Below are 57,671 nucleotides of genomic sequence, written 5' to 3'. Positions count from 1 at the left end.
AAATAGTCTCCAATTTCTTGTTTTTCCATATCAACAATTCCGAAACCACGAATTCCTGGTGTATCTATAATTCTGGCATCAAAAGATAAATCAAACATTTCTGCAAAGGTAGTAGTATGCAAACCTTGTTGATGTTGGTCGGAAATTTGTTTGGTTTTTAAATTTAAAGTTGGTTCTAAAGCATTTACTAAAGTTGATTTCCCTACTCCAGAATGTCCAGAAAACATAGAAACTTTTCCAATCATCATTTCTTTTAACTGGTCTAATCCTTTATTTTCTGTTGCTGAAACTCTTAGACATTTGTAACCAATTTGTTCATAGGTATATTGCAAAAACAATTGTTCATCTAAAGTGTTTTCTTTATAAGTGTCAATTTTATTGAAAACTACAACCGCTTCAATTCCGTAAGCTTCTGCAGTTACTAAAAATCTATCGATGAAACTAGTTGTAGTAACAGGATTATTAATTGTAACTAATAAGAAAACAACATCAATATTGGCTGCAATTATATGAGTTTGTTTAGAAAGATTTACTGATTTTCTAACAATATAATTTTTTCTTTCATGAATGTTGTGAATTGTACCAATATTTGCTTCATCAACATTATCCACATCAAAATCTACGACATCTCCAACTGCAATTGGATTGGTGCTTTTAATTCCTTGCATTCGGAATTTACCTTTGATACGACATTCAAAAAACTTATTTTCATTTGTTTTTACGGTGTACCAACTTCCTGTAGATTTATAAACGGTTCCTGTCATTCTTAAGTTAGAAGTTAGAAGTTAGAAGTTAGAAGTGACTAACCAACAACTTATGAATTACAAAGATAGTATTTCTTGTTCTATTTAATAAAAAAAGACCATCAAATGACAGTCTTTTTCATTTTTTGGTAATTAATATTTTAGTATTTATACCCAATTCCTTTTTTAATATTTTGAGAACCACCTAAACCGTTAGAAGATGCTCCAACAGTAGATTTATCAGCAGTCATTAAAATAAAAGGACAACCTTCTTTAGCTGCTGCCATTTTTAATTTCTTTTCTGCTTTTTTATCTCCTGTATTTCCTGTGTGATAATTAATTAAACCTGTTTTCCCTCTAACTTCTTCTCCTTTTTTCAATCCAGCAATGTAAGCTTTCTCCTCAAGTATTACTACTTTTTCCCAATCATCTTCACCATTGACTATAATTTTCTCAGTAACTTCTTCTACTCTTCCGCTTTTTCCGTAAACAATTTTTTCAATTGCATATTTACCGATAGTGTTTTCTGCTTCTTCTCCATCATAAACAAAAACGATAGTATATTCTTCTACTCTTAAAACTTTACCCTCAACAGTTTCTCCACTGTGTTTGTAAATTTTATCAACTTGAGCACTCATAACTGCAGACATTAACAGAACTGCTAAAAATAAAATTTTCTTCATAATATTATTGTTAAATTAAAGGTGCGATATTACAAAATTTTCTTAATATTTTTAACAAATAATTAATTATTTACAATCTTTTCTTGGTGATTGATACTTTCTTGGTGAATGGCTTTGAATAATTGCATTACAAATTCATTACTTAACCCTTTTTCTTCTCCTTCTAGAATCATTTTTCCTAATATTTCGTTCCAACGTTTGTTTTGAAGAATGGCAACGTTTTTCTCTTTTTTTAGTAAACCAATTTTATCAGCAACTTTCATTCTATTTCCAAGAATTTCTAATAATTTTCCGTCAAATTCATCAATTTGAGAACGCAAACCGTTCATTTTACTATTGTATTCACCTGTTTCATCCGATTCTTTTCTAACCCTTAAATCTTTGAAAATTTGTTTTAAAGTCGTTGGTGTTACTTGTTGTGCAGCATCACTCCATGCATTATCTGGGTCAATGTGTGTTTCAATGATTAATCCGTCAAAATTCATATCTAAAGCTTGTTGGGAAACTTCTTGAATCATGTCTCTTTTCCCTGTGATGTGCGATGGATCACAAATTAAAGGCAAATCTGGGAAACGACTTTGTAAATCAATTGGAATTTGCCATTCAGGAATATTTCTGTATTTCGTTTTTTCATACGTTGAAAATCCTCTGTGAATTACTCCAAGTTTTTTGATATTTGCTTTATACAATCTTTCCACACCACCAATCCATAATGCTAAATCTGGGTTTACTGGATTTTTCACTAAAACGATTTTATCGGTTCCTTCTAAAGCATCAGCAATTTCTTGAACGGCAAATGGATTAACTGTTGTTCTTGCTCCTATCCACAAAACATCTATATCATGTTCTAAAGCTAATTTCACATGAGCTGCATTGGCTACTTCTGTTGCCATTAACAAACCAGTTTCTGCTTTTGCTTTTTGCAACCATTTTAAACCAATTTCACCAACACCTTCAAATCCACCAGGACGAGTTCTTGGTTTCCAAATTCCAGCTCTATAAATGCTTACATCTGAATCTTTTAATTCATGTGCGATTTTTAAAACTTGTTCTTCTGTTTCTGCACTACATGGTCCAGCAATTACTAATGGATGATCTAATTTGAAATCATCTAACCATGCTCTCAATTCTTTTTTGTTTTCCATTTTTTTTAAGATTTTGGGTTATTGGCTATTGGTGATAGGCAAAGTAACGACTACCTATTACCAATAACCCATTACCTATTTTAATATTTCTTTAATTCTATTTGTACTCTCCATTTCATTGAAAACCTCGTCATAATTGTCATTTTGAAGTAAATCTTTGAAGTGGGTTAAATTTAAAATATATTCTTCTAAAGTTTCTATTATATTGATTTTATTCTGCTTGAAAATTGGAGTCCACATTGCTGGTGAACTTTTGGCTAAACGCACTGTGCTTTCAAATCCGCTTCCTGCCATATCGAATATATCTCTTTCGTTTTTTTCTTTTTCAATTACTGTTTTTCCTAACATAAATGAACTTATGTGGGATAAATGAGAAACATAAGCAATGTGTTTGTCGTGTGATTTTGGATCCATATATCGAATTCGCATTCCTAATTTTTGAAACAAATTTAAAGCCATTTCTTGTTGCTTATAAGCTGTTTTTTCTATTTCACAAATGATATTTGTTTTTTCTCGAAACAACTCATTCATTGCTGCTTTTGGTCCAGAAAATTCTGTTCCTGCTATGGGGTGAGTTGCTAAAAAATTTCTTCTTCTTTCGTGATTAGCTACAACTTCACAAATTGGAAACTTTGTTGAACCCACATCAATTACAAGAGCATCATCATTAATCGCATTCAAAACTTCTGGCAAAATTACTAAAGCAACATCAACTGGCACAGCAACTATTACTAAATCTGCGTTAATTAATTCCTCATATGTAGCTTTTTGGTCAATAATTCCCAATTTTATGGCTTCCTCTAAATTATTTTCGTTGGTATCAATTCCAAAAAAAATAGCTTCTCTGAAATGCGATTTCAAATCCAAAGCTATTGAACCACCAATTAAACCTATTCCTATTATATATACTTTCATTTTTTTAAAGGTTGTAGGTTGTAGGTTATGGGTTGTAGGTTAGAAAAACTTACAACTAACAACCTACAACTATTAACAAATTCTTTTAATTGCTTCTTTTATTTTTTCTTCTTTGACACATAATGAAAAACGAATATAACCTTTTCCGTTTCTTCCAAAAATGGTTCCTGGTGTGATGAAAATGTATTTCTCAATTAATACTTTATCTATGAATTCCTCAGAAGATTCTATATCACTTGGTAATTTTGCCCAAACGAACAATCCAACTGAATTTTTAGCAACTTCACATCCTAATTTTTTGGCTAATTGAATTACCAAATCTTTCCGTTTTTTATAAATTTCATTTTGAACTTCAAACCACGTTTTATCTAATTTTAAAGCTTCAATAGCTCCTTTTTGAATGCCGTAAAAGATTCCTGAGTCCATGTTGCTTTTAACTTTTAAAATGGCTTCAATGAAAGTTGGATTTCCTAAAACCATTCCAACTCTCCAACCTGACATATTATAAGTTTTACTTAACGAATTTAGTTCAATAGCAATATCTTTTGCTCCATCAACTTGAAGAATTGAGATTGGATTTTCGTTCAAAACAAAACTATATGGATTATCATTTATGATTAGAATCTTATGTTTTTTCCCAAATTCTACAAGTTTTTCAAATAATTTTAATGAACCATTAACTCCTGTTGGCATGTGTGGATAACTCACCCACATAATCTTTACTTTTGATAAATCTTGTTGTTCTAGTTTTTCGAAATCAGGTTGCCAATTCGTTTCATCGGTTAAATCATAATAAACAGCTTTGGCTTGAACTAATTCGGTAACAGCTGCATAGGTTGGATAGCCTGGATTTGGAATTAAAACTTCATCACCTTCATTTAAAAAAGCCATTGAAATGTGCATAATTCCTTCTTTGGAACCCATTAAGGGCAAAATTTCTGAATTAAAATCCAAATCAACTTTAAAATACGATTGATAAAAGTTGGCCATTTCTTTTCTCAGTTCTGGTAAACCTTGATAGCTTTGGTATTCATGTGCTTTTTCATCATGCATAGCTTTTTGAATGGCTTCAATCACTTTTGGTGAAGGCAACAAATCTGGACTTCCAATTCCCATATTGATGATTGGTTTTCCATCAACAATTAGTTGACGAACTTCTTTCAGTTTTTTGGAAAAGTAGTACTCTTGTACTGTATTTAGTCTGTTGGCAGTTGTTATCATTGGGTTAATGTTTTTTGGAACACAGATTTGAGAAATTAAAGAAATTTATATAATTGCTCTTTTGTTGTTGCAATTGACTTTTGTTATTGATTTTTGTTTTCGTATTCCCCTAAAACTTTAAAATGAGTCGTCATTATTTCTAAAATTTGTTTTCCTTTTTCATAATCTTTATAATCATCAAATGTGATATCCACAAAAAAAGCATATTGAAAAGGAGTTTCTATTTTGGGTAACGATTGGATTTTAGTCAAATTCAATTTGCAATCACTCATTACATTTAAAACTGTGGCTAAACTTCCTCTTTTGTGTTCTAACTCAAATTTTAATGAGGCTTTATTGACTTCATTTGTGCTCTTATTTTGATTTTTACTAATGATTACAAATCGTGTTTGGTTGTTATTTATAGTTTGTATTTCAGCGGCTAAAATCTCTAAATCATATAATTCTGCTGCTGTTTTGCTTGCTATTGCTCCAATTCCTTTCAATTGATTATCGTGAATTCTTTTGGCTGTTTCTGCTGTATCTTTATCTTCGACTAACTTTATGTGTGGATAATTTTTAAAGAATTCTTTGCATTGTAAAATTGCCATTGGATGAGAATGAACTTCCAAAATATCTTCAATTTTTTGACCTTTTATACTCATGAAATTATGATGCACAGAATGATAATATTCACCAATTATTTTCAAGTTATTCTTATCGATTAAAGCATAATTTGGAATTATTGAACCTACAATGGAATTCTCAATAGCCATAACAGCATGACTTGACTTGTTAGTCAAAATACTTTCCACCAAACTATCGAATGACATACATTCATCAATAGATTGAAATTCATCAAAATAGTCTAATGCTACTTGATAGTGAAACGATCCTTTTATGCCTTGAATGGCTATTTTCTTTTCCATATATACAAAAAAAAATCCCGATTTTCATCGGGATTTTCATATTGTGAGTTTAATTTATTAAAAAATTAGCATACGATATAACAATCCCTTTCTGTTCTCCAGAAGAAATAAGAAAAATTGTTATAATAAAATGTATTGCTCATCATTTGCTTTTTATTCAAAGGCTAAATTAAATAATTATTTTTATAAATAACCTTTTTTTACTAAAAATCTACTTTAACGTTTTCCTAATAAGTTGAAAAATTAATTTCTAATAAATTTGAATGTATTTGTATTACCATCAACTGAATTCAATCTAATTAAATAAACTCCACTTTGGATTGAGCTTAAATCTAATGTTAAAAAATTTCCTTCTGTATTAATTTTTTTGACAATTTTTCCATCTACAGAAATTAATTCAACTTTGTTAATATTTATTTGCTCACTTACATTAATTGAAAGTGTTTTTGTTGTTGTATCATAAAAATGATTAATATTCATTTCAATTAATGAAACATTAGAAGTACTCAAGAAATCTGTTGATTTTAGAATAGTGCCTTGACTTCCACACAATAAAGCTTCACCATTTTCAAAAACATCTACAGCATAAAGTGTTGGTGTAGTTGTAGCTGCAGTATTAACTGGTGTAAAACTTGCTCCATCATTTGAAGAATAATAAATGTTTTGGTCTGTTCCACTAGCGTACATTTTATTTCCTCTATAAATTAAACTGTATAGATTTTCATATCCAGTTGATAATATCTGTGTCCAAGTAGCTCCACCATCTGATGTTTTTAAAACTTCACCATCTTCACCACTAACTATTCCGTTATTTGCATCTTTAAAATCAATATTAAAATAGTAATATGTTGGAATTCCTGATTTTACAACTGTCCAAGTATTTCCTCCATCTGTTGATTTACTAATTTTTTGATTTGCTCCTGTTGAAAACATTGTAGTTGCTGTAGCGTAAGTAAGAGCTTGAGTCTGTAAATTAGTTGTAGTTGTTGCTGGCACCCAAGTATCACCTGAATCAGCTGTTCTAAAAGCAATAAGCTGTCCTCCATTAGTTAATGCAGTAACAAAACCATTATCTGCATCAAAAAAATCTAAACAAGAATAATAATAAATTCCTGTTTGAACGGTTATATTTGTCCACGTTACACCTCCATCGGTTGTTTTTAAGAAAGTATCTCCTTGACCAACTGCAAATCCTCTTGTAGTAGAAACAAATTTAATTTTCTTAAAACCAGGTGTTGAGCCAGTAGTTGGATAAATTGTTTGCCAAGTTTCACCAGCGTCAGTACTTTTAATAATTATACCGGCATTTCCAGTAGTATATTGAGAACCTGCTGCATAAGCTACCGTATTTTGACCAGGTGGAATTGTAACATCATACAAAATATAACTTGTTCCAGATGGTTTGGGTGTAAATGTTTGAGAAAAAACTGAACTTGTAGTTAAGCCAATAGTTAATAATAATACTTTAAAAAAGTAATTTTTAGTTTTCATAAAAAGGTTGTTTTTGGTTTGGTTAATTATTTACTATTGAGTATTTTATAAATTAATAAAAATCAATTGCTGTTAAAACTAATGTTTTTTTTAATCTAATTATTACATTTGCTATAAATATCACAATATGTCAATAGAAGTTAAAAATATAACCAAAAGTTATGGCTCTCAAAAAGCATTAGATAACGTTTCTTTTTCGGTTAAAAATGGAGAAATAGTAGGTTTTTTAGGGCCAAATGGTGCTGGAAAATCGACATTAATGAAGATTTTAACGACTTACATTACTTCTGATGAAGGAAGTGCTTCTGTAAACGGAAATGATGTTGAAACACATCAGAAACAAGTTCAAAAATCTGTTGGCTATTTACCAGAACATAATCCGTTGTATTTGGATTTGTATGTTCGTGAATATTTGGGTTTTAATGCTGATGTTTATAAAGTTGATAAATCTAGAATTGAAGAAGTGATTCAATTGACTGGTTTAACTCCAGAAGCTAATAAAAAAATTGGACAATTATCTAAAGGTTATAGACAGCGTGTTGGTTTAGCGACTGCTTTACTACACAATCCTGAAGTTTTGATTTTAGATGAGCCAACAACTGGTTTAGATCCGAATCAATTGGTAGAAATTCGAGATTTGATTAAAAATATTGGAAAGGACAAAACGGTTTTTCTTTCAACACACATTATGCAAGAAGTTGAAGCCATTTGTGATAGAGTAATCATCATCAACAATGGAAAAATTGTTACTGATAAAAAACTAAATACTTTAGTAAAAGAACAACAAGAACAAACTATTGAAGTGGAATTTGACAAAGTGGTTGATGCAACTATATTAAATACAATTCCGAATATAAAAACTACTAAAAACTCGCATGACTTTATTTGGGAATTGACTTTTGAAACCGAAAGTGATATGAGGCCAATCGTTTTTGATTTCGCTCATGATAATGGTTTGAAAATTTTACAATTGAACTTGAAGAATAAAAATTTAGAACAGATTTTTAGAGAGCAGACGAAGAAGTAATTGATAATTATTGGTTTTCAATTTAGTTTTTTGTTTCAGTTTATCTAATCAAAAATCAATTGTCCTTGATATAAGACTTGAACATCAACAATTGGCGGATTATTTTTTAGAATTACATTTCCTGTACTGTAGATTGTTCCTGAAATTTTTTGTTGTGGATTTACTATAATATCATTGGAACTTCTTTGAAAAATGTAAACATTTTGTGCAATCAGATTTGCTCCTTCAAAACGTTCGTCTCCATTGTAAAAATTCACAGACAAATCAGTAACGTTTCCTGAAATGTTGTAAAAACTAGCTCTATTATCTTCTACAATTAAATTATTACAATTCACTTTTAAATGAAATTCTCCTGAAGCAGTCTCTTCAAATAAACCTGATTGCAAATGAAAATTCGTGAAATTCAACACATTTTCAGAATACACATTATGTTGAGAAGAGGAATAAACAGTATCTAAATCATCAACTGAAATATAAATTTTTACTGGTTCATAACTTTGAAATGTTTTTGAAGCATTAAGTGCATCAATAAATAGTTGATTATCAATTACTGAAAAAGTCACTTTATCTATGATGTTTTCTCCAGCTGTAATTTCAACTTTAGTCTCTATTTCATCTGTTATGTGTAATTCAATGCCTTCAGAAATATTAATTTTATCAAAAAATCCAACTGAAATTTCTTTTGAAATTATTGCACCTGATGATTCCAGCAACTGATTTTCATCGCAACTAAATAACAAGAAAAGGCTAAATAAAACGATTACTTTCTTCATAACTTTACTCCTATTCCAAATTCTATTGCTTCTGCTTTTGCTCCATGAGTTTTTAGAGAAACGCTATTAAAAATTGTTTTATTCCATTGATATTTTGCTCCTAATCGTTGATACATAGGCCCTAAAAAATCAAAAGGTTCATAAACATAATAACCTACTTGTGCTTCCAACGACATTTTATTAATGGCTAATTCGTAACCAGCAAAAAGTCCAACTCGCTTGAAATCTGTATCTTCTTTTATATTTTCATTGGGATAAGCTACTGACTTATATTTGATGTATTCTTTCAAATAATACATGGCAAATAAATCAACCCCTAATTGCATTTTACTCTTTTTAGTGAATTGTTTATCAGCATAAAAACTCAACTCATAAAAAGGTTTTTGACCACTTCCAATGATGTCGCTTTCGTTGATTCCTGTTCGAAAAGCAATGTTATATCTTAATGGATAAGTCGTTTTTAAAGTGTCTTTTGAGAATTTATATTCACTTATTTTATCTTCAAAAACGTAATTCAATCCCAATTGAAAAGACAAAGTATTCGTACTGGTATTGGGTGATTTTATGTTAGCATTTGAATGATGGAAAAAAGACAAACCTGTTTGAAAACCAAAATTATCAACAATTTTTTCTTTTCGAAAATTCAATAAAAAATAAGTAGAAGGCATAATTTTAGTACTGTAAGCCAAATTTCTAAAATTCTCATTTTTATCGAATGGATTTGTATTGTAAGCTATTCCTTGTCCAATACGAAAAACTAAATTTCGATTTAAAAAATAGAAGTTATAATGACCATAAACTCCATACAAATCTCCTAAAACCTCATTTTTATTTGCTTGATGGTGCAATGAAAATCCGTAATCTGGAAAATTGAAATTGGATTCCCATTCATGTTCTCCAAACGTTTTTTTATTAAAACTCAACAAAACTCCTTCTGGATGTTTGGTAATTAAATGCTTAATAGTTTGGTTATGAGGCAAAATTTTTCCGTACAAATAATCAGCATCCACAGAAAATTGAGCATTTGCTGTTGTAAAAATGAGTAAGAAAAATAAAATTTGCTTCATATTGAGAGCAAATATAACAGAAAGTTTATCAAAAAACTTCTTTAGCAATCGCTTTTATATTTTCTGCTTTTCCCATTGAATAATAATGCAAACATGGAATTCCTGCTGCTATTAATTCTTTACTTTGTTGTAAACACCATTCTATTCCTACTTTTTTTACGGCTTCATTATCTTTAGCTTTTACAACTGCCATAATTAAATCATCTGGTAAATCTACCTTAAATCTATGTGGAATTAAATTCAATTGTTTTTTTGTGGCAATGGGTTTCAATCCTGGAATAATTGGAACTGTAATTCCAGATTTTCTACATTTTTCTACAAATTCGAAGAATTTTTGATTGTCAAAAAACATTTGGGTTACGATATAATCAGCTCCATTTTTAATTTTTTGTTTTAAAAAATGAATATCGCTATCCATACTTGGTGCTTCCATATGCTTTTCCGGATAACCTGCAACACCAATGCAAAAATCAGTACAAGAAGAATTCTGTAAATCTTCATCTAAGTAAATTCCGTTATTTAAATTTGAAATTTGTTTTACTAAATCTGATGCAAATTCATTGCCTTCTTTTTCAGGTTTGAAATAGGTTTCATTTTTCAAAGCATCACCACGAAGTGCTACAACATTATTGATTCCCAAAAAATCTAAATCAATCAATAAATTTTCGGTGTCCTCTTTTGTAAATCCTCCACACAAAATATGAGGAATCGCATCTACATCATATTTATTTTGAATTCCAGCACAAATTCCAACCGTTCCTGGTCGTTTTTTTACAATCTTCTTTTGCAACAAACCACTTGGCAATTCTTTGAATTCGTATTCTTCACGATGATACGTTACATCAATGAAAGGTGGATTGAACTCCATCAAAGGATCAATACTATCAAAAATAGATTGGATATTTTGCCCTTTTAAAGGTGGTAATATTTCGAAGGAAAATAAGGGTTTTCCTTTTGCGTTTTCTATATGTTGGGTTACTTTCATTATTTTGGTTGTTGGTTGTTAGTTGTTGGTTGTTGGTTGTCAGTGAAATTTTCCATTAACTAACAACTATAAACCATCAACTATTTTTAATCTGCTATATTTGGTGCGAGCCATTTTGTGGCAACTTCTGTTGAAATTCCTCTACGTTTGGCATAATCTATTACTTGATCTTCTTTAATTTTTCCTAATCCAAAATATTTACTTGCTGGATTGGCAAAATAATATCCTGAAACTGATGAAGCTGGCCACATGGCCATACTTTCCGTTAAGGTTACTCCGATTTCTTCTGCTACATTTAATAATTTCCAAATGGTTGGTTTTTCCAAATGGTCTGGACAAGCTGGATAACCTGGTGCTGGTCGAATTCCTTTGTATTCTTCTTTAATTAATTGAAAATTATTTAAGTTTTCATCGGAAGCATAACCCCAAATTTCTTTTCGAACTTTTAGATGTAAATATTCCGCAAAAGCTTCGGCTAATCTATCGGCTAATGCTTTTACCATAATGGAATTGTAATCGTCTAATTGCTCTTCATATTCTTTAGCTTTTTCGTCTACTCCAAAACCAGTTGTGACACAAAAACAACCTATATAATCTTGAATCCCTGAATCTTTTGGTGTAATAAAGTCTGCTAAAGCAATATTTGGTGCTCCAGCTGTTTTTTGAGATTGTTGACGTAGAGTTAAAAAAGTTGTTGGTTGTTGGTTGTTAGTTATTAGTTCAATATCGTCATCGTTGATTTGATTAGCTGGAAAAATTCCGAGAATTCCTTTGGCTGTAAACCACTTTTCTGCAACAATTTTATCTAACATGAATAAAGCATCATTGTACAAATTAGTTGCATCTGTTCCAACTACCTCATCGGTTAGAATTTTAGGAAACTTTCCAAACAATTGCCACGATTGAAAAAACGGTGTCCAATCGATATATGAAATTAATTCAGAAAGTTCAACATCAATAGTTTTTGTTCCAATGAAATTAGGTTTTGCAGGTTTAAAATTAGTCCAATCTAATTGCAATTTATTTTTTCGAGCTTGTTCAATGGAAAGATAATTTTTATCACGACTTCTATTTAAATAACCTTCTCGAAGATTGTCATATTCTTCACGAATGGCTTTTACGTAATTTTCTTTGGTTTCTTTTTGCAATAAGTTACTGGCAACTGTCACAGCTCTAGAAGCATCATTCACGTGAACTACTGTTTCTTTGTATTCAGGTGCAATTTTTACTGCTGTGTGAGCACGAGAAGTTGTTGCACCACCAATCATAATTGGAATCTTGATGTTTAATTTGTCCATTTCTTTGGCTAAATAAACCATTTCGTCTAATGATGGTGTGATTAATCCACTTAGTCCAATTATATCAACATTTTCACGAACTGCAGCTTCAATGATTTTTTCAGGTGGAACCATAACTCCTAAATCGATAATTTCGAAATTATTACAACCTAAAACTACAGCAACTATATTTTTTCCAATATCGTGTACGTCACCTTTTACGGTTGCCATTAAGACTTTTCCAGCACTTGATGAATTTCCAGTTTTTTCAGCTTCAATATAAGGTAAAAGATAAGCCACAGCCTTTTTCATAACACGAGCCGACTTTACTACTTGTGGCAAAAACATTTTTCCACTTCCAAATAAATCTCCAACGACATTCATTCCTGCCATTAAATTAACTTCTATAACTTCTATGGCTTTAGCTGAATTTGAACGTGCTTCTTCAACATCAATTTCTATGAATTCATCGATTCCTTTAACCAATGAATGTGTTAATCTTTCTTGGACAGAACCACTTCTCCATTCTGCAATAACTTTTTCATTTGATTTTGTTTCTCCAACATAACTTTCGGCTAAATCTAAAAGTCGTTCCGTTGCATCTTCTCTTCTATTTAATAAAACATCTTCAACGTGTTCTAATAAATTCTTATCAATTTCATCATAAATCTCTAACATTTCAGGATTTACGATTCCCATGGTCATACCGTTTTGAATGGCATGATAAAGAAAAGCCGAATGCATAGCTTCACGAACTTTGTCGTTTCCTCTGAAAGAAAATGAAACATTACTTACACCACCAGAAACATTAGCATAAGGTAAATTTTCGCGAATCCATTTTGTGGCTCTGAAAAAATCTAGTGCGTTTAATTTATGTTCGTGCATTCCAGTGGCAACTGGAAAAATATTGGGGTCGAAAATGATGTCTTGAGCAGGGAATCCCACTTTATCAACTAAAACATCATAACTTCTTTTACAAATTTCAATTCTTCTTTCGTAAGTATCCGCTTGACCAACTTCATCAAAAGCCATTACAATTACCGCTGCACCATATTTTTTTATCAACTTGGCATGATGAATAAAAACTTTTTCTCCTTCTTTTAGTGAAATTGAATTCACAACACCCTTTCCTTGAACTACTTTCAATCCAGCTTCTATGATTTCCCATTTGGAACTGTCAATCATCACTGGAACACGAGCAATGTCTGGTTCTGCTGCTATTAAATTTAGGAATTTTGTCATGGCATAAACTCCATCAAGCATTCCTTCATCCATATTGATATCGATGATTTGAGCTCCACCTTCTACTTGAGCACGAGCAATTTCCAAAGCTTCATCGTATTTTTCTTCTTTAATTAATCGAAGAAACTTACGTGAGCCTGTCACATTGGTTCGTTCACCTACATTAACAAAATTGGTTTCTGGAGTTATGATTAAAGGTTCTAATCCTGATAATAGAAGAAATTTATTGGCTTTATAACTCATCGCTTATTCTCTTGTAATGCTTATTGACTTCTTTGTAAAACAATTTAAAATCTGTTCTAAAATTTTGCCATTTATTTTGTAATCTTTTTTTGGTGTTTATTATTTTATTTTTCATTGTAATCAGACTTCTACGGTTATTCCTCTAGGTTTAAATTCATTGGCAACTTCTGCAATTAGTTTGATGTGTTCTGGAGTTGTGCCACAACAGCCACCAATAATATTTACTAAATTATCTTGTAAATATTCCCGAATTAAAGCCTGCATTTCTTCAGGAGTTTGATCGTATTGTCCGAAAGCATTCGGTAAACCAGCGTTTGGATGAGCTGAAATATTCAATTGTGTATTATGAGCTAAGCGTTTTAAATAAGGTTTTAATTGATCTGCACCTAAAGCACAATTAAATCCGATACTTAATAATGGAATGTGTGAAATTGAAATTAAGAAAGCTTCAACGGTTTGACCTGAAAGTGTTCTTCCAGAAGCATCAGTAATTGTTCCTGAAACCATAATTGGAATATCGATATTTCTTTCTTCTTTAACTTCTTCGATTGCAAAAAGAGCTGCTTTTGCATTTAAAGTATCGAAAATTGTTTCTACTAAAAGTACATCACAACCACCATCAATTAAAGCTTCAATTTGTTGTTTGTAGGCAATTCTTAAATCATCAAAAGTTACAGCTCTAAAACCTGGATCATTTACATCTGGAGACATGGATGCTGTTCTGTTTGTTGGACCGATTGAACCGGCAACAAATCTTGGTTTATCTGTAAATTCATCAGCAACCTCACGAGCAATTTTAGCTGATTCATAGTTTAATTCGTAAACTAAATCTTCTAAATGATAATCAGCCATTCCGATTGTTGTTCCAGAAAACGTATTGGTTTCAACAATATCGGCACCAGCTTGAAAATACAAACGGTGTACTTGTTTTACAGCTTCGGGTTGAGTTATAGAAAGTAAATCGTTATTTCCTTTTAAAGGATGTGGAAAATCTTTGAAACGTGAACCGCGAAAATCTTCTTCTGAAAAATTATTGCGTTGCAACATTGTTCCCATTGCTCCATCTAGGACAAGGATTCTTTTTTTTATAGCTTCTTTTATTTTTGACATATTTTTGATTTAACCACTAAGTTTGTATGACTTTTACAAATTTGGTAATTGTTTTTTATAACATGTTATCAAGAAACTGAAAAGAATTTCGTTGAGTTATCTTTTTCTAAATCCTGAAAAAATTCAGGATAAAGAATAGAATGTAGCACCTTCTACAAGAATAGGGTTGCTAAGCTTTCATCGAGTCTAATCTCTCCAGCTTTCGTGATAACAATCATTATATTTATTAACAGGGCAAAGATATAAAGAAAAAAACAAAATAGAAATATTTTCCGAAAAAATTATAAATAAATGTTTTAAATAAATTATTTTTCTACATATATTCATATTTAATGATTTATTTTTTACAAAATAGACTGTTTGCAAAATAAAAAAGGTCAGAAAATTAATTCTGACCTTTCTAAAAAAATATATAAGTTTTTAATTCTTCACAAATTTAGATGTTGCTACACCTTCATCTGTTTTAACATTTAACATGTAAACTCCAGAAGTTAAATCTGAAACATTGATTTCCATTTCAGAATCTAAAGTATTATTAATTGTTTTAACTGTTCTTCCATTAATATCTACCATAGTAATTTCATCAACTATTAAACCATTTTTAACAGATAAATTTAAAACATTGTTTGCAGGGTTTGGATAAATTGAGAAATTATTTGCAAAAAATGATTGAGTGCTTGCAACTGGTCTGTCTACTGAAAAAGTATCTATACCTATAATATCTGAATTAGAACCATTTGGACCTCCATCAATAACATAATATCTGAAGCCAATTTTACAAGGTACTACACCTGTTAATCCAGCAACTGTATATGAATATTGCGTCCAAGTAAAAGGAAATCCCGTTGTTGTTAAATTAGGGTTAACAGAAACTCCTAAAGTTGTAAAAGCTCCTACACTTGTTGCTCCAGAAGGAGTTCCTGCAGAAGTCATGTCACTTGAATTTAAACGCATTTCTAATCTATCAGGAAAGATTGTTCCTGTACCTGTACCTCCTTTTCTTGCATAAAAAGTAATAACATCTCCGTTTTGAAGATTTAATTCAGGAGTTATTAACCAATTACTAATTGTTCCTGCTCCTGTTGCACTGTTAAAATTACACAAAGTAAAAGAAGTGGCACCACCTGCTTGACCACCACCTGAAAATGCAGTTCCACCACCTTGTGCCCAAGTCGAAGCTCCTAAAGGAGAACTTTGATTAGTTGAAAGCCAACCAGCAGTTGATAAATTAGCAAAGGTATCAAACCCTTCTGCAATAATGTTTTGTCCATTAGAAAGCCCTGCAAAAAAGAGAGCTACATAAAGTAAAGTTTTTTTCATAATAAGTTTTTTATTTGGTTAATAATGACCTAAAATTAATAAATTAATAAACAAAAAAACTATTATTTTATTTTTTAACAATTAATTTGCAGTCTTAAACAAAACATTTATATCTTTGCAGTCTTAAACAAAAGAGGAAAAATTTGACTGATTGCAACCTCGTTAAAAAATGCTAAAGCAGAATTACTCCTTTAGTATTTTTACGCGAACTTTTCATTCTTAATTTTCCATAATAATATAAAATAATTTATAGTATGGCATATTTATTTACGTCTGAATCTGTTAGTGAAGGACATCCAGACAAAATTGCGGATCAAATTAGTGATGCATTAATAGACAACTTTTTAGCTTTTGATGCGGATTCAAAAGTAGCTTGTGAAACCTTAGTTACAACAGGTCAAGTAATATTAGCTGGTGAAGTAAAATCAAACACTTATTTAGATGTTCAACAAATTGCAAGAGATGTAATCAAGAAAATTGGTTACACGAAAAGCGAGTACATGTTTGAAGCAAATTCTTGTGGAATTCTATCAGCAATCCACGAACAATCTGCTGATATTAACCAAGGTGTTGATAGAGCAAGTAAAGAAGAACAAGGTGCTGGTGACCAAGGAATGATGTTTGGTTATGCTACAAATGAAACTAAAAATTTTATGCCTTTGGCTTTAGATTTATCTCATGCGTTGTTAATCGAATTAGCTAATTTGAGAAGAGAAAATGCTGAAATAACTTACTTACGTCCAGATGCGAAATCTCAGGTTACTTTAGAGTATTCTGACGACAACAAACCTGTTCGTATTGATGCGATTGTAATTTCAACTCAACATGATGACTTTGTTAAACCTAAATCTAATTCAAAAGCAGATAAAGATGCTGCAAATGATGAAATGTTGGTTAAAATTAAAAGTGATTTAGTTTCCATATTAATTCCTAGAATTAAAGCAAAATATCCTCAATATGCTCATTTATTTAATGATGACATAACTTATCATATAAATCCAACTGGTGTTTTTGTAATTGGTGGACCTCATGGTGACACTGGTTTAACAGGTAGAAAAATTATTGTTGATACTTATGGAGGAAAAGGAGCTCATGGTGGTGGTGCTTTTTCTGGAAAAGATCCAAGTAAAGTAGACCGTTCTGCTGCTTATGCAACAAGGCACATTGCTAAAAATTTAGTAGCTGCTGGATTGTGTGAAGAGGTTTTAGTTCAGGTATCTTATGCTATTGGAGTTGCCAAACCAACTTCAATCAACGTAAACACTTACGGAACTTCAAAAGTTAACATGACTGATGGAGAAATAAGCAAAGTTGTAGAAGGAATTTTTGACATGAGACCTTATTTTATTGAGCAACGTTTAAAATTAAGAAACCCTATTTATAGTGAAACTGCAGCTTATGGTCACATGGGAAGAACTCCTGAAACTGTAACCAAAACATTTAGTTTGCCAAATGGTGAAGATAAAACAGTTACTGTTGAATTATTCACTTGGGAAAAATTAGACCATGTAGATCAAGTGAAAACCGCTTTTGGATTATAATAGTTAGATTCTGAACTAAATTCAGAATGACAAAAAATAAAAAAACCTGATTCAAATTAAAGAATCAGGTTTTTTTATGGATTATAATTTCTATTACAAATTATATTTCAAACTCAAAATAATATATCTTGGCTGAACTGTATAACTTGAAAAGGTACTTGTTCCAGCAATTTGATTGAAGCTATTGCTGTTTAATGCTCTTGTTTCTAGCAAATTTGTCCCGGATAACTTGTATTCCCATTTGCTGTCTTTCTTTTGATAGATTAAACTTGCACTTAAGAAATCGTATTCGGTATCAATAGATTTATCTTTATTTCTATTGTGGTAAAAACTATAATCAGAAACAAAAGAAAATGCATCTAAGAAATAATATTCTAAACCAATCGTTGGACTATCAGTGTAAAATGTATCAGAAAAGTTATCATTAATTGTATAACCATATCCTAATGATAAATTTGGAATCGTTTTATAATTTGTAGAAAACTTCACATTATAACTTTGTGTAAATGATTCTGTGGTTTGAATTTCTGAAGGATTATTATTCGGATCAGCATCACTATCTTGAAAAACTCTAATATTGTTAAATTTACTCCAATTCATATTTAAACCAGCAGAAGCTTTATAATATTTAGCAAATGATCGTCCGTAGTTAAAAGCCCCTGAAATAGTTTCGTCAGCGAAATTTGAACCAATATTAACTGAAGAAGAAGCTTGGTTTGCTCCTGAAGCAGACAACAAAGCTCTACTTTTAATAGCATCAACTTGTTTTGTATAATTTAAAAATCCGAAAATATTTTCAAAATTAAACATGTTGTATTTAAAATATCTCAAACTATGTGATTGTGAAAGAGAGTTTTCTAAATTTCTATTTCCACTAAACAAACTGTTATAATTTGAAAAGACATACCCTTCAGCTAACTTAGTAATATCTGTGAAGTTATTTTGTAAAGTAAAATTATAGGTAAGGGTTTCTGATTTTTTTATTTGATACAAGGCATAAACATCTGGCAATAATCTTGTGAAATTCATACTATTTGAAGTTCCTAATTGATTGTCTTTTGTCGAATAATTGTGAACACTAAATCCTGGTGTAACGGTAAATTTACCTTTTATGAACTTATAATGTAATCCTAAAAAAACATCATTGAAAGCATAATCTACATTATTAGTGTTCTCTGCAGCTGTTAAATCATTTGTAGTTCCATTGTCTAAAATTTGAAAAATACTTGAATCAAAATTTTGGTATGAATAAGTGTTTCCTAGAGTTAGATTAATATTGCTTTTTGGTGTCAACATATAATAATAATCAAATTTAGCATCTGATTTATTTGTTTTTACAAAACGGTTTTGATTGAGATTATTTCTGACTTGAGTTCCGTCATAACCTGAAAACAAGAAAGGTTGAAATTCTAAATTTGCATTATAAAAAGGATCTTCTTCTTGATACAAATGTTGTAATTCAAAGGCAAAAACATTTTTGTCATTTAAAGTATAATAGTAATTGAAATTTTGATTTACCGATAAAGGATTTTGTGTTTTATTGGTATTAATATCTGACAATAAAGAAGAAAATAAAGTTTGGTCTTCTCTTTGGTCCGAAAACTTAACTAAAGCATCGTAATCAATATGTAATTTATCTGAAGGAACATAACTAGTGCTTAACTTCAACAAAGTCTGCGTACTTAATTGATTTGAAACATCTTGTCTTGTTTCATCTTGTAATGGCTCTGGTCTTTCAGTTGCTGTGTTTGTAATTGTTTGTGTTTTATTTCCTAAAACTATTCCAAAACCACTAAATGTTAAAGCTTTTGTTGGGTTATAACTAAAATTAGCAGCTCCAAATTTGGTGTCAATATTCGCTGCTTGATTGTTGTTTAAGTTTCCAATTCCTAAATCATTAGAAGATACATTGAAATTAGAACCTCCTTTTCGCATCATATTTTTAAATCCACCCGTAAACCTAAAGTAGTCTCTTGTTGTTAAAGGCAATTCTCCAATATTGTTAAAATTACTGATTACATTTATACTGATTTTTGGGTTGTAGTAGAACAATTTTGGATTAACCAAATATCTGTCTTCTGTATCCCAAGCTCCAGCTCCAGCAGTTATATCTCCAAACCAAAAGTTTTTTTTACCTTCTTTTAATTTGATGTTTAAAGCTACATTTTCTTCGTTATTTTCTAATCCTTTTAAATTAGTGACCTCATTATAATTTCTTAAAACCTGAATTTTATCTAAGGCATTTGCAGGAATATTTTTAGTTGCAATTTTAGTATCACCATCAAAAAAATCTTTTCCTTCCACCATTACTTTTTGAACCGATTTTCCTTCAACAGTTATGTTTCCATCATTATCAACTTCAACTCCCGGAAGCTTCTTAAGAACATCTTCTAATTTTCGTTCTGTTCCATTGGTAAATGAATCTGAATTATAAATAATGGTATCTCCAGAAATTGAAACTGGCATTTCATAAACTAATTCAACCTCTTTCAATAAATTACCTTCTTTTAGAATAATATTATAATTCATTGCTTTGTCAGAAGTAGTTACTTGTTTTTCCTGTGATTCATAACCAATATAACTTATCTTTAGAGTATATGGTGTGTTTGCGTTAAGATTAAGTTGGTATTTTCCGGCATCGTTAGTAATAGCATAAGCATCCATCGCTTTTGTGTTGTTATTGATAGCCATTATATTTGCCATTTCTAAGGCAACACCTGTTGTATCTTTAACCGTTCCTTCAAATCGAATATTTTGAGACATAGCATTTATTGAAAATGCCAAAATGCAAATGAAAAGTATTTTTTTCATCAAGTTCTGTTTAGTTTGTTTTTAGTTTAAAATTAGAAACCTCTTCCTCTTCCACCACCACGTTGACCACCATACATTTCTCTCATCTCTTCCATTTTCTTTGTGACAGTTTCATCATATTCTTTTTGAGTCACAACTTTTCCTGTTTTAGGTGCTTTTATTTCTGCTTTATCTTTAACATTTAATGCAACTTTAGAACATAAAATGATAGTAGTTCCATCATTAACTTCTAAAATCAAACCTGGTAAACCCCAATATTTATCTGGTCCTTGATTAATAGGAATTTCTGGAGCATACCAAGCGGTAATTGTTTTTTCTTTTATTTGTTCAACATCTTGCATAAAGTTAGTTTTCTTATTTGCATCTGTAGAATCTTTTGCTTTTGCTGCTTTTTCTTTTTCCTCTTTTTCTTTATCTCCTCCACGCATTCTGAAATTTCTAAAATCAGTTGGGTCAGTTGCCACAACAGCTGTTGCTTTGTAACAAATATATTCTCCAATTTTTTTTGTTTCAGCAGTCATTTGCCATTTATAACTTGGTAAACTATCTTTAATTAAAAATTCTTTACCAAAAAACTCTTTATCAACCGAATACATCTTTTCTTTTACGTTTTTGTATTGAGTTCCTCCACCACCCATCATAGATGTCATCATTCTTCCTCCACCACCATTTTGACCAGGAGCGTCTAACTTTTCTTCTTCTTTATAAATTGAAGCTGACTTATCGAAATTTAAAATAAATGTTTTTTCGAACATTTTTTTCATACGTTCTTCAATACTTGCTTTCATATCTGGAGTGATTTCTCTGTTTCCTCCAATATTTTTCATTATTTCAGATGTACTTGTTTTTGACTCATAAACAGCCATTCCTTGGAAATCCTGCGCTTGAATCAATGTTGTTACTAAAAGTAACGCTACTAAAATTGTATTTTTCATTTTAAAATGGTTTACTTATGTTAGAATCCTAAAAGAAAATATCCTTGCATTTACTAAATGTTAAATAATTTCTTATTGTTTAGACTTATAAATATATAATTTGTTACAACTATAAATCAAAATGTTGTGTTAAAACATTATCTTTAGACTTTCAATTTTTGAAAAGGTTTAATTGAGTTTTAAAATAAATGAGAAATTTCATTCTTTTTTTTAGTTTACTTTTAAATATTACATCTTGGTCTCAAGAATATGTTTCTATTCAACAATTAGATTCTACAAAGTTTAAAGTAGATGAATATATTGGTAAAGACAATTTAAAAAACGATTATTTTATATATAAAAATGCTATTAAAAAAAAGAGCGCAGATCAAGAATATGAATATCAAAATCTATCATTAGGAAACATTGAAAAAATTTGCATTACTAATCCATTGCAGTTAGTTGTGTTTTATGAAGATTTTAATGCTTTAGTTTTACTGGACAATCAATTAAATGAAACGCAGAAAATCTACGGAAACAAATTTGAAACTCCCATCAAAATTGAAGCTTTTGGATTGGCAAGTCAAAACCAAGTTTGGTTATATGATGGTTTTTTGCAAAAAATTAGTTTGTATAATTTTAAATCAAACATCAATAAAATTATTTCTACTCCATTGAATACAGAAATTAAAGAGTATAGTAGTGATTATAATAATTTTTATTGGATTACAAAAGAACTTGATTTTTTCTCTATTTCTATTTTTGGAAAAATAAAAAACATTGGAAAAATACCAGAATATGATAGCATTCAAATAATTGATAATAATAAAATAATCTATTCTAAAGACCAAAAAATATACTATTACAACACTAATAAGCCATCAGCACAAAAAATTGATATAAATAAAAAAAGCTTTGAGAAATTTTTCTTTAACAACGGAATTTTATCTATTTTTACAGACAATCAAATTATTAATTATAAAATAGATTTACCATAATGCACGTAGCAATAGCAGGAAATATTGGAGCAGGTAAAACGACTTTGACCAAGTTATTAGCCAAACAATTTAAGTGGGAACCTCATTATGAAGATGTAGTAGACAATCCATATTTAGACGATTTCTACCACCAAATGGAACGTTGGAGTTTTAATCTACAAATCTATTTCTTGAATAGTCGTTTTCGTCAAGTATTACAAATACGTGAAAGTGGCAAAAAAATCATTCAAGACCGAACTATTTATGAAGATGCACATATTTTTGCACCCAATCTTCATGCTATGGGTTTAATGACCAATAGAGATTTTAACAATTATAGCTCGCTTTTTGATTTGATGGAAGGATTAGTTGGCCCACCCGATTTATTAATATATTTGAGAAGTTCAATTCCGAATTTAGTAAATCAAATTCACATGAGAGGAAGAGAATATGAAAACACCATTTCTATTGATTATTTAAGTCGATTGAATGAAAGATACGAAGCTTGGATTCATAAATACGATAAAGGAAAATTGTTAATTATTGATGTTGACAATATGGATTATGTAAACAATCCAGAAGATTTAGGAGAAATCGTCAACAGAATTAATGCCGAAATAAACGGATTATTTTAATCAAATGAAAGCCTCTTAATTGAGGTTTTTTTATTCATAAATTTTATAAATATGCCATTAGTAACACCACTTTCACCAGATCACGATAAAGAAACTCAAGAATTAGCTGAATTTTTTAATGAAACTTTAGGGTTTTGTCCCAATTCGGTTTTAACCATGCAACATCGACCAGCTATTTCAAAAGCATTCATTAATTTGAATAAAGCTGTAATGGAAAATCAAGGTCGCGTAACTTCTGCTTTAAAACGAATGATTGGCTGGGTTACGAGCAATGCTGCTGGTTGTAGATATTGTCAAGCACACACTATTAGAGCTGCAGAACGTTATGATGCAAACAAAGAACAATTGGATAACATTTGGGAATACAAAACACATTCTGCTTTTTCTGAAGCTGAACGTGCTGCTTTAAATTTTGCTTTAGCCTCTTCTGTAATTCCAAATGCAGTTGATGAAACTATCAAAACAGATTTATACAAACATTGGAACGAAGGAGAAATCGTTGAGATGCTTGGAGTTATTTCTCTATTTGGTTATTTAAACCGTTGGAATGATTCCATGGGAACAACTATTGAAGATGGTGCTGTTGAAAGTGCTGAACACTATTTAGGAAAAACAGGTTGGGAAAAAGGCAAGCATGTTTAATTTAAAGTATCAAATAAAGTTTTGACTTTAATATTTTCCGAAGGTTTTGATAAAGTAATTCTATAAACTTGATTTGGTAAAACGTCAAAATAATTATCACTAAAATGAGCATTTTCAACTGTTGACAAATACACGTTTTTTGCTAATTTATCTGAAGTGATTTCTATAGTTAAATCATCTAATTTTTTAATTGTAATAGTTGGTTTTTCTAATGCTAAATCCTTTGGTTTAGCAAAATAAAACGAAGTTGAAGTTGATTTTTCATCTGAATTGAATTCAATATTCAATAAGGAATTTTTTAAATCCGCTTGAGAAATGTCGTTTTTTGGTAATGTAAAATAAGATTTGCTACTATTTGATTCTACTTCAATTTTCAATGTTTTTTCCAAAAGCAATTTCCCTTTAAAATCAATATTTTGAATTTTTAAATTCCCTGAAATAACTTTCAAATCATCATTTACAATAAATATTTTATAAAAATCTTTTTCTTCTTGAACTGAAATTAATACATTTTCATAACTTCTTTTGACTTGATAATGAAACGCTTTCCAATTGCCAAAATAATCTACAGAACTCCATGAAGTGACTGGCCAACAATCGTTGAATTGCCAATACAAAGTCCCCATACAATAAGGCTTGGCTCTTCTGTGAGCTTCAATAGCTGTTTTCATTCCATCAGCTTGCAACAATTGAGAAACGTAAATATAATCCTCAAAATCCTTTGGAATTATAAAATCACGTTTCATGTATTCATCAATAGTTTCATAACCCGTTGGGTGTTTTTGATGACTTCTTACAGTTTCAGAATTTAGACTTAAATCTTCTTTTTTTGCAAAATTTTTAAATGTTTCTAAATTAGGCATCCCTTGAAAACCATATTCACTCATGAATCTTCCTACTTTCTTTTCATAAATTTCAAAAGGCTCTTTTCCCCACCAAACTCCCCAATAATGAGAATCACCTTGTGTCAAACTTTCCTTTCTTCCCCAACCAATTGAAGGAGATGATGGCCAATAAATATTCTTGTTTTTAGGCAACAAACTATCTAATGTTTTTGGAATTAACTGATGAAATACTTTTTCGTAATCATTCCAAATTTTTGTGGAATCTGCTTTTGAATAATTGTATTGTTTCTGCCAACCCCAATTGTGCCAACCTTCATCATTTTCATTATTGCCACACCAAATAGCTAATGATGGATGATTTTGCAAACGATTTACATTATCAATCACTTCTTGTTTTACATTATCTAAAAATGCTTTATCACCAGGATACATCGCACAAGCAAACATAAAATCTTGCCAAACTAAAATGCCGTTTTTATCACATTCGTCATAAAAAACATCATCAAGATAAATTCCTCCACCCCAAACACGAAACATATTCATGTTAGCATCCACAGCATCTTTTATTCTTGCTTTATAAATAGAATCTGAAACTCTTGGCATAAAACTGTCATCAGGAATGTAATTGGCTCCTTTCATGAAAACTGGAATTCCATTTAATTTGAAATAAAAACTCGTTCCAACTTTATCTTTCTCTTGAATTAATTCAATAGTTCTTAGTCCAATTTTAAGGGTTTTATTATCTAAAACTTTATTATTGGACTTTAACACAAATTGAAAAATATATTGATGAGGAACACCTAAACCATTGCACCACCATAAAATTGGATTCTTAATTTCTAATGGAATTTTAACGGTATTTGTTCCTTTTTTCAATTGAAATTCAAAAGGTTTAGCTCCTAAATAAATTTGATATTTCCCTTTTTCTTGGACATTTAGAGTAAATGTAAAGTCAATGTTAGCTACTTCGTTGTTCAGTTCTTTTTGATCAAATTTTACATTTTCTATTTTAGCATCATTCCAAAAATGAAGCTTGACATTTTTCCAAATTCCTGCTGTTACGAATCTTGGACCCCAATCCCAACCGTATTGATATTGTGCTTTTCTGGTAAATACTTTTTCGTCTCCAGGTAAAGTATAATTTAATTTTTTAGCTTGATTTTTTCCTTCTTGAACGGCTGACTTAAATTTGATTTCTAAATGATTTTCTCCTGCAACTAAATAGTTTTTTACGGGAATTTTCCAAGTTCGAAACATGTTGTTGGCTTCTAAAACTGGTTTTCCGTTTAAAAATACTGTTGCATAAGTATCTAAACCTTCAAATTGTAAATCGATATTTTTGTTCTTTAATTCTGATTTTGAAATGACAAATGACGTTTTGTAATTCCAGTTTTCGTTTTCAATCCATTGTAAGTCTTTTTCATTCGTTCCGTAGAATGGATTTTCGATTATATGATTTGCTAATAAATCAGTGTGAATTGTTCCTGGAACGGTTGCTGGTAGCCAATTTTCTTTGTTTTCTTGTTTAAATTTCCAGTTTTCTTGATTTAAACTGCGTTCAAAATTCTGACTCAAAAGAATCATTGGAAACAAGAGTATGAAAAGAAATTTATGCATTAAGAATTGCTTTTAATTTTTGGATTTCTATAGGGTTTGCGATTTCAGTTGCATCCGTAATTGCAGATGAATGAAAGAAATTAGCTTTGGTTTTATTCTTGATTTCTTGAAGATTTGAAGAACGCAAACTTCCACCAGGCATAATATTTATTCTGTTATTTGATTTTTGAACTAACCTTTCTAATTGATTAATTCCTTCATTCACATTTGGAGCATTTCCTGAAGTTAAAATGGTTTGAAATCGACATTCAATTAGTTCTTCTAAAGTTCCCAAAGGGTTTACAACCTCATCAAAAGCTCTATGAAAAGTACATGGAAAAGGTTTGGCTAATCCCACCAATTCTTTATTTTGAATTTTATTAACTGTATTATCACTATTTAAAATTCCGAAAACAAATCCGTTTACATTTAGTTTTTTAATTTCAGAAATTTGATTTTTCATTAATTCAAATTCTTCCTCAGAATAGACAAAATTTCCACCTCTTGGTCGAATCATGACAAATAAATCAATACTTATTTGTTTTCTAGCTTCTTTGATTAATTCGAATGAAGGAGTAATTCCTCCTAAATTCATTTCAACACAAAGTTCTACTCTATCTGCACCATTTTCTTGAGCAATTAAAGCTGATTCTAAATTAAAACAAGCGATTTCTAATTTATTCATTATTTTAAAAAGTAATCTGCATCCACTAACTTATTTCCTGAAGTATCGTTGACTGCATAATTAAATCCACTTTGAATGCAATAAGCACCATATTCTCCTTTTTTATTCAAAGCAATGAAACCCACTTGAATGTCTTTTAAATTTTTGTTTCTGTTTTTGGTCAACTTTACAATACGAGCCACAGCTTCTTCACAGGCTTTTTGTGGTGATTTCCCTTGTCGCATCAATTCCACTACCAAATGACATCCTACAATTCGAATCACTTCTTCACCATGACCTGTTGCTGTTGCTGCTCCAATTTCGTTATCTACGTACAAACCAGCACCAATTATGGGTGAATCTCCTACTCTACCGTGCATTTTAAAAGCCATTCCACTAGTCGTACAAGCACCCGAAAGATTTCCATGAGCATCTAAGGCTATCATTCCAATGGTGTCGTGATTTTCTATGTTGGCTTTTGGTAAATATTCACTCGTTTTCAACCATTCTTTCCATTCTTTTTCAGAAGCTTCAACCAATAAATTTTCTTTTTTAAATCCTTCCGATAAGGCAAATTGCAAAGCACCATCTCCCACTAACATAACATGTGGTGTTTTTTCCATGACAGCTCTTGCCACAGAAACTGGATGCTTAATATGTTCCAAAGATGCTACCGAACCAATATTGGAAAACTCATCCATAATGCAAGAATCAAGCGTTACTTTTCCATCTCGGTCTGGTCTTCCACCATAACCTACACTTCTTTCGTTAGCATCACCTTCTGGAATTTTCACACCAGCTTCTACTGCATCTAAAGCTCTACCGTTATTTTTAAGGATTTCCCAAGCTGCACCATTGGCTTGCACTCCAAAATTCCATGTGGAAATGACTATAGGTTTGTTGGTTTTCTTATTTTCAACTGGAATTTCTTCATCTTTTGTTTTGAACGAATTTAAGGCTAATGCGACAGAAGCAACAGCGGTTGTTTTCAGAAAATTTCTTCTATTACTCATATTAGTTTACGTTTATTTCATCTATAAAAAGCCAAGCTCCGTTTCCTTCACCAGGTTTCCCTTCTGGAATAATTCCGAAGTTTTTGACGGTTACTTTTATATATTTTGCTTGAACTTCATTGAAATGAATGTTTATATTTCCTTTAAAAAAAACAATTTCTTGTTCTGAAAGTCTTTCTTGAATTTCGAAATTACTTCCATCCAAAGACGTTTCTATTATAATTTCTGAAGGTAAATAAATCCAACTGGTTTGTCCATCAAAAACATGAAATTTAACCTTTGAGATAGTTTCAGTTCTATTAAAATCTATAGTTGCCACGACATCTTTTCCGCTAAAACCTAACCAATCCTTTCCGAATTTGTCTGTATCTCCAAAAACTCCATTCACTAAAGTAAAGATATCACCATTTGAGAAATTTTTACTGGGTTGAAATTCTAAACTAATATCCTTAGCTGTAGATTTTGAAATGAAAAATTCTTGTTCAGCTCCATTTCCTTTTTTTGTTCCATTTTCGAAATAAAATGCTTTTATTTTCTGATTTTTGGTGATTGAAATCGATTCTGAATATTTTTTTGAATTTAAATTAGGTTCAGAACCATCAATAGTATATCGAATGTTATTGTTATTTCTGGCATTTAAAGTATATTGAATACCATCATTTTTTTGTTCAATAGTTGCTTTAATATCGTAAATGGCTTCACTATAATTTATTCCTTTTTTATCAAAAATAGAAAGATGATGAATTAATCGGTTTTCAAAATCTTTATAATTTTCAGGGTTTGAAGTACCCCAAAGCACTTCTGACAAAGCTGTCATTCTGGTCATCATCATATATTCAGCATGCTCAGGAGTTGTGATATATTCTGTCCAAAGATTGGCTTGACCTCCTAAAATATATTTTGCTTCTTCTACTGTTAATTCAGCTGGAATTGGATTATAAGAATATACTTTTTCAACCGTTGTATAACCACCAATTGCTACGGGTTCGTTTTTTGGATCCGCTTGATAAAAATCAAAATAACAATGAGATGTTGGTGACATTACTACAAAATGTTTTTGTTTTGCTGCTTCAATGCCTCCTTCGATTCCTCTCCAACTCATTACCGCTGCATTTGGAGCTAATCCACCTTCCAAAATTTCATCCCAACCTATAATTTTTCTTCCTTTTGAGTTGACAAATTTTTCAATTCTTTGGATGAAATAACTTTGCAATTCGTGTTCGTCTTTTAATCCTTTTTCTTGGATTAAATTCTGACAATGTTCACAAGATTTCCATCGTGTTTTAGGACATTCATCACCACCAATATGAATATATTCGGATGGAAATAAATCCATAACTTCTGTCAAAACATCTTCTAAAAAAGCAAATGTTTCTTCTTTTGGACAGAATACATCGTCTAAAACACCCCAAATTTTTCCAACTTCAAAAGATCCATCATTACAAGCATATTTCGGATAAGCTGCTAAAGCGGCAACTGCATGTCCGGGCATTTCGATTTCTGGAACTATATTTATGTGTCGATATTTTGCATAAGCGACAACTTCTTTAATTTGTTCTTGTGTGTAAAATCCACCATATTTTATAGTATCGAATTTTTGATCTCTGTAATGTCCGACCATTGAGCCATTTCTCCACGCACCCACTTCTGTGAGTTTTGGATATTTTTTGATTTCAATTCTCCAACCTTGATCATCAGTTAAATGCCAATGAAACGTGTTTAGTTTATAAGTGGCTAAATAATCGATATACTTTTTTACAAATTCAACTGAGAAAAAATGACGAGCACAATCAAGATGCATGCCTCTCCATTTAAATTTAGGTTTATCAGAAATTGAAACTTCATTTAATTTAATCTCACTTGATTTTTCAAAAGGAATCATTTGCAACAAAGACTGAATTCCGTAAAAAACACCTTGATTTGAAAATGCTGAAATGTGAATTTTATTTTTTGAAATATCTAAATTGTATTGTTCATTGTCGAAATTTATGGTATCAGGAACATTTACAATTAGTTGAACGGTATTCTTATCAGTATATTTTGAAGAAATTTTTAAATCTAATCCTGTTTGAATTTTAATTTGTTCTTTTAGATATTTTGCTTCAAAAGAGTTTTCATCAGCTTGAATATTGGTTTTACTGTTTAATTTAAAAAATCCATCTTGATATTTTAGTTCAACTGGTTTTGGAATTAAATTATATTGGTTTTGAGCATTGCTTAAATGAAAAACAAATAGAAAGATTAATAAAATATAAAATCGCATGGGTTAAATTTTGGAATATAAATGTATAAAAAAAATGCCTCACTTTCGTAAGGCAATTTTATAATAGTTCTTCTATTCTTTATTTAATAGCGTTGATTTCTTTATCAACTTCAGCTTCATTACCTTCAAAAGTAAATTCTTCTACTGACTCTTTTCCATTTACAGTTGACACTACTTTTACAGTAGCTTTTACATTTTCGTCATCCGTTTTGGTTTTTTCAACCATCACTTTTTTAGAAACCTCTTCTGTAACTTCTTGGTTCATGAATTTGCAAGTTTTGCTTGTGCAACCTTTTTCTATACATTCTTCTTTAGACATTGAAGTGCATTCACCCATAGCAGAGCAGCATGTCATTGCAACTCCATCTTTTACAGTATGAACATCACCTCCTAAAATTGGAGCAATTACAAGACCAATTAAACATGTTAATTTAATTAAAATGTTCATTGATGGGCCAGAAGTATCTTTGAATGGATCACCAACAGTATCTCCAGTTACAGCTGCTTTATGAGCATCAGAACCTTTGTATGTCATTTCTCCGTTGATTTCAACACCAGCTTCAAAAGATTTTTTAGCATTGTCCCAAGCACCACCAGCATTGTTTTGGAACACAGCCCAAAGTACACCAGAAACGGTAACTCCAGCCATATAACCTCCTAACATTTCTGCTACTAATTGATTGTTTTCAGCATAAACTAGTTTGCCTAACAATACAATTGCAATAGGGAAACCAATTGTTAAAATTCCTGGCAACATCATTTCGCGTAAAGCTGCTTTTGTAGAAATTTCAACACATTTTCCGTATTCAGGTTTACCAGTTCCTTCCATAATTCCTGGAATTTCTTTGAATTGACGACGAACTTCATACACCATATCCATAGCTGCTTTTCCTACAGAATTCATAGCTAATGCTGAGAAAACTACAGGTATCATTCCACCTACAAATAACATAGCTAAAACAGGAGCTTTGAAAATATTAATTCCGTCAATTCCTGTAAAGGTAACATAGGCTGCAAATAAAGCTAAAGATGTTAAAGCTGCCGAAGCAATTGCAAAACCTTTACCTGTTGCTGCTGTTGTATTTCCTACTGAATCTAAAATATCTGTTCTTGTTCTTACTTCTTTTGGTAATTCACTCATTTCAGCGATTCCACCAGCATTGTCAGAAATTGGTCCGAACGCATCAATTGCTAATTGCATAGCTGTTGTTGCCATCATTGCTGAAGCTGCCAAAGCCACTCCATAAAATCCTGCTAAAGCGTAAGAAGCCCAAATTGCACCTGCAAATAATAATACTGTAGGGAATGTTGAAATCATTCCTGTTGCTAAACCTGCAATTACGTTTGTTCCTGCCCCAGTTGATGATTTTTGTACAATTGCCAAAACTGGTTTTGTACCTAAACCTGTGTAATATTCTGTTACAGAAGAAATAATTCCTCCAACAGCTAATCCAACGATTGTTGCATAAAATACTCGCATTGAAGAAATATCTTGTAATCCTTCTCCAAAGAACTCCATTTTCATTGTTTCAGGCAACATATATTTTACTAGAAAATAACACGAAACTAATGTTAATCCGATTGAAACCCAATTTCCAACATTTAATGCTCCTTGAACTTGTTTTTCTTTAGCATCATCAGAAGTGATTTTTACCAACATTGTTCCAATTATAGAAAATAAAATTCCAAAACCTGCAATTGCCATTGGTAATAAAATAGGTCCAATTCCACCAAAACCTTCATTAACTATGTTTCCACCCATATCTTTAATGACATAATTTCCTAAAACCATTGCTGCCAAAACTGTTGCCACATATGAGCCGAATAAATCTGCACCCATTCCAGCAACATCACCAACATTGTCACCAACATTGTCTGCAATTGTTGCAGGATTTCTTGGATCATCTTCTGGAATTCCAGCTTCAACTTTACCCACTAAATCGGCTCCAACATCAGCCGCTTTTGTATAAATTCCACCTCCAACACGAGCAAATAATGCAATTGATTCTGCACCAAGAGAAAAACCAGCTAAAGTTTCTAAAACAACAGTCATGGCTTCAGTATCTTGCCAGGATCCACCAGACAATAAATGAAAGAAAACAATAAAAAAAGCTGTTAGACCAAGAACTGCTAAACCTGCAACTCCTAATCCCATAACTGTTCCACCACCAAAAGAAACTTTCAATGCTTGTGGCAAACTTGTGCGAGCAGCTTGTGTTGTACGAACGTTTGTTTTTGTTGCTATTTTCATTCCCATATTTCCTGCCCAAGCTGAAAATATAGCTCCAAAAATGAAAGCAACAACTATTAATAAATGTGTTTTGACTCCAGGAATAAATGTAATTCCGGCTAAAACAATACTTGCTCCAATAACAAAAAAGGTTAATAGTTTATACTCTGCTTTTAAAAAAGCTAATGCTCCTTCATATATGTAATCTGAAATTTCTTTCATTTTACCATCACCAGCATCTTGTTTTAAAACCCAAGCTCTTTTGTACATCATAAAGAGCAAGCCAATAATAGCCATAAGTATCGGCACATAAATCATTATTGAATCCATAAAATTTTAGTTAATTTTTTAAACATTATTATTTTAAAAGTCAAACAAAAATAAACAAAAAAGGCAATATTACTACTAATATTGCCTTTTTTATAAAAATATGTTAAAAATTAACCTATACTAAATAATCCCTCAGGTTTATTTTCTAGTGCATTAAATCTTTCTTTACATTTAACGAAAATTTCTTTTGCTTCGTGAACATTTCCCCATCCTTCAACATCAACAACTTTATTCTCTAAATCTTTGTATACTTGGAAAAAATGCTCAATTTCTTTGATTAAGTGAGGGTTCACATCGCTCAAATCATTTAATTGGTTCCAAATTGGATCTGAAACTGGTACACAAATTACTTTTTCATCTGGTCCTTTTTCATCTGCCATGTGAAAAACTCCTATTGGCTTAACTTCCATTACACAACCAGGAAAAGTTGGTTCTGTTACTAAAACTAAAACATCTAATGGATCACCATCTAATGCTAACGTTTCTGGAATGAATCCGTAATCTGCAGGATACATCATTGAAGAAAATAACATTCTATCAAAACGCATTCTCTTTAAATCAAAATCGTATTCGTATTTATTTCTACTTCCTCTTGGGATTTCTATCAATACATCAAATGTAGTAACTTTATCTGCTGTCATTTTATTTTATTTTTTCGAGTGCAAAAGTACAAATTCTAACTTTTTTCAAAGAAGAAAATTAGGTTTATTTTTACCTGAAAATTAAAAATGATAGAGATTTAAGATTTTAGTAACATTACACTTTAATATTTTAATTCTAATTCTAATAAATCAAAGGTTCTCTGTTTCTTTTCTTTAGATAATAATGCCAAAAGAAATAGGTTGCTAAAGAACGATTTGGCTTCCATTTTTGGGAAAGAAATATCATTTCTTCTTTTGTGGTGACTGAAAACAATTCTTTAAGTGTATTTTGAAGAGCTATATCTCCAATAGGAAAAACATCTTCTTTTTGAAGACAAAATATAATGTAAACCTCAGCGGTCCAATGTCCAATTCCTTTGATTGATGTTAGTTCCTCTTTGATTTGCTCTTCTGATTTATCCGAAAGTGTTTCTAATTGTAATTCTCCGTTCAAAATTGCTTTTGAGAGTTCTTTGAGGTAAACTACTTTTTGTTTTGAAATTGCATTGTTTCTTAAATCTTCATCTGAAGCATTTAAAATATTTTGTGGTGACACTTTTCCTAAAAAAGATTCCATTTTTAAATAACAAGCTTTTGCTGATGCTAAAGAAACTTGTTGTTCAATAATTAATTTACATAATGAATCAAATCCTTCTGGTCTTGTTGAAATGTGTGGTTCTCCATATAAATCGATGATTTGTTGGAAAACTTTGTCTTGTTGAAGTAAATATGGAATGTGTTTTTTCAATTTTTACTTTTTGTGTTAGCGGTTGGAACGGCATCCTTTTTTTGTTTTGTTTAAAAGCAAAAAAAGATATAGTGGAAGACGCGACCTGAAAGGGAACACCCAAATTTAATAAATTCCAATATTTGAAATTCCAAATTCCAAAAAAAAATCAATTAGAAATAGAATCCGAATGAACCTTTGACTGTAAAACGTTTTGCATCTGGAAGGTCGAAATAATTTCCTCTCCAAGCGAAATCTAAACGGAATACTTTGAAAATATTTCCAATCCCAGCATGATATTCCCAATAAACTTTTTCGGGTGCTTGATAGACTAAACCTGATGCATTTATTTGTCGGTTTTCATCTGACACAGTTCCATAAACCGTTTTTATACCTACGATTTCTCTCCAATTTAATTTTCTTAACAATCCAATTCTAGAAAATAATCTTCCATTAAAATGGTGCTCAAAATGAAGTGAAGCATATTCATCAGCCACAAAATCATAATAATTCAGTAAGTTATAGGTGTTATCAATCACAAAATAAGATTGATTTCCTGGCACAACTCCCATTAAACCTAAAGGAACTTGACCGAATGTTTTTCCAACTTCTAAAGTTGTGAATAATCTTCCAAAACCTCCAACTAAAACGGGTTGTCTGTAATATAATTGTACTTTTTGATAATCAAAATCGCTATTTAAAACTCCTTTGAATCCTTGACTGTAACTCAAGAATAATCGAGCATAATTGTCATCTACATCTTGACGCTCAACTCCATAACCTATAGTTTTTCTATTTGGAGTATATTCACCTACTAAATTGATTTCTGATTGCTTAACCCTTGATTCTGTGGTTGTAAATGTATTATCTGTGAAATAATCTAAACTAAAGTCATTTGAGGCAGATTCTAATGTTCTGTATGAAAAATTAGTTTGAAAAACCAAGTTTTTAACTGGTTCAATTGCAATTCCGAAATTGGTTAAATTAACGTTTGTCAATTTATTATTTGTACCACTCGAAAAGAATGAAGAAGAAGCAAAACTTCGACCTAAAACATCATTAGAAGTTGTTAAACTAACTCCGATTTGCTCCACATCTCTTCTGTTTCCTGCAGAAAGAATTAGTCTATTTTTTTTATTTACCAGCCATTTTCCTGAAATTCCATATTTAAATTTATCATCTTTAAACCCATAAGCTGTGTAGGCTTGAATTCTCCAAGGATCATTTGTGCCAAAATAAGTTCTTCCTCCAAAACGCAAACGCTGACCTTCTACGTCATTATATCCAAAGGTTGAAAATATGGGACCAATATCTATATTACCAACTTGTACATAACCACTTCCCAAAATAGTTACTAAATCGTAAACTCTTCTGAACTTGGGTACAGTCATTAAAGTGTCGAGCAAATTATAAATCCCGGCTTCATTTTCATTTAGGCTTTCAAATCTATTTTCTTCCCAAAATTCATCGGTTTGATTGAATGCTTTTTTGTCGTAATAATTGACTTCTTCTTTGTAAAAATCATTTTCTTTTGGAATATTGAACTTATGGTTTTTGAACAATGTTGTTCTTTTTCCATACACTCCTTTTGACTCTTCTTTTTTAGAAAAACTAAAATCAGACATCATGTGGTCTCTTTTTAGCAAGAAAACTGAATCATTCAAAACATCAAACTCTTGTTCGATATAAATTTCTTTTACCCAGTTGATGTTGGCACTTTTATTGGCTTCAAGGTTTATTTTTTTAATAGCCCAAGTTGTATCGTTTACCCAAAAATCTCCTTTAAAAGTCAACTCTCCTTTTCTTCTTGGATAATACACAATATTATAACACCATTTGTTATCTATAAAAGTACTATCACTTAAAACATAGTTATAAACATTGATTCCAGTTCTTGAAAGTGGACTAACGAAATCTTTATCAAAGAACTTTAAGTAATTATTATAAATATCATAATCAGCATATAAATCTTTGATGAAAGCATTTACACCATTACTATTTCCTAAACCTGAATTTTTATTAGCTTTAAGAATCTCCTTCTTTTTATTTTTGACATTGTCTCCGTAAACTTCACTTAGTTCTTCGTTGATAAATATAGGTAAAAAGGCTTTTCCAGTGATTCTTGAAGTATCCATTTGTTCAAAGACAAATTCTAAACCTTTAAATACTTTATTTGCCATGAAAGCACTGTCAATTGAATTCATATCAAATTCAACTTTTTCGTATTTATCGTATTGATATTGATCAAACATTTGAAGTCCGTTTTTCCGTCTACGTTCCCAAATTTTTCTCAGAATATCGATGGCTGGATTATTTTTTTTAGACGTTTTTCCTGAATAAACTACAACATCTTTTAGGGTAACTCCTTCTCTTAAAACAACTTTTATATTACTATTTAACCCAGGTTTTAAAGGAACTTCAACAGGTTCATAACCAATAAAAGAAATAATTAAAGTAGAATAATTTTCTTTAGATTCGAAATAAAAACTTCCATTTTCATCTGTAATAACTCCTTCTTTTGAATTTTTAAAAATTACGTTTGCAAATGCAACTGGTTGATTAAATTCATCAATCACCTTTCCTCCAACTTTAGTTTGAGCAAAGATTGCCGAAGTTATAAATAACAATAGGAATACTATTTTATATTTCATTTGGAGCATGTATTTAAAACAAAAAACTTCATCAGCATGAACCGATGAAGTTTCAAATATATAAAGTTTATTTTATTTATAAGTAACTTTCTTAACAGCTTTAATTACATCTTCTGCATTTGGCAACCATTCTTTTAATAAGGTTGGAGAATACGGTGCTGGAGTATCTGCTGTTGTGATTCTTTGAATTGGAGCATCTAAATAATCAAAAGCTCTTTCTTGAACCATATATGTAATTTCTGAAGCAACACTTGCAAAAGGCCAAGCTTCTTCTAAAACTACTAATCTATTTGTTTTTTTAACTGAATTGATGATGGCATCGTAATCCATTGGACGGACTGTTCTTAAATCGATAACTTCACAAGAAATTCCTTCTTTAGCTAAGTCTTCAGCCGCAGTTAAAGCTTCTTTGATGATTTTACCAAAAGATACGATTGTTACATCTGTACCTTCTCTTTTAACATCTGCAACTCCTAATGGAATGGTGTAATCTCCTTCTGGAACTTCACCTTTGTCTCCGTACATTTGCTCAGACTCCATGAAAATTACTGGGTCATTATCACGGATAGCTGCTTTTAATAAACCTTTAGCATCATAAACATTTGAAGGAACTACCACTTTTAAACCTGGTGTATTTGCAAACCAGTTTTCAAAAGCTTGTGAGTGTGTTGCTCCTAATTGTCCTGCAGAAGCTGTTGGCCCTCTAAATACCATTGGCATTGGAAACTGTCCAGCTGACATTTGACGCATTTTTGCTGCATTGTTAATAATTTGATCAATACCAACTAACGAGAAGTTAAATGTCATATATTCAACAATTGGACGACAACCGTTCATTGCAGATCCAACAGCAATACCAGCAAAACCTAGCTCTGCAATTGGAGTATCAATAACACGTTTTGGTCCAAATTCATCTAACATACCTTTTGAAGCTTTGTATGCTCCGTTATATTCAGCTACCTCTTCACCCATTAAATAAACAGATTCGTCTTTACGCATTTCTTCACTCATTGCTTCAGCAATAGCTTCTCTGAATTGTATTGTTCTCATATATTAAATTCTTATAATCATATTGAAAGGCAAAAATAGTAAAAAAAAATTCCATTTATATAATTCTATTTTAAATAAAAACTGATTTATCAACTATAACCTTTTCGTAAATTTTAATTTTAACAAATTTATTATGCATGCATAGTATTTTTTAAACATTTTTTTTGTAATTTCGTGCCATAAATATTCAAATTAAATAAGATGAAAATATTAGTTTGCATCAGCAATGTGCCTGATACTACTTCAAAAATTAATTTTACAAACGGTGATACTGAGTTTGACACTAATGGAGTTCAATTTGTAATTAACCCAAATGACGAATTTGGTTTAACTAGAGCAGTTCAAATGAAAGAGCAACAAGGTGCTACTGTGACTGTTGTTAATGTTGGATTAGCTGATTCTGAAGCTACATTAAGAAAAGCATTAGCCATTGGTGCAGATGATGCTATTCGTATTAATGCAAACCCAACTGACGGAACATTTGTTGCAAAACAATTAGCAGAAGTAGCTAAACAAGGAGGTTATGATTTAATTATCGCTGGAAAAGAATCTTTAGATTATAATGGTGGAATGGTTCCTGGAATGTTATCAGCTTCATTAGGATATAATTTTATAAATTCTTGTATCGATTTAACTGTTGATGGAACAAATGCAAAAGCAATGCGTGAAATTGATGGTGGAAAAGAAACCCTTTCTACAACTTTACCTTTGGTGGTTGGTGGTCAAAAAGGAATAGTTGAAGAAAAAGACCTTCGTATTCCAAATATGAGAGGAATTATGCAAGCTCGTACTAAAGCAATTAATGTTGTTGAACCGACAAACAATGATACAGCAACAAAAGCAGTGAAATTTGAAAAACCTGCTCCAAAATCTGCTGTTAAATTGGTAAGTGCAGACAACTTAGACGAATTAGTAAACTTATTACATAACGAAGCAAAAGTTATTTAGTTACGAATTATAAATTACAAATTACGAAATCTTTAAATTATTAAATTTTTCAATCTTTAAAACAAAAATTATGTCATTATTAATATATGCAGAATCTGCAGAAGGAAAATTTAAAAAAGTTGCTTTTGAATTAGCTTCTTATGCTAAAAAAGTTGCAGATTCATTAGGAACAACTGTTACTGCTGTAACAATCAATGCTGGTTCAACAGCTGAATTAGCCAATTATGGAGTTGATAAAGTTTTAAAAGTAAACAACGATTCTTTATCAAAATTTAATGCAAAAGCTTATGCCGATGTAGTTAAACAAGCTGCAGAAAAAGAAGGAAGCAAAGTAATTGTACTTTCTTCAACTACAGACAGTTTATATTTAGCACCATTAGTTGCATCACACTTAAATGCTGGATACGCTTCAAATGTTGTAGCTTTACCAGTAAGCACAAGTCCATTTCAAGTAAAACGTACTGCTTTTTCAAACAAAGCATTTAATATCACTGAAATCTCTACTGACGTTAAAGTATTAGCTTTAGCTAAAAACTCATTTGGATTAGTAGAAACTAGCTCTTCTCTTTCCGAGGAAGATTTTAACCCATCATTAAACGATGCTGATTTTTCAGTAAAAGTTGAAAATGTTGAAAAAGTAACCGGAAAAGTTACAATTGCGGATGCTGAAATCGTTGTTTCTGCTGGTCGTGGATTAAAAGGCCCTGAAAACTGGGGAATGATTGAAGAATTAGCTTCTGTTCTTGGAGCAGCAACTGCTTGTTCAAAACCTGTTTCAGATATTGGTTGGAGACCTCATAGCGAACACGTTGGTCAAACAGGAAAACCAGTAGCAGCTAACTTATATATTGCTGTCGGAATTTCTGGTGCAATTCAACACATTGCTGGTATCAATTCATCAAAAGTAAAAGTGGTAATCAACACTGATCCAGAAGCTCCTTTCTTCAAAGTGGCTGATTATGGAGTTGTTGGAGATGCATTTGAAGTAGTTCCTAAATTAATCGAAAAATTAAAAGCTTTCAAAGCAGCAAACGCTTAAAAAGCTTTGTTCAAAAATAAATTATATTAAAATTAGAGTTATCTTTGTTTAGATAGCTCTTTTTTTTATTTTTGGAGCGAATGGCTTGGTCTGTATTTTTGCAACCTTTTTCCTGCTATACGTTACAATCTTTAGTTTTGTTTAATCAACAAAACTAAAGTATTTTCACTGCTATCAGGGCTATTGATGAAATGTATTGATTATTTATTAATGTAAGGCTTGACTTAAAAATCAACTCTTAACTTACACAAAGAATGAGTTTAGTAAAATTAACTATAAAAGGAATATCCTACAGTCAAACTCAAAATGGTGCTTATGCACTTATTTTAAATGAAGTTGATGGTGAACGCAAATTACCAATTGTCATTGGAGCTTTTGAAGCACAATCCATTGCCATTGCTCTTGAAAAAGAAATAAAACCTCCAAGACCTTTAACACACGATTTATTCAAAAGTTTTGCAGATAGATTTGATATTGTAGTAAAACAAGTAATCATTCATAAATTGGTTGATGGTGTTTTTTATTCCAGTATCATTTGCGAAAGAGACAAAATTGAAGAGATTATTGATGCTCGAACTTCCGATGCAATTGCTCTTGCTTTGCGTTTTCAAGCACCCATTTTTACCTATAAAAATATTTTAGATAAAGCCGGAATTTATCTAAACACAAATCCTATAGAAGACGACATTGAAAACGTAGAGAATGATGATGTCTTATCAACTCCAGAAACTTTTGGCTTAGAAGATGAATCTCCAAAAGGAGAATCTTTTAGTCAATACTCTGTGGAAGAATTATATACCAAATTAGAAGAAGCTGTTCAAAATGAAGATTATGAAAAAGCAGCTCGCATTCGTGATGAAATATCAAAAAAAGAATCTTAACAAAACTAACCAAACAAAATGTTTAAAAAAATAGTTTTTTTGTTGGCTGTATTTTTCAGCTTCAGTGTCATAAATGCTCAAGAAATTGAGAGAAAATGGCAATTAACTTCGTCTCAAAATGATTATTTAGAACTACTTAAAGGCTCCTATAAACTTCAAATTGCAACCGATAGCATTAATCAACAAGGAGATTACTTAATTCAAGATAATTTCATCTTTTTATTTGAAAATGGTTCTGATTCACCTACAAAAAGATTTGTAATTGAAGCTAAAACCGATTCCACTTTAGTAATCAAAAACAGAGGAAAAGCCTATTCTTTTTTTGCATCAAACAAAGAAGTTAAAACAGAAACAACAGCTCAACTTATTAAAAGTGAAGGAATTTCTTTTACAAGTATTTGGAGAGGAATTCTCGGAATGTTATCTCTTTTAGGAATTGCTTACCTTTTTAGTGCTAATAAAAAAGCTATTAATTGGAAAACAGTTGGTTTAGGAATTGCTGCCCAATTAATTTTAGCCATTGGTGTTTTAAAAGTTCCTTTTGTAAAAGCTGGCTTTGAATTTGTTGGAAATTTATTCGTTTTAGTACTTGACTTCACAAGAGCTGGAAGTGAATTCCTTTTAGGAGGAATGATGAATATTGAAAGTTTTGGATTTATATTTTTATTCCAAGTTTTACCAACCATTATCTTTTTCTCAGCTTTAACTTCTTTATTGTTTTATTTAGGAGTAATTCAAATCATAGTTAAAGGTTTAGCTACAGTTTTAACAAAATTATTATCAATCTCTGGAGCAGAAAGTTTATCAGTAGCTGGAAATATATTTTTAGGACAAACTGAAGCACCACTTATGATTAAAGCTTATTTAGAAAAAATGAATAAGTCTGAAATTTTATTAGTTATGGTTGGTGGAATGGCAACTGTTGCTGGTGGAGTTTTAGCCGCTTACATAGGTTTCCTTGGTGGAAATGACCCTGTGTTACGTTTAGAATTTGCTAAACACTTATTGGCTGCATCAGTTATGGCTGCACCAGGAGCCATTGTTATTTCAAAAATGCTATATCCGCAAACAGAAGAAATTAATACTAATGTAGAAGTTTCTAAAGAAAAAATTGGTTCAAACATATTAGACGCTATTTCAACTGGAACTACTGAAGGTTTAAAATTAGCAGCAAATGTAGCAGCCATGTTATTAGTTTTCATAGCATTTATCGCAATGATAAATTATACACTTGGTTGGATTGGTGGTTGGACTGGATTGAACGAAGTAATTGCAAACAATACTCCATACAAAGCATTCTCATTGGAAACTATTTTAGGAATTATATTTTCTCCTTTAATGTGGTTGATTGGAGTTGCTTCTGAAGACATGATGTTAATGGGACAACTTTTAGGGGTAAAGTTAGCTGCTTCAGAATTTGTAGGATATATCCAATTAGCTGAATTAAAAAATATGGCAAGCAACATTCATTTTACTTATGATAAATCGGTGATTATGGCAACGTATATGTTGTGTGGATTTGCCAACTTTGCTTCTATTGGAATTCAAATCGGAGGAATCGGTTCATTAGCACCAAACCAACGTAAAACATTGTCAGAATTTGGATTAAAAGCTGTTATCGGTGGAAGTTTAGCTTCTTTATTATCAGCAACAATAGCTGGAATGATTATTGGGTAAATTTCTAAATTCTAAATTAAAATAAAATGAAACAATATCACGACTTAGTAAAACACGTTTTAGAACACGGAAATCAAAAAGGAGATAGAACAGGAACAGGAACAAAAAGCGTTTTTGGTTATCAAATGCGTTTTGATTTGAGTGAAGGTTTTCCAATGGTAACTACTAAAAAACTGCATTTAAAGTCTATTATATATGAATTGCTTTGGTTTTTAAAAGGTGATACAAATATTGCCTATTTAAAAGAAAATGGTGTTAAAATTTGGGATGATTGGGCTGATGAAAATGGAGATCTAGGTCCCGTTTATGGCTATCAATGGAGAAATTGGAATGGTGAAGAAATTGACCAAATCACAGAATTAATAGAAACTTTAAAAAACAACCCAAACAGCAGAAGAATGTTAGTTTCAGCTTGGAATCCAAGTGTTTTACCAGATACTTCAAAATCTTTTGCAGAAAATGTGGCTAACAATAAAGCTGCTTTACCACCTTGTCATGCATTCTTTCAATTTTATGTAGCTGATGGAAAATTGAGTTGTCAATTGTATCAAAGAAGTGCTGATATCTTTTTAGGTGTTCCTTTCAATATTGCTTCTTATGCTTTGTTTACCATGATGGTTGCACAGGTTTGTGATTTACAAGTAGGTGACTTTGTGCACACTTTTGGTGATGCTCACATTTACAATAACCACTTGGAACAATTGGAATTACAACTTTCAAGAGAATGCAGGCCACTTCCAAAAATGATTCTAAATTCTGAAGTTAAAAACATTTTTGATTTTACTTTTGACGATTTCACTTTAGAAGGGTATGATCCTCATCCACATATTAAAGGAGCTGTTGCTGTTTAAAATTTGATTATGAAGAATCTATTTTTACTTTCGTTTTTATTTATTGGTTTAATTTCTTTTGCTCAAGATGAAGAAAACTACAAAACTGTTTTTGAAACTGTTGAACAAAACTGTGATTCCATTAAAAATTTAAAATTTTGTTATCTCAAAAGATTTCAATTAATCGTTCAGAAAAAATTTTCAGAAGAAATAAACTTAAATAATAAATTATCTAAAAATATAGGTGATGATATTTATATGGAAATTGAAATAGATACTACTGGAAAGTTTATAATTAATAAATTGTCTACCAAATCTAAAGATTTCGAAAAATCGCTAAACAAATTAGTAGAATCATTACCTAGAATAAAAGTATTTGAAAATGAAAATCAAAAGAAAGTAAAATTAGAAGCAATTCTTGATTTTCAGTTATATAAAATTAATTTTGATAGATATATTGAACCAGAAGGTAAAAAAGATTTATCGCTTTTAGAAGCTCCACGATTTGAAAGTTGCAGATCTATTAAAGACGAGGAGAATAGTAAAAAATGCCTTATGCTACAAATGAACAATCATATTATTCAAAATTTTAGATATCCAACAAAAGCATTAAACAAAAATATTTCAGGAAGAACTGTTGGTGCTTTTATAATTACTAAAGAAGGATTTGTTACAAATTACATTGTTTATGATGCAGATATTTTATTATTAAAAGAAACATTAAGAATTTTAAAGCTACTTCCTAAATTTATTCCAGGAAAATATAATAATGAAAATGTAGCGGTTTCATATGCTCAGCCCTTAAAATTTAAATTGAATTAAAATGCTAACACTAATTGCAGCAGCTTCAGAAAATAATGCTCTTGGAAAAGACAACGACTTAGTTTGGCATTTACCAGATGATTTTAAACGTTTTAAAGCCTTAACTTCTGGTCATTTTATTATAATGGGAAGAAAAACATTTGAAAGTTTTCCAAAACCGTTACCTAACAGAACGCACGTAATCATAACTAGACAAAAAGATTATGATGTTCCCGAAGGTTGTATTGTGGTAAATAGCCTAAAAAAAGCTATTGAAGTTTGTCCAGAAAATGAAGAGATTTTCATCATTGGTGGTGGCCAAATTTACAAACAATCTATCGAAATTGCTGATAAAATTGAATTAACAAGAGTTCATACTACTGTTGAAGCTGATGCCTTTTTTCCAGAAATTGATGAAGATGTTTGGGAAGTCATTCAATCTGAATATCATCCAAAAGACGAAAAACACAAATATGATTTTACGTATTTAACGTTTGTTAAAAGGTAATAATTATTTGATTATGATTATAAATCGTACTTTTGCAGTCCAATAAAAACAAAATGGCAAAAAATATAAAACCATACAAAGATTCTGATTTAAGTAAAAAAGAGCAAGTTGCCCAAATGTTTGATAATATTTCGGGTAATTATGATGGCTTAAACCGAGTGATTTCATTTGGAACAGATGCAAAATGGAAACAAAAAATCTTAAAAATGGTTGCTTCTAAACAACCTTCTACTATTTTAGATATTGCAACTGGAACAGGTGATTTAGCTATTTTATTTGCCTCAACATCTGCCAAAGAAATTATTGGTTTAGATATTTCTCAAGGTATGCTAGATATTGGAAAGAAAAAAATTCAAGAAAAAAACTTAGATTCAAAAATAAAAATGGTTTTAGGTGATGGTGAAAATATTCCTTATCCTGATAATTATTTTGATGTTATTACGGTTGCTTATGGTGTTCGTAATTTTGAAAATCTTGAAAAAGGATTGTCTGAAATTTTAAGAACAATAAAATCTGGAGGACAATTAATAATTCTTGAAACTTCTGTTCCTACAAAATTTCCTTTTAAACAAGGTTATGCATTTCATTCAAAATTTATTTTACCTTTGGTCGGAAAATTGTTTTCAAAAGACAAAGCAGCTTATAGTTATTTGTCAGATTCTGCCAATGAATTTCCTTTTGGAGAAGCTTTGAACAATATTTTACGAAAAATTGGGTTTATAGATGTACAGCATCTTCCTCAAACATTTGGAGTTGCTACAATTTATCATGCATCTAAGAAGTAATTGCTAAAAATGAAGAAGTTTTTTATAATTTGTTTTGCCTTATTTACAATTTCAAGTCAAGCTCAGTTTGGAAAAGATCCTATAATTAATTTAGAAAATTTTCAAAAAAGCAGAGTACATTGGGGTTTTTATTTAGGTTTTAATTTTTATGATTTTCAGTTTGATTACAAATCAATCACTAAAGATTTAGAAGTTCAAAACACTACTGGTTTTAATGTTGGACTAATCGGAAATTTAAGACTTCATGAATACATTGACTTGCGTTTTGAACCAGGTTTGTATTACACGGAACGAAATTTAATTTATCCTGATATTATTGACCCAGTTGACCGATTTAGAGAAGTAAAATCGACATACATTCATTTTCCTCTTTTATTAAAATTTTCATCAAAACGTTTTGGAAATGTTAGACCTTATTTAGTTGGAGGAGTTTCAAGAAGTTTGAACTTGAGCAGTTTTGAAGACTCTCCAGACGATAATGAGTCTGATGTTTTTAGAATGACTAAATGGACCAATAACTACGAAATTGGTTTTGGAGTTGATTTATATTTGGAATACTTTATCTTTTCACCATCAATTAGAGGTGTTTTCAGCATGAATGATGAATTAGTTAGAGACAAAGACCCAAACAGTCAATGGACTTCAAACATTGATGCAATGCGAACAAGAGGTGTTTTCTTGAATTTTTCGTTCCACTAATTATTTCTACAAAATTCACTTAAAACAATAGCTGTGGCTGTAGCTACATTCAAACTTTCTGTTTGTTGCAAAGTTCCAAAACGTGGAATTGTGATTTTATGAGTAATTAATTGTTGAATTTCTGGACTAATTCCATTAGATTCATTTCCTAAAACAATAATTGCTGGTTGCAATAATTTTTCAGCGTAAATATTCTCACCTTCTAAAAGCGTTCCATAAACAGGAACTTTTGCGGAAAGTAATTCTTTTTTCAAATCGCAATACATCACATTTACTCTAGCAATAGAACCCATTGTTGACTGAATTACTTTTGGATTATAAACATCAACTGTTGCTTCACTACAAAGTATATTTTGAACACCAAACCAATCAGCCAATCGTATAATCGTACCCATATTTCCTGGATCACGAATATCATCTAAAGCAATTTGTAATGTATTTGAATAATCAATTTTAACTTTTTCTGGAATAATAAAAACAGCTAAACATTCGTTTGGAGTTACAAGTGCACTAATGCTTTTTAATTCGGCTTCCGAAATATAATTTAATTTACTTTTTTCAACATTTGGGAATAATTCTTGCGTTGTAAATAATTCAACCAATTCATAATTGGAATTGAGTAATTCTTGAATTACTTTTACACCTTCAGCAATGAATAATTGATACAGTTTTCTGTATTTTTTTTGTTGAAGACTTTTTATTAGTTTAATTTGATTTTTACTAATCATAAAAAGAAGTATTTTTGAACCAATATATACTGAAAATTGAAATATAATTTCTCAAAAATAACATTATTAATTGTAATAACTGCAATTATCTACTCTTGTTCTCCTTTAATGCGAGTGCCTGATGATGAAATGTTGTTGGTAAAGAATGAAATCATTGTTGACAATCAAAAGGTTGCTAATGACAGCATTCAGGTTCTGTTATACCAAAAACCTAATTCTAGTTTTTTAAAAATTCCTATTCGACTTTATTTATATCATTTAAGTAAAAAAAATGCTGATTCTTCTTATGTGGCTTGGCTCAATAAAAAACCAAACCGAAAAGAAAATCTAATCAAATTACTTTCTGAAAAACAAGTCAACCGTTTGGGAGAATCTTTTTTAGTAAAAGGATACAGTAATTTCTTTAAAAAAGTTGGAGAAGCTCCAGTTCTTATTGATGAGAATAAAATTGAAAAATCTAAAAAACGTTTAAATGGTTATTATAAAAATATAGGATATTTTGACAATGAAGTAAAAGCCCAAATTGATTCTGTCGGCAAAAAACAAGGTAAAGTAATTTATACTTTAGTAAAAAACGAGCCTTACATTATTGATACAATTGCTTCAATAATTGATACTAAAGTAATTGATAGTATGTATCAATCCATAAAAAGCAAATCTTATTTAAAGCGAAACAAAAAATATATAGTTACTGATTTTGAAAATGAACGCAAAAGAATAACCAATCATTTTAGGAATAACGGTGCTTATTATTTTCAAGAAAATGACATTAGTTATGATGTGTATCAGGATACTATAACTAAAAAATTGGCCGTAGATGTAAAAATCAATGATAGAAATCTAACAATCGATGAAGTCAACTATAAAATTCCACACAAAATTTATAAAATTGAAAAAGTAAATATATATGTAGATAATGATGCTATCAAAAATAAATCTACAATCACAGATAGTCTCACTTACAACAACTATACTATTTATGGTTCAAAAAAAATAAAATATAGACCAAAAGCAATTGCTAATGCCGTTTTTATCAATGAAGGTGATTATTACAATGATAATTCAAGATATTTAACAACTCGTTCGTTGAGTAGTTTAAATGTTTTTAACTATCCTAATATTGACTACAAAGAAAGTAAAGACAGTACCGCTTTAATTACCAATATAAATTTATCTCCACTAAAAAAGTATAACCTAAATCCAAATGTAGATTTTATACATTCAAATATTCAAGACTTTGGAATTTCAGGAAATTTATCGGTTACGTTTCGAAATGTTTTTAGAGGTGCTGAATTGTTACAAGTTTCAACAAGAGGAAATATTGGATCTTCAAAAGACTTAGCTAATCCAAAAGGAGTGTTTTTTAACTTATCTGAATATGGAGCAGATGCTAAATTAACTTTTCCAAGAATATTTTTCCTATTTCCAACCTCAAGATTAATAAAAAAGGAAATGTTGCCTTCCACAAATATTTCAGTGGGTTTATTTAGACAAACTAATATTGGACTTGATAAAGAAAACGTTTCTGGAATTATTGATTACAATTGGACTAGAAAAATCAATAACGTTTCAAAATTTGAGTTATTGAACCTTCAGTTTGTAAGAAACTTAAATATCAATAATTATTTCAACGTTTATGGCTCATCTTATGATGACTTGAATGACATTGCATTAATTTACAATGATAACATCAATTATGAAAATGCTGATGGAAACCTAACTCCTGAAGGAGCTGTAGCTTTTATTAATGATGTTGTAAGTGGAAATACTGCATTATCTCCAAATGACAATCCATACGAAACAGTAAGAAGTATTGGAGAAAGAAGACAACGATTAATTGAAAATTATTTAATAGCTGCTTCTAGTTTCACCTTTTCAACCACAAACAAAACGGATATTTATGATTATAATTTCTATAATTTAAAAGTAAAATTAGAAACTGCAGGAAATGTTCTTTCACTTTTATCAAATGTTGTGGAACAACCTTATAGCGACAATGGGAAAAGAACTCTTTTTGGAGTTGAATATACACAATACATTAAAGGTGATTTTGAATATATAAAACATTGGGATTTAGGCAGAAAAAGAAGTTATGCTATGAGAGGTTTTGTTGGTTTGGCAGTTCCTTATGGAAATTCCAATTCTATTCCATTTTCAAAAAGTTACTTTTCTGGTGGTTCAAATGACAATAGAGGTTGGCAACCTTATGCTCTTGGACCAGGTTCAAGCGGAGGAATAAATGACTTCAATGAAGCTAATTTTAAAATGGCTTTTAATGCTGAATATCGTTTCCCATTTTTTGGTCAATTGTATGGTGCTTTTTTTGCTGATGCAGGAAACATTTGGAATGTATTTGATAACGTAGAAGATAAATCTTATACCTTCAACGGAATTTCCTCTTTAAAAGATATTGCATTAGGAACTGGTATTGGATTTCGATATGATTTTAGTTTTTTTGTATTCCGTTTAGATTTTGGATATAAAACCTATAATCCAGGAAGACCAGAAAACGACAGATGGTTTAAAGACCTTAATTTAGGAAGAACTGTTCTAAATTTTGGAATAAATTACCCATTCTAATTTTTAAAATTCTTATTTTTGTCAAACTAAATTAAAACATACTAACTATGGCTCACAATATTAAACCTGGAGTTGCTACCGGAGACGATGTACAAAATATATTTAAATACGCTAAAGAAAAAGGCTTTGCTTTACCTGCAGTAAATGTTGTAAGTTCAAGTACAGTTAATAGTGTAATGGAAACTGCTGCTAAATTAAACGCACCAGTAATTATTCAATTTTCAAATGGTGGAGCACAGTTTAATGCTGGTAAAGGTCTTTCAAATGCAAATGAAAAAGCTGCCATTTTAGGTGGAATTGCTGGAGCAAAACACATCCATGAATTAGCGGAAGCTTATGGTGCAACCGTAATTCTTCATACTGATCATTGTGCTAAAAAATTATTACCTTGGATTGATGGTTTATTAGAGGCTTCTGAAAAACATTTTGCAGAAACAGGAAAACCTTTATATAGTTCTCACATGATTGATTTATCTGAAGAACCAATCGAAGAAAATATTGAAATTTGTAAAGCTTATTTAGCTCGTATGAGTAAAATAGGAATGACATTAGAAATAGAATTAGGAATCACTGGTGGTGAAGAAGATGGTGTAGACAACAGTGATGTAGATAGTTCAAAACTATACACTCAACCAGAAGAAGTAGCTTATGCTTACGAAGAGTTGATGAAAGTTAGTCCTCGTTTTACAATTGCAGCAGCTTTTGGTAACGTTCATGGTGTTTATAAACCAGGAAACGTAAAATTAACTCCAAAAATCTTAAAAAATTCTCAAGAATACATCCAAAAAAACTACAAAACTGAAGCAAACCCTATTGATTTTGTTTTCCATGGTGGAAGTGGTTCAACTGTTGAAGAAATTAGAGAAGCAATTGGTTATGGTGTAATTAAAATGAACATCGATACTGATTTACAATTCGCTTATACTGAAGGAGCAAGAGATTATATGGTTTCGAATATTGAATATCTAAAAACTCAAATTGGAAATCCAGATGGAGATGATGTTCCAAATAAAAAATATTATGACCCAAGAAAATGGGTTCGTGAAAGTGAACTTACTTTTATCAAAAGATTAGAACAAGCTTTCACAGATTTAAATAACGTAAACACATTATAATAATTTAGAATTTAGAATTTAGAATTTAGAAATCATGGTTTCAAATTCTAAATTCTGATTTCTGACTTCTAACTTCAAGAATTATGGCTTGGTTTAAAAGAAAAGAAAAAGGTATTCAAACAGCTACGGAAGACAAAAAAGATGTACCAAAAGGTTTATGGTATAAATCTCCAACAGGAAAAGTTGTCGATACAGAAGAATTAGCAAAAAATTTATGGGTTAGTCCTGAAGATGATTTTCATGTAAGAATTGGAAGTAAAGAATATTTCGAAATCTTATTTGACGAAAACACATTTAAAGAATTAGATGCCAAGTTAACTTCTAAAGATCCTTTAAAGTTTGAAGACACCAAAAAATACAATGAGCGTCTAAAAGAAGCCATGAAAAAAACAGAATTGAAAGATGCTGTTAGGACTGCTGTTGGTAAATCAAAAGGAAAAGATTTAGTTGTTTGTTGTATGGATTTTGCTTTTATTGGTGGTTCAATGGGAGCTGTTGTAGGAGAAAAAATTGCACGTGGAATTGATTATTCAATCAAAAATAAAGTTCCTTTTGTAATGATTTCAAAATCTGGTGGAGCTCGTATGATGGAAGCTGCTTATTCTTTAATGCAATTAGCAAAAACTTCAGCAAAACTTGCCCAATTAGCTGATGCAAAAATTCCATACATTTCTTTATGTACTGACCCAACAACTGGTGGAACTACTGCTTCTTATGCCATGTTAGGTGACATTAATATTGGTGAACCTGGAGCTTTAATTGGTTTTGCAGGTCCAAGAATTGTTAAAGATACGACAGGAAAAGATTTACCTGATGGATTTCAAACTTCAGAGTTTTTATTAGAACACGGTTTCCTAGATTTTATAGCTCACAGAAAAGAGCTGAAAAACAAAATCAATCTTTATATAGATTTGATTTTAAATCAAGAAATCAGATAATAAAAAAATCCCATTCTTAATTTGAATGGGATTTTTTATTCTTTATTTTTAAAAAACGGAATTACATTCCTGTTCTAATAGCTTCTACAGGATCTAATTTTGAAGCGGTAATTGCTGGAATAATTCCAGAAAGCAATCCAATAAAAGCTGCTAATCCAGTTCCTAATAGCATATTTGAAGCACTCAAAACAAATTCAAAGTCCAAAGCACTCGATAATACTAAAGCAATTATCCAAACTAAAAACATTCCAATTAAACCTCCAATTAAAGATAAAATAACAGCTTCAAACAAAAATTGAAACAAAATAAACTTATTCTTTGCTCCTAATGCTTTTTGAATTCCAATTAAATTAGTTCTTTCTTTTACAGAAACGAACATAATATTTGCAATACCAAAACCTCCAACAAGCAATGAAAAAGCACTTATCACCCATCCTATCATGTTCATTTGACCTACAATATTATCGATAAAATCAGTAAACCCAGATAAAACATTCATGAAAAAATTATTAATTTCACCTGGTTTTACACCTCGTAATGTTCGCAATTTCTGACTCACATCTGCTTTAAATTCTTCTATATCTATTCCTTTTTCAGGTTTAATTAAAATAGCTGGTGTTAAAGATTGATTGTTATCACCATACATTCTTCTCAAAAAATTAACTGGAAAAAATACGGCAACATCATTACTATCACCAAACATTCCTTGTCCTTGTTTTTTCAAAACTCCAATAACTGTAAATTTTTGACCATACAATCTTATTTTTTTTCCTAATGGATTTGAGTTCCCAAATAAACCCTCTGCTACTTCACTTCCTATTACAATAACTGGTGAACCTGAATTAGATTCTGATTCATTAAACAATCTTCCACTTTCAATTTTAAAAGATTCTATGTCAAAAAATTCATTTGTTGATGGTTTTACACGAATTGAGTTAACTGTTTTATTTTCGTATTTTATGTTTTCATTTCTGGTAAACATATTAAAAGACATTTTATCAACTCCATTAACAGAGCGTTTTAATGTTTCAAATTCTTCGTAAGTAACATTAGGAAATTGTTCTCTTTTCCAACGAGGAACTTCAGAAGGTCCAAATGAAAACTTCATCAAATAGATTGTATTCATATCCATGTCACTCAAATCATCTTTGATTTTTTTGTCCATTGAATCAACAGCTGCTAAAACTGCAATAATAGAAAAAATACCAATTGTAACACCTAATAATGACAATAGTGTACGAAGTTTATTATTTCGTAAAGCGTTTAAGGCAAACTGCAAACTTTCTCCAAGTAATCGTAAGTATAAAATCATAATCTTGTTTGATTACTTATAAGTAGAATTAATTTTGAATTTGTTACATAAAAAAACAAAAAAACACTTATAATTATTCTTGAATCTTATGTTAACAATAACTACTTTTGCATCACTAAAACATCATTAAAATCTAAAATCAATTTAGATTAAACAAACAACACACATGACAGCTACAAAAAAAATCAATTCGGCACTTATTTCTGTCTTTGACAAAACTGGTTTAGAGCCAATAGTTAAGGCACTTCACAAAAATAATGTTACCATTTATTCAACTGGTGGAACTGAATCTTTTATTAAAGAATTAGGAATTCCTGTTGTTGCAGTGGAAGATGTAACTTCTTATCCTTCAATTCTTGGTGGAAGAGTTAAAACATTACATCCAAAAGTTTTTGGTGGAATCCTTAACCGTCAAGACAACGAAAGTGATGTAGCTCAAATGAAAGAATTTGATATTCCGCAACTTGATTTAGTTATTGTAGATTTATATCCTTTTGAAAAAACAGTTGCAAGTGGTGCTAGTGAAGCTGATATCATTGAAAAAATAGATATTGGTGGAATTTCTTTAATTAGAGCTGCTGCTAAAAACTTCAAAGACACAGTAATTGTTGCTTCAGTCAATGATTATGTTCCTTTTTTAAATTTCTATACAGAAAATGAAGGAGGTACAACTTTAGAAAACAGAAGATTATTAGCAACTAGAGCTTTTAATGTTTCATCTCATTATGATTCTGCTATTTTTAATTATTTCAATGCTACTCACGAAGAAGCTGTTTTAAAAATTAGTGAAACTAACGGAAATGTACTTCGTTATGGAGAAAATCCTCATCAAAAAGGGTTCTTCTTTGGTCAATTTGATGAAATGTTTAGCAAATTACATGGTAAAGAGTTATCATACAATAATTTATTAGATGTTGATGCTGCCGTAAATTTAATGAGCGAGTTTAAAAATGACGAACCAACATTTGCTATTTTAAAACACAACAATGCTTGTGGAATTGCTTCAAGAAAAACTATGAAAGAAGCCTATCTTGATGCTTTAGCTGGTGATCCAACTTCTGCTTTTGGTGGTGTTTTAATTGCAAATGGAAAAATTGACAAAGCAACTGCTGAAGAAATTAATAAATTATTCTGTGAAGTAGTTATTGCTCCAGATTATGACAATGATGCCATTGAAATTCTTGAAGAAAAGAAAAATAGAATTATTTTAGTTCAAAAAGATACTGCTTTACCAACAACTACAGTAAGAACTTGTTTAAATGGAGTTCTTGTTCAAGATAAAGATAATGTAACTGATACTAAAGAGCATTTAAAAAACGTTACTATAGCTAAACCTACTAATGAAGAGATTGAAGATTTAATTTTTGCCTCTAAAATTTGTAAGCATACAAAATCAAACACAATTGTTTTTGCAAAAAACAAACAACTTTGTGCTTCAGGAACAGGTCAAACTTCTAGAGTAGATGCTTTAAGACAAGCTGTTGACAAAGCTATATCATTTGATTTTGATTTAACTGGAGCAGTTATGGCAAGTGATGCTTTCTTCCCTTTTCCTGATTGTGTAGAACTAGCAAATAAAGCTGGAATTACAGCAGTTATTCAGCCTGGAGGTTCAATTAAAGATGAGCTAAGTATCAATTATTGTAACGAAAATAATGTTGCAATGGTATTTACTGGAATTCGTCATTTTAAACATTAATTTTATTACTTTTGTAATCATACATATCTAACTAGTAACTAATACCCTTTTTAAAATATGGGATTTTTTGATTTCATGACCGAGGATATCGCTATTGACCTTGGAACCGCAAATACCTTAATCATACATAACGACAAAGTTGTAATTGATAGCCCATCTATTGTAGCTCGCGATAGAATTACTGGAAAAATTATTGCTGTTGGTAAAGAAGCCAGTATGATGCAAGGTAAAACGCATGAAAATATCAAAACAATTCGTCCCTTAAAAGATGGTGTTATTGCTGACTTTGATGCATCGGAAAAAATGATAAATATGTTTATCAAAAGTATTCCAGCGTTAAAGAAAAGATTATTTACTCCAGCATTAAGAATGGTGATTTGTATTCCTTCTGGAATTACTGAAGTGGAAATGCGTGCTGTAAAAGAATCTGCTGAACGTGTAAATGGAAAAGAAGTATATCTTATTCATGAACCTATGGCAGCAGCAATTGGTATTGGAGTAGACATCATGCAGCCTAAAGGAAACATGATTGTTGATATAGGTGGTGGAACAACAGAGATTGCAGTTATTGCTCTTGGAGGTATTGTATGTGATAAATCAGTAAAAATTGCAGGTGACGTTTTCACAAACGATATTATCTATTACATGAGAACGCAACACAATTTATTTGTGGGAGAAACTACTGCTGAGAAAATTAAAATCCAAATTGGTGCAGCTATTGAAGAATTAGAAAATGCTCCAGAAGATATGTCTGTTCAAGGTAGAGATTTACTTACCGGTAAACCAAAACAAGTTGACGTTTCTTATAGAGAAATTGCAAAAGCTTTAGATAAATCAATTCAACGAGTGGAAGATGCCGTAATGGAAACTTTATCGCAAACTCCTCCTGAATTAGCTGCTGACATTTATAACACTGGTATTTATTTAGCTGGTGGTGGTTCCATGCTTAGAGGTTTAGATAAACGAATATCTCTAAAAACGGATTTACCTGTTTATATCGCAGAAGATCCATTAAGAGCGGTTGTGCGAGGAACTGGAATGGCACTAAAAAACATCAACAAATACAAAGGAATACTTATCAAATAATAGAAAATATAAATGCAGCAAATAATAAACTTCTTTATTAAAAACAGCTATAGATTGCTGTTTTTGCTGCTTTTAGGCATATCTATTTATTTTACTATTCAAAACAATTCTTACCACAAAAGTAGAACAATTAGTTCAGCAAATTTTGTTAGTGGTTATGTCTATGAAAAAATTGATAATGCTAATAAGTATTTTGACTTAAAAGAGGTAAATCAAGAATTAGTTGAAGAAAACAGCTATTTAAAACAATTACTTTATAATAAAAAAGATACTATTCTTACTACTACAATTAATCTTCCTGAAAACTTACTACAATACAAAGTTATTCAAGCTAAAGTCATTAAAAATTCATTTGATGTTTATGACAACTTTTTAACATTGAATGCAGGAACAAAAGATGGATTGAAAGAAGACATGGGTGTTATAAACAGCAAAGGTGTAGTTGGAATTATTGATAAAACGACCAACAATTATGCAACAGTCTTGAGTATTTTAAATACCAAATCGCAATTAAATGCTAAAATCAAAAACACCAATCACTTTGGAACTTTAACTTGGGATGCTAAAAATGTAGGATACGTACAATTGATTGATGTACCAAGATTAGCAAACCTTAAAAAAGGAGATACTATTGTAACTGGTGGACAATCTGTTATTTTTCCTGAGAACATTCCAATTGGAAAAATTGACAAAGCTTATAAGGACAAAAACACAAATTATTATACCATTAGTGTACGTTTATTTAACGATATGACAAATGTTGGCTTTGTATATGTTATTGACAACAAAAAAAAATCAGAATTAATAGAATTACAAAACTCATATAATGAACAGTAATCTTATACTAAATATATTTAGATTCCTTGTTTTGATAGCTCTTCAAGTTTTGGTGTTTAACAACATCAAACTTTTTGGTTATCTAGACCCGTTTCCTTATGTGCTTTTTATAATTCTTTATCCTGTAAACAGCAACAAATCACTATTCATTTTTATGAGTTTTTTGCTGGGATTAACTTTGGACATGTTTAGTGATACTGGAGGAATTCATGCTACAGCTTGTTTAATTTTAGCCTACATTAGACCTTCTATTTTTAAATTCTCTTTTGGTTTAAGTTATGAATACCAAACTATTAAAATTGCTGAAAAAATATCTTCTGAACGAATTTCATTTATAGTTATTGCAGTTTTTATCCATCACTTTATAATTTATATGCTAGAATTATTGCGTTTTGGATTAATTTTAGATATATTCCTCAGAACACTATTAAACACTATATTCACTACATTAATTTGTATTTTGACTATATTTTTAATAAAACCAAATAGACGATGAGAAAAATATTATTACCAGCAATAGTAATTTTATCGGCAATCATTATTTTAGTCAGACTTTTTTATCTTCAAATTATTGACGATTCCTTAAAAATAAAGTCCGATAACAATGCTATAAAAATTGAATACGATTTTCCGGAACGTGGCTATATCTATGATAGAAATAATAAACTATTAGTTGCCAACCAGCCTTCTTATGATATCATGGTCGTTCCAAGAGAAATTAAGGATTTAGACACATTGCAACTTTGTGAATTGCTAAAAGTTGACATGGACTATTTCAATAAAAAACTTGACAAAGCTATTGTATATAGTAGAAGATTACCGTCTGTTTTTTTACCTCAATTGACAAAATTGGAATATGCTGCCTTTCAAGAAAAAATTCGAAAATTTAAAGGTTTCTATATTCAAAAACGTTTTTTACGTGATTATCAGATTAAAAACGCACCTAATGTTTTTGGATACATTAAACAAGTTAATGAAGGTATTATCAAAAAAAATCCTTACTATAAAAGTGGTGATTTGATAGGAGTTCAGGGTGTCGAACAAGAATATGAAGAAGTCTTAAGAGGTGTAAAAGGTGTAAAATATTTTCAAAAAGATAGATTTAATAAAATTATTGGATCATATAAAGATGGTAAATACGATACCATTCCAATTCAAGGAAAAGATTTAACATTAACTATTGATGCTGAATTGCAGAAATATGGTGAAGAATTAATGGTTAATAAAAGAGGTGGAATTGTAGCTATTGAACCTAAAACAGGTGAAATTTTAGCTCTAATTTCTGCTCCAACTTATGATCCTGCATTACTTGTTGGAAAAGATAGATCAAAAAATTACACCATGTTGTATTATGATTCTATTGCAAAACCTCTTTACGACAGAAGTTTGTTAGCTGAATATCCACCTGGTTCACCTTTTAAAATTTTAACGGGATTAATTGGCTTGCAAGAAGAAGTTATAGATGAAGAAACTGGTTTCATTTGTCGCCATGGATTTTCCTATGGTAGAGGTGCTTTTATGAAATGTC

The 57,671-nt window shown here is 30.6% G+C and carries 48 protein-coding genes and 1 riboswitch (2 of these 49 running past the window's edge); of the genes, 22 read left to right on the top strand and 26 right to left on the bottom strand.

What is annotated here, in order from left to right:
* From rsgA to ACFO3U_RS02445, 7 genes are all read right to left on the bottom strand, one after another.
* Window positions 1-764, bottom strand: the 5' portion of a protein-coding gene (gene rsgA, locus ACFO3U_RS02475) for a ribosome small subunit-dependent GTPase A (RefSeq protein WP_379738094.1). Its footprint begins 217 nt before the window's first position; only the first 764 of its 981 coding nucleotides appear in the window; it begins with the start codon at window positions 762-764; its stop codon lies beyond the left edge, outside the window.
* A gap of 140 nt (window positions 765-904) precedes the next feature.
* Window positions 905-1,426: a hypothetical protein gene (locus tag ACFO3U_RS02470; protein WP_379738092.1), complete on the bottom strand. Its 522-nt coding sequence runs from the start codon at window positions 1,424-1,426 to the stop codon at window positions 905-907.
* A 62-nt stretch (window positions 1,427-1,488) separates the two neighbouring features.
* Complete coding sequence (locus tag ACFO3U_RS02465) at window positions 1,489-2,571, bottom strand: chorismate mutase (RefSeq protein WP_379738090.1); 1,083 nt, start codon at window positions 2,569-2,571, stop codon at window positions 1,489-1,491.
* A 75-nt stretch (window positions 2,572-2,646) separates the two neighbouring features.
* Window positions 2,647-3,486 (bottom strand): prephenate dehydrogenase, encoded by an 840-nt coding sequence (locus ACFO3U_RS02460; protein ID WP_379738088.1) that lies wholly within the window; start codon window positions 3,484-3,486, stop codon window positions 2,647-2,649.
* Between the two features lie 72 nt (window positions 3,487-3,558).
* Window positions 3,559-4,707, bottom strand: coding sequence for a pyridoxal phosphate-dependent aminotransferase (locus tag ACFO3U_RS02455; RefSeq protein WP_379738086.1), 1,149 nt, complete (start codon window positions 4,705-4,707; stop codon window positions 3,559-3,561).
* A gap of 83 nt (window positions 4,708-4,790) precedes the next feature.
* Complete coding sequence (locus tag ACFO3U_RS02450; RefSeq protein WP_379738084.1) at window positions 4,791-5,615, bottom strand: prephenate dehydratase; 825 nt, start codon at window positions 5,613-5,615, stop codon at window positions 4,791-4,793.
* A gap of 243 nt (window positions 5,616-5,858) precedes the next feature.
* Window positions 5,859-7,106 (bottom strand): YCF48-related protein, encoded by a 1,248-nt coding sequence (locus tag ACFO3U_RS02445; RefSeq protein ID WP_379738082.1) that lies wholly within the window; start codon window positions 7,104-7,106, stop codon window positions 5,859-5,861.
* 127 nt (window positions 7,107-7,233) lie between these two features.
* Here ACFO3U_RS02445 and gldA point away from each other — a divergent pair, with 127 nt between their 5' ends.
* Window positions 7,234-8,133: a gliding motility-associated ABC transporter ATP-binding subunit GldA gene (gene gldA, locus ACFO3U_RS02440; RefSeq protein ID WP_379738080.1), complete on the top strand. Its 900-nt coding sequence runs from the start codon at window positions 7,234-7,236 to the stop codon at window positions 8,131-8,133.
* A 44-nt stretch (window positions 8,134-8,177) separates the two neighbouring features.
* On the opposite strand, the gene ACFO3U_RS02435 is transcribed toward gldA, so the two are convergent.
* The 6 genes from ACFO3U_RS02435 to ACFO3U_RS02410 form a co-directional block, all read right to left on the bottom strand.
* The gene (locus ACFO3U_RS02435) at window positions 8,178-8,906 is read right to left on the bottom strand and encodes a head GIN domain-containing protein (RefSeq protein WP_379738078.1); all 729 of its coding nucleotides are present in this window, start codon (window positions 8,904-8,906) and stop codon (window positions 8,178-8,180) included.
* Window positions 8,903-9,973 carry an acyloxyacyl hydrolase gene (locus ACFO3U_RS02430; protein WP_379738076.1) on the bottom strand — a complete coding sequence of 357 codons (1,071 nt, stop codon included), beginning with the start codon at window positions 9,971-9,973 and terminating at the stop codon, window positions 8,903-8,905. The genes ACFO3U_RS02435 and ACFO3U_RS02430 overlap by 4 nt, the downstream gene beginning before the upstream one ends.
* Window positions 9,974-10,001: 28 nt before the next feature.
* On the bottom strand, window positions 10,002-10,958 hold the full coding sequence (gene metF, locus ACFO3U_RS02425) for a methylenetetrahydrofolate reductase [NAD(P)H] (RefSeq protein WP_379738074.1): 957 nt from the start codon (window positions 10,956-10,958) through the stop codon (window positions 10,002-10,004).
* Between the two features lie 86 nt (window positions 10,959-11,044).
* The gene (gene metH, locus ACFO3U_RS02420) at window positions 11,045-13,720 is read right to left on the bottom strand and encodes a methionine synthase (RefSeq protein WP_379738072.1); all 2,676 of its coding nucleotides are present in this window, start codon (window positions 13,718-13,720) and stop codon (window positions 11,045-11,047) included.
* A gap of 120 nt (window positions 13,721-13,840) precedes the next feature.
* Window positions 13,841-14,830: a homocysteine S-methyltransferase family protein gene (locus tag ACFO3U_RS02415; RefSeq protein ID WP_379738070.1), complete on the bottom strand. Its 990-nt coding sequence runs from the start codon at window positions 14,828-14,830 to the stop codon at window positions 13,841-13,843.
* A 93-nt stretch (window positions 14,831-14,923) separates the two neighbouring features.
* A riboswitch (SAM riboswitch) is annotated at window positions 14,924-15,044 on the bottom strand.
* Window positions 15,045-15,250: 206 nt separating this feature from the next.
* Window positions 15,251-16,150 carry a T9SS type A sorting domain-containing protein gene (locus tag ACFO3U_RS02410; protein WP_379738068.1) on the bottom strand — a complete coding sequence of 300 codons (900 nt, stop codon included), beginning with the start codon at window positions 16,148-16,150 and terminating at the stop codon, window positions 15,251-15,253.
* 254 nt (window positions 16,151-16,404) lie between these two features.
* Here ACFO3U_RS02410 and metK point away from each other — a divergent pair, with 254 nt between their 5' ends.
* A complete protein-coding gene (metK, locus tag ACFO3U_RS02405) occupies window positions 16,405-17,691 on the top strand; it encodes a methionine adenosyltransferase (RefSeq protein ID WP_379738066.1) in 1,287 nt (428 codons plus the stop codon).
* 93 nt (window positions 17,692-17,784) lie between these two features.
* Here metK and ACFO3U_RS02400 read toward each other — a convergent pair whose 3' ends face one another.
* The gene (locus ACFO3U_RS02400) at window positions 17,785-20,502 is read right to left on the bottom strand and encodes a carboxypeptidase regulatory-like domain-containing protein (protein WP_379738064.1); all 2,718 of its coding nucleotides are present in this window, start codon (window positions 20,500-20,502) and stop codon (window positions 17,785-17,787) included.
* A gap of 32 nt (window positions 20,503-20,534) precedes the next feature.
* A complete protein-coding gene (locus tag ACFO3U_RS02395; RefSeq protein ID WP_379738062.1) occupies window positions 20,535-21,437 on the bottom strand; it encodes a GLPGLI family protein in 903 nt (300 codons plus the stop codon).
* A 188-nt stretch (window positions 21,438-21,625) separates the two neighbouring features.
* Here ACFO3U_RS02395 and ACFO3U_RS02390 point away from each other — a divergent pair, with 188 nt between their 5' ends.
* The 3 genes from ACFO3U_RS02390 to ACFO3U_RS02380 are packed head-to-tail and all read left to right on the top strand — an operon-like array spanning window position 21,626 to window position 23,670.
* A complete protein-coding gene (locus ACFO3U_RS02390; RefSeq protein WP_379738060.1) occupies window positions 21,626-22,414 on the top strand; it encodes a hypothetical protein in 789 nt (262 codons plus the stop codon).
* Entirely contained in the window at window positions 22,414-23,028 is a 615-nt protein-coding gene (locus ACFO3U_RS02385; RefSeq protein ID WP_379738058.1) for a deoxynucleoside kinase, read from the top strand. Before ACFO3U_RS02390 ends, ACFO3U_RS02385 begins: the two co-directional genes overlap by 1 nt.
* A gap of 51 nt (window positions 23,029-23,079) precedes the next feature.
* On the top strand, window positions 23,080-23,670 hold the full coding sequence (locus tag ACFO3U_RS02380) for a carboxymuconolactone decarboxylase family protein (protein ID WP_379738056.1): 591 nt from the start codon (window positions 23,080-23,082) through the stop codon (window positions 23,668-23,670).
* Here ACFO3U_RS02380 and ACFO3U_RS02375 read toward each other — a convergent pair.
* The 9 genes from ACFO3U_RS02375 to ACFO3U_RS02335 form a co-directional block, all read right to left on the bottom strand.
* On the bottom strand, window positions 23,667-26,132 hold the full coding sequence (locus tag ACFO3U_RS02375) for a beta-mannosidase (RefSeq protein WP_379738054.1): 2,466 nt from the start codon (window positions 26,130-26,132) through the stop codon (window positions 23,667-23,669). The genes ACFO3U_RS02380 and ACFO3U_RS02375 overlap by 4 nt on opposite strands.
* Complete coding sequence (locus ACFO3U_RS02370) at window positions 26,125-26,796, bottom strand: copper homeostasis protein CutC (protein ID WP_379738052.1); 672 nt, start codon at window positions 26,794-26,796, stop codon at window positions 26,125-26,127. The genes ACFO3U_RS02375 and ACFO3U_RS02370 overlap by 8 nt, the downstream gene beginning before the upstream one ends.
* Entirely contained in the window at window positions 26,796-27,788 is a 993-nt protein-coding gene (locus tag ACFO3U_RS02365; protein ID WP_379738050.1) for an isoaspartyl peptidase/L-asparaginase, read from the bottom strand. The genes ACFO3U_RS02370 and ACFO3U_RS02365 overlap by 1 nt, the downstream gene beginning before the upstream one ends.
* Window position 27,789: 1 nt before the next feature.
* Window positions 27,790-30,051, bottom strand: coding sequence for a beta-N-acetylhexosaminidase (locus tag ACFO3U_RS02360; protein ID WP_379738048.1), 2,262 nt, complete (start codon window positions 30,049-30,051; stop codon window positions 27,790-27,792).
* A 79-nt stretch (window positions 30,052-30,130) separates the two neighbouring features.
* On the bottom strand, window positions 30,131-32,611 hold the full coding sequence (locus ACFO3U_RS02355) for a sodium-translocating pyrophosphatase (RefSeq protein WP_379738046.1): 2,481 nt from the start codon (window positions 32,609-32,611) through the stop codon (window positions 30,131-30,133).
* 110 nt (window positions 32,612-32,721) lie between these two features.
* Entirely contained in the window at window positions 32,722-33,252 is a 531-nt protein-coding gene (locus ACFO3U_RS02350; RefSeq protein WP_379738044.1) for an inorganic diphosphatase, read from the bottom strand.
* 142 nt (window positions 33,253-33,394) lie between these two features.
* The gene (locus ACFO3U_RS02345) at window positions 33,395-34,000 is read right to left on the bottom strand and encodes a DNA-3-methyladenine glycosylase family protein (RefSeq protein WP_379738042.1); all 606 of its coding nucleotides are present in this window, start codon (window positions 33,998-34,000) and stop codon (window positions 33,395-33,397) included.
* Window positions 34,001-34,152: 152 nt separating this feature from the next.
* Window positions 34,153-36,630 (bottom strand): DUF5686 and carboxypeptidase-like regulatory domain-containing protein, encoded by a 2,478-nt coding sequence (locus ACFO3U_RS02340; protein ID WP_379738040.1) that lies wholly within the window; start codon window positions 36,628-36,630, stop codon window positions 34,153-34,155.
* A gap of 72 nt (window positions 36,631-36,702) precedes the next feature.
* Window positions 36,703-37,680 (bottom strand): pyruvate dehydrogenase complex E1 component subunit beta, encoded by a 978-nt coding sequence (locus ACFO3U_RS02335; protein WP_379738038.1) that lies wholly within the window; start codon window positions 37,678-37,680, stop codon window positions 36,703-36,705.
* A gap of 201 nt (window positions 37,681-37,881) precedes the next feature.
* Between ACFO3U_RS02335 and ACFO3U_RS02330 the strand changes: the two genes are divergently transcribed.
* The 9 genes from ACFO3U_RS02330 (at window position 37,882) to porT (ending at window position 45,848) form a co-directional block, all read left to right on the top strand.
* Window positions 37,882-38,628 (top strand): electron transfer flavoprotein subunit beta/FixA family protein, encoded by a 747-nt coding sequence (locus ACFO3U_RS02330; protein ID WP_379738036.1) that lies wholly within the window; start codon window positions 37,882-37,884, stop codon window positions 38,626-38,628.
* A gap of 70 nt (window positions 38,629-38,698) precedes the next feature.
* Window positions 38,699-39,667, top strand: coding sequence for an electron transfer flavoprotein subunit alpha/FixB family protein (locus ACFO3U_RS02325; RefSeq protein ID WP_379738034.1), 969 nt, complete (start codon window positions 38,699-38,701; stop codon window positions 39,665-39,667).
* A 254-nt stretch (window positions 39,668-39,921) separates the two neighbouring features.
* The gene (locus tag ACFO3U_RS02320; RefSeq protein WP_379738032.1) at window positions 39,922-40,548 is read left to right on the top strand and encodes a bifunctional nuclease family protein; all 627 of its coding nucleotides are present in this window, start codon (window positions 39,922-39,924) and stop codon (window positions 40,546-40,548) included.
* Between the two features lie 18 nt (window positions 40,549-40,566).
* Complete coding sequence (locus tag ACFO3U_RS02315) at window positions 40,567-42,225, top strand: NupC/NupG family nucleoside CNT transporter (protein WP_379738030.1); 1,659 nt, start codon at window positions 40,567-40,569, stop codon at window positions 42,223-42,225.
* A gap of 26 nt (window positions 42,226-42,251) precedes the next feature.
* Window positions 42,252-43,076 carry a thymidylate synthase gene (locus ACFO3U_RS02310; RefSeq protein WP_379738028.1) on the top strand — a complete coding sequence of 275 codons (825 nt, stop codon included), beginning with the start codon at window positions 42,252-42,254 and terminating at the stop codon, window positions 43,074-43,076.
* Between the two features lie 9 nt (window positions 43,077-43,085).
* Window positions 43,086-43,877, top strand: coding sequence for an energy transducer TonB (locus tag ACFO3U_RS02305; protein ID WP_379738026.1), 792 nt, complete (start codon window positions 43,086-43,088; stop codon window positions 43,875-43,877).
* A 1-nt stretch (window position 43,878) separates the two neighbouring features.
* Window positions 43,879-44,364 carry a dihydrofolate reductase gene (locus ACFO3U_RS02300; protein ID WP_379738024.1) on the top strand — a complete coding sequence of 162 codons (486 nt, stop codon included), beginning with the start codon at window positions 43,879-43,881 and terminating at the stop codon, window positions 44,362-44,364.
* Window positions 44,365-44,417: 53 nt separating this feature from the next.
* Window positions 44,418-45,149, top strand: a complete 732-nt coding sequence (gene ubiE / locus ACFO3U_RS02295) for a bifunctional demethylmenaquinone methyltransferase/2-methoxy-6-polyprenyl-1,4-benzoquinol methylase UbiE (RefSeq protein ID WP_379738023.1) — start codon at window positions 44,418-44,420, stop codon at window positions 45,147-45,149.
* Between the two features lie 9 nt (window positions 45,150-45,158).
* Entirely contained in the window at window positions 45,159-45,848 is a 690-nt protein-coding gene (gene porT / locus ACFO3U_RS02290; protein ID WP_379738022.1) for a type IX secretion/gliding motility protein PorT/SprT, read from the top strand.
* On the opposite strand, the gene ACFO3U_RS02285 is transcribed toward porT, so the two are convergent.
* Window positions 45,845-46,576 carry a TrmH family RNA methyltransferase gene (locus ACFO3U_RS02285; protein WP_379738021.1) on the bottom strand — a complete coding sequence of 244 codons (732 nt, stop codon included), beginning with the start codon at window positions 46,574-46,576 and terminating at the stop codon, window positions 45,845-45,847. The two genes, porT and ACFO3U_RS02285, sit on opposite strands and share 4 nt — an antisense overlap.
* A gap of 36 nt (window positions 46,577-46,612) precedes the next feature.
* On the opposite strand from ACFO3U_RS02285, the gene tamL reads away from it, so the two are divergent.
* The 3 genes from tamL to accD all read left to right on the top strand — a co-directional run bounded on the left by tamL (window position 46,613) and on the right by accD (window position 51,209).
* Window positions 46,613-49,156 carry a translocation and assembly module lipoprotein TamL gene (gene tamL / locus ACFO3U_RS02280; RefSeq protein ID WP_379738020.1) on the top strand — a complete coding sequence of 848 codons (2,544 nt, stop codon included), beginning with the start codon at window positions 46,613-46,615 and terminating at the stop codon, window positions 49,154-49,156.
* A 47-nt stretch (window positions 49,157-49,203) separates the two neighbouring features.
* Window positions 49,204-50,271: a class II fructose-bisphosphate aldolase gene (fbaA, locus tag ACFO3U_RS02275; RefSeq protein WP_379738019.1), complete on the top strand. Its 1,068-nt coding sequence runs from the start codon at window positions 49,204-49,206 to the stop codon at window positions 50,269-50,271.
* A gap of 83 nt (window positions 50,272-50,354) precedes the next feature.
* Window positions 50,355-51,209: an acetyl-CoA carboxylase, carboxyltransferase subunit beta gene (gene accD, locus ACFO3U_RS02270; RefSeq protein ID WP_379738018.1), complete on the top strand. Its 855-nt coding sequence runs from the start codon at window positions 50,355-50,357 to the stop codon at window positions 51,207-51,209.
* Between the two features lie 61 nt (window positions 51,210-51,270).
* Here accD and ACFO3U_RS02265 read toward each other — a convergent pair whose 3' ends face one another.
* Window positions 51,271-52,521 carry an ABC transporter permease gene (locus tag ACFO3U_RS02265; protein ID WP_379738017.1) on the bottom strand — a complete coding sequence of 417 codons (1,251 nt, stop codon included), beginning with the start codon at window positions 52,519-52,521 and terminating at the stop codon, window positions 51,271-51,273.
* A gap of 166 nt (window positions 52,522-52,687) precedes the next feature.
* Here ACFO3U_RS02265 and purH point away from each other — a divergent pair, with 166 nt between their 5' ends.
* The 5 genes in view from purH to mrdA are tightly spaced (at most 57 nt apart) and all read left to right on the top strand, a layout consistent with a single transcriptional unit that may run on beyond the window.
* A complete protein-coding gene (gene purH / locus ACFO3U_RS02260; protein WP_379738016.1) occupies window positions 52,688-54,220 on the top strand; it encodes a bifunctional phosphoribosylaminoimidazolecarboxamide formyltransferase/IMP cyclohydrolase in 1,533 nt (510 codons plus the stop codon).
* Between the two features lie 57 nt (window positions 54,221-54,277).
* Entirely contained in the window at window positions 54,278-55,306 is a 1,029-nt protein-coding gene (locus ACFO3U_RS02255; RefSeq protein ID WP_338376861.1) for a rod shape-determining protein, read from the top strand.
* Between the two features lie 12 nt (window positions 55,307-55,318).
* Window positions 55,319-56,143 carry a rod shape-determining protein MreC gene (gene mreC, locus ACFO3U_RS02250; RefSeq protein ID WP_379738015.1) on the top strand — a complete coding sequence of 275 codons (825 nt, stop codon included), beginning with the start codon at window positions 55,319-55,321 and terminating at the stop codon, window positions 56,141-56,143.
* Window positions 56,133-56,639 (top strand): rod shape-determining protein MreD, encoded by a 507-nt coding sequence (locus ACFO3U_RS02245; RefSeq protein WP_379738014.1) that lies wholly within the window; start codon window positions 56,133-56,135, stop codon window positions 56,637-56,639. The genes mreC and ACFO3U_RS02245 overlap by 11 nt, the downstream gene beginning before the upstream one ends.
* A protein-coding gene (gene mrdA, locus ACFO3U_RS02240; protein ID WP_379738013.1) for a penicillin-binding protein 2 crosses the window boundary here: on the top strand, window positions 56,636-57,671 show its 5' portion. The gene runs 821 nt beyond the window's last position; only the first 1,036 of its 1,857 coding nucleotides appear in the window; it begins with the start codon at window positions 56,636-56,638; its stop codon lies beyond the right edge, outside the window. The genes ACFO3U_RS02245 and mrdA overlap by 4 nt, the downstream gene beginning before the upstream one ends.

The sequence above is a fragment of the Flavobacterium ponti genome, assembly GCF_042652765.1.
GTDB lineage: Bacteria > Bacteroidota > Bacteroidia > Flavobacteriales > Flavobacteriaceae > Flavobacterium > Flavobacterium ponti.
Note: the sequence above shows the minus strand (reverse complement) of the source record. Positions and strands in the feature narration are given on the sequence as shown.

Bases quoted from the DNA above. Each gene is read 5' to 3' on its own strand.
- ACFO3U_RS02385 (WP_379738058.1), top strand. From the start codon at position 22,414: ATGCACGTAGCAATAGCAGGAAATATTGGAGCAGGTAAAACGACTTTG.
- metF (WP_379738074.1), bottom strand. From the start codon at position 10,958: ATGAAAGTAACCCAACATATAGAAAACGCAAAAGGAAAACCCTTATTT.
- ACFO3U_RS02465 (WP_379738090.1), bottom strand. From the start codon at position 2,571: ATGGAAAACAAAAAAGAATTGAGAGCATGGTTAGATGATTTCAAATTA.
- ACFO3U_RS02390 (WP_379738060.1), top strand. From the start codon at position 21,626: ATGAGAAATTTCATTCTTTTTTTTAGTTTACTTTTAAATATTACATCT.
- ACFO3U_RS02455 (WP_379738086.1), bottom strand. From the start codon at position 4,707: ATGATAACAACTGCCAACAGACTAAATACAGTACAAGAGTACTACTTT.
- ACFO3U_RS02430 (WP_379738076.1), bottom strand. From the start codon at position 9,973: ATGAAGCAAATTTTATTTTTCTTACTCATTTTTACAACAGCAAATGCT.
- ACFO3U_RS02410 (WP_379738068.1), bottom strand. From the start codon at position 16,150: ATGAAAAAAACTTTACTTTATGTAGCTCTCTTTTTTGCAGGGCTTTCT.
- ACFO3U_RS02435 (WP_379738078.1), bottom strand. From the start codon at position 8,906: ATGAAGAAAGTAATCGTTTTATTTAGCCTTTTCTTGTTATTTAGTTGC.
- ACFO3U_RS02285 (WP_379738021.1), bottom strand. From the start codon at position 46,576: ATGATTAGTAAAAATCAAATTAAACTAATAAAAAGTCTTCAACAAAAA.
- ACFO3U_RS02340 (WP_379738040.1), bottom strand. From the start codon at position 36,630: ATGAAATATAAAATAGTATTCCTATTGTTATTTATAACTTCGGCAATC.
- ACFO3U_RS02370 (WP_379738052.1), bottom strand. From the start codon at position 26,796: ATGAATAAATTAGAAATCGCTTGTTTTAATTTAGAATCAGCTTTAATT.
- metH (WP_379738072.1), bottom strand. From the start codon at position 13,720: ATGAGTTATAAAGCCAATAAATTTCTTCTATTATCAGGATTAGAACCT.
- ACFO3U_RS02300 (WP_379738024.1), top strand. From the start codon at position 43,879: ATGCTAACACTAATTGCAGCAGCTTCAGAAAATAATGCTCTTGGAAAA.
- mreC (WP_379738015.1), top strand. From the start codon at position 55,319: ATGCAGCAAATAATAAACTTCTTTATTAAAAACAGCTATAGATTGCTG.
- ACFO3U_RS02335 (WP_379738038.1), bottom strand. From the start codon at position 37,680: ATGAGAACAATACAATTCAGAGAAGCTATTGCTGAAGCAATGAGTGAA.
- ACFO3U_RS02470 (WP_379738092.1), bottom strand. From the start codon at position 1,426: ATGAAGAAAATTTTATTTTTAGCAGTTCTGTTAATGTCTGCAGTTATG.
- ACFO3U_RS02325 (WP_379738034.1), top strand. From the start codon at position 38,699: ATGTCATTATTAATATATGCAGAATCTGCAGAAGGAAAATTTAAAAAA.
- ACFO3U_RS02395 (WP_379738062.1), bottom strand. From the start codon at position 21,437: ATGAAAAATACAATTTTAGTAGCGTTACTTTTAGTAACAACATTGATT.
- ACFO3U_RS02445 (WP_379738082.1), bottom strand. From the start codon at position 7,106: ATGAAAACTAAAAATTACTTTTTTAAAGTATTATTATTAACTATTGGC.
- ACFO3U_RS02460 (WP_379738088.1), bottom strand. From the start codon at position 3,486: ATGAAAGTATATATAATAGGAATAGGTTTAATTGGTGGTTCAATAGCT.
- metK (WP_379738066.1), top strand. From the start codon at position 16,405: ATGGCATATTTATTTACGTCTGAATCTGTTAGTGAAGGACATCCAGAC.
- ACFO3U_RS02330 (WP_379738036.1), top strand. From the start codon at position 37,882: ATGAAAATATTAGTTTGCATCAGCAATGTGCCTGATACTACTTCAAAA.
- ubiE (WP_379738023.1), top strand. From the start codon at position 44,418: ATGGCAAAAAATATAAAACCATACAAAGATTCTGATTTAAGTAAAAAA.
- ACFO3U_RS02365 (WP_379738050.1), bottom strand. From the start codon at position 27,788: ATGAGTAATAGAAGAAATTTTCTGAAAACAACCGCTGTTGCTTCTGTC.
- ACFO3U_RS02380 (WP_379738056.1), top strand. From the start codon at position 23,080: ATGCCATTAGTAACACCACTTTCACCAGATCACGATAAAGAAACTCAA.
- fbaA (WP_379738019.1), top strand. From the start codon at position 49,204: ATGGCTCACAATATTAAACCTGGAGTTGCTACCGGAGACGATGTACAA.
- purH (WP_379738016.1), top strand. From the start codon at position 52,688: ATGACAGCTACAAAAAAAATCAATTCGGCACTTATTTCTGTCTTTGAC.
- ACFO3U_RS02320 (WP_379738032.1), top strand. From the start codon at position 39,922: ATGAGTTTAGTAAAATTAACTATAAAAGGAATATCCTACAGTCAAACT.
- ACFO3U_RS02400 (WP_379738064.1), bottom strand. From the start codon at position 20,502: ATGAAAAAAATACTTTTCATTTGCATTTTGGCATTTTCAATAAATGCT.
- ACFO3U_RS02350 (WP_379738044.1), bottom strand. From the start codon at position 33,252: ATGACAGCAGATAAAGTTACTACATTTGATGTATTGATAGAAATCCCA.
- ACFO3U_RS02355 (WP_379738046.1), bottom strand. From the start codon at position 32,611: ATGGATTCAATAATGATTTATGTGCCGATACTTATGGCTATTATTGGC.
- ACFO3U_RS02265 (WP_379738017.1), bottom strand. From the start codon at position 52,521: ATGATTTTATACTTACGATTACTTGGAGAAAGTTTGCAGTTTGCCTTA.
- ACFO3U_RS02450 (WP_379738084.1), bottom strand. From the start codon at position 5,615: ATGGAAAAGAAAATAGCCATTCAAGGCATAAAAGGATCGTTTCACTAT.
- ACFO3U_RS02305 (WP_379738026.1), top strand. From the start codon at position 43,086: ATGAAGAATCTATTTTTACTTTCGTTTTTATTTATTGGTTTAATTTCT.
- ACFO3U_RS02310 (WP_379738028.1), top strand. From the start codon at position 42,252: ATGAAACAATATCACGACTTAGTAAAACACGTTTTAGAACACGGAAAT.
- ACFO3U_RS02255 (WP_338376861.1), top strand. From the start codon at position 54,278: ATGGGATTTTTTGATTTCATGACCGAGGATATCGCTATTGACCTTGGA.
- ACFO3U_RS02415 (WP_379738070.1), bottom strand. From the start codon at position 14,830: ATGTCAAAAATAAAAGAAGCTATAAAAAAAAGAATCCTTGTCCTAGAT.
- ACFO3U_RS02360 (WP_379738048.1), bottom strand. From the start codon at position 30,051: ATGCGATTTTATATTTTATTAATCTTTCTATTTGTTTTTCATTTAAGC.
- ACFO3U_RS02315 (WP_379738030.1), top strand. From the start codon at position 40,567: ATGTTTAAAAAAATAGTTTTTTTGTTGGCTGTATTTTTCAGCTTCAGT.
- gldA (WP_379738080.1), top strand. From the start codon at position 7,234: ATGTCAATAGAAGTTAAAAATATAACCAAAAGTTATGGCTCTCAAAAA.
- ACFO3U_RS02245 (WP_379738014.1), top strand. From the start codon at position 56,133: ATGAACAGTAATCTTATACTAAATATATTTAGATTCCTTGTTTTGATA.
- ACFO3U_RS02375 (WP_379738054.1), bottom strand. From the start codon at position 26,132: ATGCATAAATTTCTTTTCATACTCTTGTTTCCAATGATTCTTTTGAGT.
- accD (WP_379738018.1), top strand. From the start codon at position 50,355: ATGGCTTGGTTTAAAAGAAAAGAAAAAGGTATTCAAACAGCTACGGAA.
- porT (WP_379738022.1), top strand. From the start codon at position 45,159: ATGAAGAAGTTTTTTATAATTTGTTTTGCCTTATTTACAATTTCAAGT.